Source organism: Maribacter sp. UH1, assembly GCF_056839145.1.
In genome coordinates this window covers 2967989-3025659 of the sequence record NZ_CM166387.1, presented here as the reverse complement: position 1 = coordinate 3025659, position 57671 = coordinate 2967989, and the positions used below count along the sequence as shown (strand labels likewise).

At 32.6% G+C, this 57671-nt stretch carries 59 protein-coding genes and 1 other RNA gene (1 of these 60 cut by a window edge); 40 read left to right on the top strand and 20 right to left on the bottom strand.

Features of this window, described 5'->3' with window-relative positions; genetic code table 11:
- The 6 genes from UH1x_RS13175 to UH1x_RS13150 form a co-directional block, all read right to left on the bottom strand.
- Complete coding sequence (locus UH1x_RS13175; RefSeq protein WP_482622159.1) at positions 1 to 900, bottom strand: LolA-like protein; 900 nt, start codon at positions 898 to 900, stop codon at positions 1 to 3.
- 34 nt (positions 901 to 934) lie between these two features.
- Positions 935 to 1723, bottom strand: a complete 789-nt coding sequence (locus UH1x_RS13170; RefSeq protein ID WP_482622157.1) for an SDR family NAD(P)-dependent oxidoreductase — start codon at positions 1721 to 1723, stop codon at positions 935 to 937.
- Positions 1724 to 2020: 297 nt separating this feature from the next.
- Entirely contained in the window at positions 2021 to 3823 is a 1803-nt protein-coding gene (gene typA / locus UH1x_RS13165; protein ID WP_036152395.1) for a translational GTPase TypA, read from the bottom strand.
- Positions 3824 to 3929: 106 nt separating this feature from the next.
- Positions 3930 to 4475 (bottom strand): hypothetical protein, encoded by a 546-nt coding sequence (locus UH1x_RS13160; protein WP_482622154.1) that lies wholly within the window; start codon positions 4473 to 4475, stop codon positions 3930 to 3932.
- Positions 4476 to 4527: 52 nt separating this feature from the next.
- On the bottom strand, positions 4528 to 5112 hold the full coding sequence (locus UH1x_RS13155) for a hypothetical protein (protein WP_482622152.1): 585 nt from the start codon (positions 5110 to 5112) through the stop codon (positions 4528 to 4530).
- An 89-nt stretch (positions 5113 to 5201) separates the two neighbouring features.
- A complete protein-coding gene (locus UH1x_RS13150) occupies positions 5202 to 5768 on the bottom strand; it encodes a hypothetical protein (protein ID WP_482622150.1) in 567 nt (188 codons plus the stop codon).
- A gap of 83 nt (positions 5769 to 5851) precedes the next feature.
- Between UH1x_RS13150 and kdsA the strand changes: the two genes are divergently transcribed.
- Entirely contained in the window at positions 5852 to 6670 is an 819-nt protein-coding gene (gene kdsA, locus UH1x_RS13145) for a 3-deoxy-8-phosphooctulonate synthase (RefSeq protein WP_482622148.1), read from the top strand.
- 37 nt (positions 6671 to 6707) lie between these two features.
- On the top strand, positions 6708 to 7178 hold the full coding sequence (locus UH1x_RS13140) for a hypothetical protein (RefSeq protein ID WP_482622146.1): 471 nt from the start codon (positions 6708 to 6710) through the stop codon (positions 7176 to 7178).
- A 30-nt stretch (positions 7179 to 7208) separates the two neighbouring features.
- On the opposite strand, the gene UH1x_RS13135 is transcribed toward UH1x_RS13140, so the two are convergent.
- Positions 7209 to 7589 carry a DUF1801 domain-containing protein gene (locus UH1x_RS13135; RefSeq protein WP_482622145.1) on the bottom strand — a complete coding sequence of 127 codons (381 nt, stop codon included), beginning with the start codon at positions 7587 to 7589 and terminating at the stop codon, positions 7209 to 7211.
- An 88-nt stretch (positions 7590 to 7677) separates the two neighbouring features.
- Between UH1x_RS13135 and UH1x_RS13130 the strand changes: the two genes are divergently transcribed.
- The gene (locus tag UH1x_RS13130; RefSeq protein ID WP_405410301.1) at positions 7678 to 8580 is read left to right on the top strand and encodes a phospholipase A; all 903 of its coding nucleotides are present in this window, start codon (positions 7678 to 7680) and stop codon (positions 8578 to 8580) included.
- Positions 8581 to 8600: 20 nt separating this feature from the next.
- Here the strand turns inward: UH1x_RS13130 and UH1x_RS13125 are convergent, their stop codons facing one another.
- A complete protein-coding gene (locus UH1x_RS13125) occupies positions 8601 to 9584 on the bottom strand; it encodes a helix-turn-helix domain-containing protein (RefSeq protein ID WP_051941715.1) in 984 nt (327 codons plus the stop codon).
- Between the two features lie 80 nt (positions 9585 to 9664).
- Between UH1x_RS13125 and UH1x_RS13120 the strand changes: the two genes are divergently transcribed.
- From UH1x_RS13120 to UH1x_RS13080, 9 genes are all read left to right on the top strand, one after another.
- Entirely contained in the window at positions 9665 to 11998 is a 2334-nt protein-coding gene (locus UH1x_RS13120; RefSeq protein ID WP_482622142.1) for a TonB-dependent siderophore receptor, read from the top strand.
- Between the two features lie 85 nt (positions 11999 to 12083).
- Entirely contained in the window at positions 12084 to 12803 is a 720-nt protein-coding gene (locus tag UH1x_RS13115; RefSeq protein ID WP_482622141.1) for a DUF4198 domain-containing protein, read from the top strand.
- Between the two features lie 343 nt (positions 12804 to 13146).
- Positions 13147 to 13446, top strand: a complete 300-nt coding sequence (locus tag UH1x_RS13110) for a hypothetical protein (RefSeq protein ID WP_482622139.1) — start codon at positions 13147 to 13149, stop codon at positions 13444 to 13446.
- Entirely contained in the window at positions 13446 to 15008 is a 1563-nt protein-coding gene (locus tag UH1x_RS13105) for a PepSY-associated TM helix domain-containing protein (protein ID WP_482622137.1), read from the top strand. The genes UH1x_RS13110 and UH1x_RS13105 overlap by 1 nt, the downstream gene beginning before the upstream one ends.
- A gap of 220 nt (positions 15009 to 15228) precedes the next feature.
- Positions 15229 to 15864: a hypothetical protein gene (locus tag UH1x_RS13100; protein ID WP_482622135.1), complete on the top strand. Its 636-nt coding sequence runs from the start codon at positions 15229 to 15231 to the stop codon at positions 15862 to 15864.
- Positions 15865 to 15885: 21 nt separating this feature from the next.
- The gene (locus tag UH1x_RS13095; protein WP_027064736.1) at positions 15886 to 16176 is read left to right on the top strand and encodes a winged helix-turn-helix domain-containing protein; all 291 of its coding nucleotides are present in this window, start codon (positions 15886 to 15888) and stop codon (positions 16174 to 16176) included.
- Positions 16177 to 16231: 55 nt separating this feature from the next.
- Positions 16232 to 16684 carry a Coq4 family protein gene (locus UH1x_RS13090; protein ID WP_482622134.1) on the top strand — a complete coding sequence of 151 codons (453 nt, stop codon included), beginning with the start codon at positions 16232 to 16234 and terminating at the stop codon, positions 16682 to 16684.
- 127 nt (positions 16685 to 16811) lie between these two features.
- Positions 16812 to 18212 (top strand): DUF4153 domain-containing protein, encoded by a 1401-nt coding sequence (locus UH1x_RS13085; RefSeq protein WP_482622132.1) that lies wholly within the window; start codon positions 16812 to 16814, stop codon positions 18210 to 18212.
- A 304-nt stretch (positions 18213 to 18516) separates the two neighbouring features.
- A complete protein-coding gene (locus tag UH1x_RS13080; RefSeq protein WP_482622130.1) occupies positions 18517 to 18915 on the top strand; it encodes a ribosomal maturation YjgA family protein in 399 nt (132 codons plus the stop codon).
- A 9-nt stretch (positions 18916 to 18924) separates the two neighbouring features.
- Here UH1x_RS13080 and UH1x_RS13075 read toward each other — a convergent pair whose 3' ends face one another.
- Entirely contained in the window at positions 18925 to 20130 is a 1206-nt protein-coding gene (locus UH1x_RS13075) for an NAD(P)-dependent oxidoreductase (protein ID WP_482622129.1), read from the bottom strand.
- A 176-nt stretch (positions 20131 to 20306) separates the two neighbouring features.
- Between UH1x_RS13075 and ssrA the strand changes: the two genes are divergently transcribed.
- The 12 genes from ssrA (at position 20307) to UH1x_RS13015 (ending at position 29176) form a co-directional block, all read left to right on the top strand.
- Positions 20307 to 20706, top strand: a transfer-messenger RNA (tmRNA) gene (gene ssrA, locus UH1x_RS13070).
- Positions 20707 to 21122: 416 nt separating this feature from the next.
- Positions 21123 to 21761, top strand: a complete 639-nt coding sequence (locus UH1x_RS13065) for a hypothetical protein (RefSeq protein WP_482622127.1) — start codon at positions 21123 to 21125, stop codon at positions 21759 to 21761.
- A 68-nt stretch (positions 21762 to 21829) separates the two neighbouring features.
- Complete coding sequence (locus tag UH1x_RS13060; RefSeq protein WP_210706541.1) at positions 21830 to 22120, top strand: hypothetical protein; 291 nt, start codon at positions 21830 to 21832, stop codon at positions 22118 to 22120.
- Between the two features lie 94 nt (positions 22121 to 22214).
- Entirely contained in the window at positions 22215 to 23564 is a 1350-nt protein-coding gene (locus UH1x_RS13055) for a DUF3987 domain-containing protein (RefSeq protein ID WP_482622126.1), read from the top strand.
- A 200-nt stretch (positions 23565 to 23764) separates the two neighbouring features.
- Positions 23765 to 24781, top strand: a complete 1017-nt coding sequence (locus UH1x_RS13050) for a DUF6371 domain-containing protein (RefSeq protein ID WP_482622125.1) — start codon at positions 23765 to 23767, stop codon at positions 24779 to 24781.
- Positions 24782 to 24875: 94 nt separating this feature from the next.
- Positions 24876 to 25181: a mobilization protein MbpA gene (gene mbpA, locus UH1x_RS13045; protein ID WP_482622123.1), complete on the top strand. Its 306-nt coding sequence runs from the start codon at positions 24876 to 24878 to the stop codon at positions 25179 to 25181.
- Positions 25178 to 26041 carry a relaxase/mobilization nuclease domain-containing protein gene (locus tag UH1x_RS13040; protein WP_482622122.1) on the top strand — a complete coding sequence of 288 codons (864 nt, stop codon included), beginning with the start codon at positions 25178 to 25180 and terminating at the stop codon, positions 26039 to 26041. Before mbpA ends, UH1x_RS13040 begins: the two co-directional genes overlap by 4 nt.
- 2 nt (positions 26042 to 26043) lie before the next feature.
- Positions 26044 to 26493: a DUF6730 family protein gene (locus UH1x_RS13035; RefSeq protein ID WP_482622120.1), complete on the top strand. Its 450-nt coding sequence runs from the start codon at positions 26044 to 26046 to the stop codon at positions 26491 to 26493.
- A 4-nt stretch (positions 26494 to 26497) separates the two neighbouring features.
- On the top strand, positions 26498 to 27082 hold the full coding sequence (locus UH1x_RS13030; protein WP_482622118.1) for a ParA family protein: 585 nt from the start codon (positions 26498 to 26500) through the stop codon (positions 27080 to 27082).
- A gap of 34 nt (positions 27083 to 27116) precedes the next feature.
- Complete coding sequence (locus UH1x_RS13025; protein ID WP_482622117.1) at positions 27117 to 27341, top strand: hypothetical protein; 225 nt, start codon at positions 27117 to 27119, stop codon at positions 27339 to 27341.
- A gap of 116 nt (positions 27342 to 27457) precedes the next feature.
- On the top strand, positions 27458 to 27739 hold the full coding sequence (locus UH1x_RS13020; RefSeq protein ID WP_482622115.1) for a hypothetical protein: 282 nt from the start codon (positions 27458 to 27460) through the stop codon (positions 27737 to 27739).
- Between the two features lie 468 nt (positions 27740 to 28207).
- The gene (locus tag UH1x_RS13015; protein ID WP_482622113.1) at positions 28208 to 29176 is read left to right on the top strand and encodes a hypothetical protein; all 969 of its coding nucleotides are present in this window, start codon (positions 28208 to 28210) and stop codon (positions 29174 to 29176) included.
- 85 nt (positions 29177 to 29261) lie between these two features.
- On the opposite strand, the gene UH1x_RS13010 is transcribed toward UH1x_RS13015, so the two are convergent.
- On the bottom strand, positions 29262 to 29594 hold the full coding sequence (locus tag UH1x_RS13010) for a hypothetical protein (RefSeq protein ID WP_482622111.1): 333 nt from the start codon (positions 29592 to 29594) through the stop codon (positions 29262 to 29264).
- A gap of 200 nt (positions 29595 to 29794) precedes the next feature.
- Between UH1x_RS13010 and UH1x_RS13005 the strand changes: the two genes are divergently transcribed.
- Entirely contained in the window at positions 29795 to 30037 is a 243-nt protein-coding gene (locus UH1x_RS13005; RefSeq protein WP_482622110.1) for a hypothetical protein, read from the top strand.
- A 20-nt stretch (positions 30038 to 30057) separates the two neighbouring features.
- Positions 30058 to 30417, top strand: coding sequence for a DUF2493 domain-containing protein (locus UH1x_RS13000; RefSeq protein WP_482622108.1), 360 nt, complete (start codon positions 30058 to 30060; stop codon positions 30415 to 30417).
- 161 nt (positions 30418 to 30578) lie between these two features.
- On the opposite strand, the gene UH1x_RS12995 is transcribed toward UH1x_RS13000, so the two are convergent.
- Positions 30579 to 30917: a cyclic-phosphate processing receiver domain-containing protein gene (locus tag UH1x_RS12995; RefSeq protein ID WP_482622106.1), complete on the bottom strand. Its 339-nt coding sequence runs from the start codon at positions 30915 to 30917 to the stop codon at positions 30579 to 30581.
- A 491-nt stretch (positions 30918 to 31408) separates the two neighbouring features.
- On the opposite strand from UH1x_RS12995, the gene UH1x_RS12990 reads away from it, so the two are divergent.
- The 10 genes from UH1x_RS12990 (at position 31409) to UH1x_RS12945 (ending at position 43938) form a co-directional block, all read left to right on the top strand.
- Positions 31409 to 33034, top strand: a complete 1626-nt coding sequence (locus tag UH1x_RS12990; RefSeq protein ID WP_482622104.1) for a type I restriction-modification system subunit M — start codon at positions 31409 to 31411, stop codon at positions 33032 to 33034.
- Position 33035: 1 nt separating this feature from the next.
- The gene (locus tag UH1x_RS12985; RefSeq protein WP_482622103.1) at positions 33036 to 34292 is read left to right on the top strand and encodes a restriction endonuclease subunit S; all 1257 of its coding nucleotides are present in this window, start codon (positions 33036 to 33038) and stop codon (positions 34290 to 34292) included.
- Positions 34293 to 34302: 10 nt separating this feature from the next.
- Complete coding sequence (locus tag UH1x_RS12980; protein ID WP_482622102.1) at positions 34303 to 34971, top strand: DUF3800 domain-containing protein; 669 nt, start codon at positions 34303 to 34305, stop codon at positions 34969 to 34971.
- A gap of 4 nt (positions 34972 to 34975) precedes the next feature.
- Positions 34976 to 35482, top strand: a complete 507-nt coding sequence (locus tag UH1x_RS12975) for a hypothetical protein (RefSeq protein WP_482622101.1) — start codon at positions 34976 to 34978, stop codon at positions 35480 to 35482.
- Between the two features lie 175 nt (positions 35483 to 35657).
- Positions 35658 to 37793, top strand: a complete 2136-nt coding sequence (locus UH1x_RS12970) for an AAA family ATPase (RefSeq protein ID WP_482622099.1) — start codon at positions 35658 to 35660, stop codon at positions 37791 to 37793.
- The gene (locus UH1x_RS12965; RefSeq protein ID WP_482622097.1) at positions 37790 to 38758 is read left to right on the top strand and encodes an HNH endonuclease; all 969 of its coding nucleotides are present in this window, start codon (positions 37790 to 37792) and stop codon (positions 38756 to 38758) included. The genes UH1x_RS12970 and UH1x_RS12965 overlap by 4 nt, the downstream gene beginning before the upstream one ends.
- A 5-nt stretch (positions 38759 to 38763) precedes the next feature.
- Positions 38764 to 41616: a type I restriction endonuclease subunit R gene (locus UH1x_RS12960; RefSeq protein ID WP_482622095.1), complete on the top strand. Its 2853-nt coding sequence runs from the start codon at positions 38764 to 38766 to the stop codon at positions 41614 to 41616.
- A gap of 14 nt (positions 41617 to 41630) precedes the next feature.
- Positions 41631 to 42140: a hypothetical protein gene (locus tag UH1x_RS12955; RefSeq protein ID WP_482622093.1), complete on the top strand. Its 510-nt coding sequence runs from the start codon at positions 41631 to 41633 to the stop codon at positions 42138 to 42140.
- Positions 42137 to 43285, top strand: coding sequence for a protein kinase domain-containing protein (locus tag UH1x_RS12950; protein ID WP_482622092.1), 1149 nt, complete (start codon positions 42137 to 42139; stop codon positions 43283 to 43285). The genes UH1x_RS12955 and UH1x_RS12950 overlap by 4 nt, the downstream gene beginning before the upstream one ends.
- 452 nt (positions 43286 to 43737) lie before the next feature.
- Positions 43738 to 43938 (top strand): antitoxin Xre/MbcA/ParS toxin-binding domain-containing protein, encoded by a 201-nt coding sequence (locus UH1x_RS12945; RefSeq protein ID WP_482622090.1) that lies wholly within the window; start codon positions 43738 to 43740, stop codon positions 43936 to 43938.
- A gap of 24 nt (positions 43939 to 43962) precedes the next feature.
- Here the strand turns inward: UH1x_RS12945 and UH1x_RS12940 are convergent, their stop codons facing one another.
- Positions 43963 to 44097 (bottom strand): hypothetical protein, encoded by a 135-nt coding sequence (locus tag UH1x_RS12940; RefSeq protein ID WP_482622088.1) that lies wholly within the window; start codon positions 44095 to 44097, stop codon positions 43963 to 43965.
- A 478-nt stretch (positions 44098 to 44575) separates the two neighbouring features.
- Between UH1x_RS12940 and UH1x_RS12935 the strand changes: the two genes are divergently transcribed.
- Genes UH1x_RS12935 through UH1x_RS12925 form a run of 3 tightly spaced genes read left to right on the top strand, consistent with a single transcriptional unit; the run spans position 44576 to position 46512 of the window.
- Entirely contained in the window at positions 44576 to 45511 is a 936-nt protein-coding gene (locus tag UH1x_RS12935; RefSeq protein ID WP_482622087.1) for a hypothetical protein, read from the top strand.
- Positions 45477 to 46277 carry a hypothetical protein gene (locus tag UH1x_RS12930; RefSeq protein WP_482622085.1) on the top strand — a complete coding sequence of 267 codons (801 nt, stop codon included), beginning with the start codon at positions 45477 to 45479 and terminating at the stop codon, positions 46275 to 46277. The genes UH1x_RS12935 and UH1x_RS12930 overlap by 35 nt, the downstream gene beginning before the upstream one ends.
- 1 nt (position 46278) lies before the next feature.
- Positions 46279 to 46512, top strand: coding sequence for a hypothetical protein (locus tag UH1x_RS12925; protein ID WP_482622084.1), 234 nt, complete (start codon positions 46279 to 46281; stop codon positions 46510 to 46512).
- 191 nt (positions 46513 to 46703) lie between these two features.
- Here UH1x_RS12925 and UH1x_RS12920 read toward each other — a convergent pair whose 3' ends face one another.
- Both UH1x_RS12920 and UH1x_RS12915 read right to left on the bottom strand, forming a co-directional pair.
- Positions 46704 to 47939, bottom strand: a complete 1236-nt coding sequence (locus UH1x_RS12920; protein ID WP_482622083.1) for a tyrosine-type recombinase/integrase — start codon at positions 47937 to 47939, stop codon at positions 46704 to 46706.
- A 333-nt stretch (positions 47940 to 48272) separates the two neighbouring features.
- Complete coding sequence (locus UH1x_RS12915; protein ID WP_482622082.1) at positions 48273 to 48677, bottom strand: response regulator; 405 nt, start codon at positions 48675 to 48677, stop codon at positions 48273 to 48275.
- A 572-nt stretch (positions 48678 to 49249) separates the two neighbouring features.
- Here UH1x_RS12915 and UH1x_RS12910 point away from each other — a divergent pair.
- Positions 49250 to 49447: a hypothetical protein gene (locus tag UH1x_RS12910; RefSeq protein ID WP_482622080.1), complete on the top strand. Its 198-nt coding sequence runs from the start codon at positions 49250 to 49252 to the stop codon at positions 49445 to 49447.
- Positions 49448 to 49635: 188 nt separating this feature from the next.
- Here the strand turns inward: UH1x_RS12910 and UH1x_RS12905 are convergent, their stop codons facing one another.
- The 6 genes in view from UH1x_RS12905 to UH1x_RS12880 are tightly spaced (at most 30 nt apart) and all read right to left on the bottom strand, a layout consistent with a single transcriptional unit that may run on beyond the window.
- Positions 49636 to 50721, bottom strand: a complete 1086-nt coding sequence (locus UH1x_RS12905; RefSeq protein WP_482622079.1) for an alkaline phosphatase family protein — start codon at positions 50719 to 50721, stop codon at positions 49636 to 49638.
- A 6-nt stretch (positions 50722 to 50727) separates the two neighbouring features.
- Complete coding sequence (locus UH1x_RS12900; protein ID WP_482622077.1) at positions 50728 to 52314, bottom strand: fibronectin type III domain-containing protein; 1587 nt, start codon at positions 52312 to 52314, stop codon at positions 50728 to 50730.
- Positions 52315 to 52320: 6 nt separating this feature from the next.
- The gene (pbfA, locus tag UH1x_RS12895) at positions 52321 to 53679 is read right to left on the bottom strand and encodes a (R)-1-hydroxy-2-aminoethylphosphonate ammonia-lyase (protein ID WP_482622075.1); all 1359 of its coding nucleotides are present in this window, start codon (positions 53677 to 53679) and stop codon (positions 52321 to 52323) included.
- 22 nt (positions 53680 to 53701) lie between these two features.
- Complete coding sequence (locus tag UH1x_RS12890; protein ID WP_482622073.1) at positions 53702 to 55396, bottom strand: alkaline phosphatase family protein; 1695 nt, start codon at positions 55394 to 55396, stop codon at positions 53702 to 53704.
- Positions 55359 to 56912, bottom strand: coding sequence for a SusD/RagB family nutrient-binding outer membrane lipoprotein (locus UH1x_RS12885; protein ID WP_482622072.1), 1554 nt, complete (start codon positions 56910 to 56912; stop codon positions 55359 to 55361). The genes UH1x_RS12890 and UH1x_RS12885 overlap by 38 nt, the downstream gene beginning before the upstream one ends.
- 30 nt (positions 56913 to 56942) lie before the next feature.
- Positions 56943 to 57671, bottom strand: partial view of a SusC/RagA family TonB-linked outer membrane protein gene (locus UH1x_RS12880; protein WP_482622071.1) — the 3' portion only. It continues 2451 nt past the right edge of the window; only the last 729 of its 3180 coding nucleotides appear in the window; its start codon lies beyond the right edge, outside the window; its stop codon occupies positions 56943 to 56945.

Below are 57671 nucleotides of genomic sequence, written 5' to 3'. Positions count from 1 at the left end.
TTACTCTAAAATTTTTGCCTCCTCAGGAACATCAAAAAAGTCTTTTGGTAAATCTGATTCAAAAGACACATCTGTGAAATCAATTTTAGTAATGTAGTCACCTGGTTGATCGTCTTTAACCGTCCAGTACGTTTTAAATCCGCCTGGCATGGTAATACCATCTACAGTTTGCTCACCAACAAATTCAGTGAATTTTTCTGGGGCATGACCGCCATCTTTAAAATACTCTGGGTAAGAAACAATATATCTCATAACCGCTATTTTATTCGTCTCTTTATTAACATACAAAATGTAATAGTCATCTGGCGCATCACCGGTACCGGCAGCAAACGTAACCTTTACAGCATTGTAATCTTGACCTTTAAAGGTTGTAGGCTTTAACAATTCTAAGTTAACCCCTTCCCCACTTAACACAAAAGGATGCCCAACAAACCATAATGGTGTCAAGGCCCAGAACTTTGTATCATAAGCAAATGCTGTACTGTCCTTAGCTTTTACCCAGGCTTGTTCACCTGTCCAACCAAATTTCGCAGAACTATCCGTCGCGCTTGTATGTACAGATCTATTGCTCCATGTATCTACTGTTTGGTAACTATCTCTAGCAGTTTTGCCATCTAAAGGCTGATAATTGAAACGAAAGGTAATTGGTCCGTTAGCATACCAAGTATCTAATCCGCCATGTGCTTCCATAGCATTCCAAATAACTTTTCCTGCTTCAGTGCTATTTAGTCTTTCTTTTGCTTTTGAAACTCTAGAAGACACCCAAGAATCAGGGTAAGCAATTACATTGGTTTCAGCGACCACTTCTTTAGCGGTTTCATTTGTTTTTTTAGGAGTTTCTTTACAGGATACAATAACTGTAAGTACTAATAATAGTGATAGTTTGTAAAGTAGTTTCATAGTTGTTCGCCGTTTATTAATTTCCCAGCATAGATTATACGGCTTTATGATCTAAACTGGCCATTTTACGTTCCTCATAATTCTCGGCAACCTTCTTATCCAATTCAGCAGGTGCTTCAAAATTCAAGGTATTTTCCTTCAGTCGTTCTTCACCTCCAAAAATAACTTGAATCTCTTTATTAAATAATCCTTCAAGTGACCGCTCTGCAACATATTCAGGAGCATCCATCTTTCTACCTTTAAATTTCTGCATCATCTCAGTATCCGTAGCTGTAGGAAAAGCACAGGTAACCGATACTTTAAAAGGTGCCAATTCCCTTCTCATAGAGTCTGAAAACTGACGTATAGCTGCTTTGGTGCTTCCGTAGACCGCATAGAAAGGCATACCTATTAATCCTAGTCCAGATGAGATATTTAAAATATATGCATCTTCAGAAAATTTTAAAAGCGGAATACAGTACTTGGTCAATAACATTACAGCAGTAAGGTTTACAGCAACCTGATCATAAAGATCTTCATCTTGTATATCTTCTAAAGGTCCAGCAGCCACAATACCCGCATTATTTATCAATATATCTAAATGACCCCATTTATCTTCTATACGTGCAGCAGCATCGCGTAGAACCTGAATATTAGCTATATCACCAGCAATGCGAATAAAATTCACCTCTGGATATGAAAGTGATAAATCTTTTAGATTCTTTTTGTCCCGTGCAATGATCGCAATATTAGTGACTCCTTCTTTGATGAGCTGTTGGACCATGCATTTTCCAATACCCCGAGTACCTCCGGTAATGAGCACATTTTTCCCTTTTAGTTGCATAATAATGTTAGTTTGAGTTGTGATTAAATTCTACTTTAAATTAGATAAAATTCTATGTAGAAACGAAGAAAAATGCAGGATGAACGCATTATTAAGAAAGTAGGAAAATCTATCATAATTTTTTGCATATTTCTTAGTACGATGGCACTAATTAACATTATATCAACCCAGTAAAGACTTTAAAGATTTTACTTTCAAATGAACTTGAGAGCACTACAAACAAAAAAACCACCTAAACTAGGTGGTTTCTATATCTAAAAGCAAAAAAAAAAGCTCCTAATGAAGGAGCTTTAGTACTTATGCTATTTTATTACGCTTACGATCATTCTCCGTCAAATAGATTTTACGTAAACGTAAAAACTTAGGAGTAACCTCAACGTACTCATCTTTCTGAATATATTCCAATGCTTCTTCCAAAGAAAACTTAATTGCAGGAACAATCTTAGCTTTATCATCAGCACCAGAAGAACGAACGTTAGATAATTTTTTAGTCTTTGTAATGTTAACGGTCATATCATCTCCACGAGAGTTTTCACCAATAACTTGACCTTCGTAAATATCTTCACCTGGATCAACAAAGAACTTACCACGATCTTGTAATTTATCAATAGAATAAGGAATTGCTTTTCCTGTTTCCATAGAAACTAAAGAACCATTTTGTCTTTGTGGAATATCTCCTTTCATTGGTTGATACTCTAAGAAACGGTGTGCCATAATAGCCTCACCAGCAGTAGCGGTCAACAATTGGTTACGAAGACCTATAATACCTCTAGAAGGGATTATAAACTCACAAATCATACGCTCACCTTTAGCTTCCATACTGGTCATTTCACCTTTACGCATAGAAACCATCTCAACAGCTTTACCAGAAACAGCTTCCGGTAAATCTATTGTCAATGCTTCAACTGGCTCACATTTAACACCATCTATTTCTTTGATGATAACCTGTGGCTGACCAATTTGTAATTCGTATCCTTCACGACGCATTGTTTCAATTAAAACTGAAAGGTGTAATACACCACGACCGAATACTAAAAATTTATCTGCACTATCCGTTTCGTTTACACGTAACGCCAAGTTCTTTTCCAATTCTTTTTGAAGTCTATCGTTGATATGACGAGAAGTAACGAATTTACCATCTTTACCAAAGAAAGGACTATCGTTAATGGTAAACAACATACTCATTGTAGGTTCGTCAATTGCAATAGTTTTCAATGCTTCTGGGTTTTCAATATCAGCAACGGTATCACCAATCTCAAATCCTTCCACACCAACTAATGCACAAATATCACCAGTTTCAACTTCTTCAACTTTCTTACGACCAAGACCTTCAAAAACATATAATTCCTTGATTTTTGATTTCACGATAGAACCATCGCGTTTTACCAAAGAAATTTGCTGATTTTCTTTCAAAGTTCCTCTTTGTAATCTACCAATAGCTATTCTACCAGTAAATGAAGAGAAATCTAAAGAGGTAATCAACATTTGAGTATTTCCTTCTTTTGGTTCAAAAGTTGGAATATGCTCAATTACCATATCCAATAATGGCTCAATGTTTTCAGTTTCATTCTGCCAATCTGTACTCATCCAGTTGTTCTTTGCAGAACCATAAACCGTAGGGAAATCTAACTGCCACTCTTCAGCACCTAGCTCGAACATCAAATCGAAAACTTTTTCATGTACTTCTTCTGGAGTACAGTTTTCCTTATCTACTTTATTGATTACCAAACAAGGCTTTAAACCAAGATCGATTGCTTTTTGAAGTACAAAACGTGTTTGTGGCATAGGACCCTCGAAAGCATCTACCAACAACAAAACACCATCTGCCATATTCAATACACGCTCAACTTCACCACCAAAATCGGCGTGACCAGGAGTATCGATAATATTTATTTTCGTGTCCTTATATATAACGGAAACGTTCTTAGAAGTAATGGTAATACCACGTTCTCTTTCCAAGTCGTTATTATCCAAAATTAAATCACCTGTATTCTCGTTTTCACGAAACAAGCTACAGTGGTACATTATTTTGTCTACCAAGGTCGTTTTACCGTGGTCAACGTGCGCAATGATCGCAATATTTTTTGTAGTAGTGGACATAAAAGGTCTTATTTAAGCGTGCAAAGATACTTTAAATAATAATAGCCACACTTAAACTTATGTTATTTTTATCTTATTGATTTTGAGAGAGTTCTATAAGCCTAGACTACTTTTTTCTACCACCGATCACCCAACCTAGTCTTATATCTATTAAAATGCCCGCATCTACATAAAACTCATCGGCAAAAATACTTGGTCCAAAAGCCAATCCCCAATAAAATCCCTTTTCGTACGTACGCTGCATACCATAAACGATCGCCGCGTTATAAAAGTAGTCAGAAGCATATTCCAAATCACCTATAATTGGCGTTCCAAATTGAAGCTGATTTAAAAATGCAACGTAGTTACCCGTATTGCCAGATATATTCTTTCCTTTCTGCAATCTTCTATTAAAATTAACGTATTGCCTAACGTCTGCCTCTAGACCAGGGTAAAGTCCAAAACTGGTCTCTCTATCTGAACCTCCATTAAGTGCAAAACCTAAAAACGCCTCTAAGTTCAAGGTAGTTTTATCTGCGACCCCTACTTCATAAGATACACCCGGCGCTAGTACGTTAATTTTGAAGAGTCCGTCTTCCACTAATTTCCCGGATTGTGCATTCGCATAGAAAGCGGACAAAAGAATAACGGATAAAAAGATGATGTTTTTCATGATAGTATATGGTTAGAATTTATTCGGAGTATGTATCAAATATCAGACCACATTAATCAAATGTAGGTTTCCTAGATTTTCGTTTTGTCGCTACCCAACCAAAATTAACATTCAGCAAAAAGCCATGTCCACTATCCAAAGTTTTTGAGTCAAAATAACCATAACCTACTTCTGCATTTATATTAAAACCTTTTCTATTTGTACGCTGTATACCATATACTCCGCCATAGAAAGCAAAGGCATAATCAATATTTCCATCAGAGATATTATCAACAAACTGCACAGGTTCCCAAAATACACTACGTGCAGGACCAATATAATTTGCAGAATTACCAATTACATTTTTATTTACATCTAAGCGCTCTTGAAAATTATGGTAATATCTAATTCTGGTATGCCACGCATAACCTAAAGCATAGCCTTCCTGATATCTAGAAAATGCTGGAGTAAAGCTAGTTGATGCACTTACATTTTTAAAAAGACCTAATTCATATCGAATACCAGGACCTAATAAGTTAATTGTAAATTGATGTCGTTCTAGATTGACGAGTCCGTTACCTTTTTCAGAAAAATCCCTAATCTGAGCTTGCGTTACCGTGACGGTTAAAAACAGAAGAATTACCGTAATTTTTTTCATGTAGTTTGATTGATGTTGCAACTAAAACTACATGTTTCTAAAAACGTAATCACTAGATTTAATGAAATATTAAGAAAATACTTACGTAATTAACGACCCACACACCAGCGCTTTTCACTTATGATAAACCCGATGCTCAAATTAGCTACTGGATAAATTCCGCCTTCAAATTGTCCGTCATAATAAGCTGCACCTACATCTACAGAAAAGTTGAATCCAGAATCAAAACTACGTTGTATACCAGTCACCAAACCGGCATAACCGAAAGCCCCTTCTACATTTTCATTGGCAATGGTTCGTGAACCCGGAAAGAATACTGCTACAGCAGGTGCCACATAATTAGCAGAATTACCATAGATCTGTTTTCTTTTACGCTGACGTTTTTCAAAATTATAGTAGTACCTATATTGACCAGCTATTGCAGGAAAAATTCCAAATTCACTATAAACATCTGGCAATAATGGGTCTAAAGCAACTTGAATTCCCGCCTTTATATCAAGGGTAGTATTGGTACCCAAAGCCATTTCATATTCAAGACCGGGATTAACTAGATTGATCTTCACCTGCCTAAGTTCACAGTTTTTACCAAACTGAGCATGAACGTTACCAGCAAAACATATCAGCAATATTAAAATAAGAAACTGTTTGATTTTCATTTCGATTTGGGGTTTCGACAATCTTATCTTAATAGAACAGTAAGCTTCTTAAAATAGTATCTTTGTTTAAAAATATTCGACGAATGAACCTATCCCTAATACCCCAAATAAAACATACGGACAGTAATAACTTCTTTCTACTTTCAGGACCATGTGCCATTGAAGGTGAAGATATGGCGATGCGCATTGCAGAACATATTATTACTATTACTGATGAGCTTAAAATACCTTATGTATTTAAAGGAAGTTTCAAGAAGGCAAATCGTAGTAGGTTAGATTCATTTACAGGTATTGGAGATGAAAAGGCATTAAAAATTCTAAGAAAAGTTTCTGAAACTTTTAAAGTACCCACAGTAACAGATATACATACAGAACAAGATGCTGCCATGGCTGCAGAGTATGTAGACGTATTACAGATACCTGCATTCTTAGCACGCCAAACAGATTTAGTTGTTGCTGCCGCACAAACAGGAAAAACAGTCAACATCAAAAAAGGACAATTTATGAGTCCTGAGAGTATGAAGCATGCCGTAAATAAAGTTACCGAAACTGGTAATGAGCAAGCTATTATTACTGATCGTGGTACCATGTTCGGTTACCAAGATATGATTGTAGATTTTAGAGGTGTACCCACTATGAAACAATATGCACCTGTGGTTTTAGATGTAACGCATTCGTTACAACAGCCTAATCAAACTTCTGGTGTAACAGGTGGTAGACCAGCTATGATCGGTACTATGGCACGCGCAGGTGTTGCAGCAGGTGTTGACGGACTCTTTATAGAAACCCATTTTGATTGTGCCAATGCAAAAAGTGATGGAGCCAACATGCTGGATTTAGGATTAATGAAAAAACTATTGACAGACTTAGTGGCGTTGAGAGCAGTTGTTAATGAGTTTTAGATAGTAATTATATGTATTATCATAAATTTAATCTAGTTTGAATTGGTTTGGGACGTTCGAAAAAACTGTACAAGTAATTAGGGATTATTATTGGATAGCCCTAATCCCTATTGCCTTATGGGCCCTTTTAAAGAATATTAGTGAAGAGAAAGATATTGAACAAAACTTCACGGAATCTTACGGTGAAATATATAATTCAACCTCTGTTTATAAAAAAGCAAGTAAAAATAGCTATAAGTATAAATTTGAATATAACGGAATAGAATATTTTGGAAGTTCCATTGGAAGTTGGCTAGATGGTATATCGGTAGGGAAAATTTATAAGGTTGAATTTTCCAGCAAAAACCCGCAGCATTCTCAAATGAATTTTGAAATAGAATATTCCAAAAAAATAATCCAAAATAAAGAAGGAAAACTCGATACTGTTTTTATCCCGACTTCAGAATTACAGTTAGAATTATCAACAGATTTAAATAACAGACTTCAAAAACTAAAGAAGTTAAATTAAACAAATCGCACTTAATACAGTTACTTACTATCAAAGTAAATCTTTCTGCTTGTAAAACCCATTTTTACGAACGGAGTAAGCATCTTTTAATACATCAATTAAAATATCGTTATCAATATCTTCAAGGGTAGTATAACGCAAGGAACGTACTACTTTTCTATTTTCAGCAATTAGTACGTTCAAATGTTTTGTTAAGTGTGCCGAGTTCCAAAAAGCAATGTCAACAAACTGCTTTTTGTGCGATGCATTTAAATAACAAATGGGCGATTTCCCAACGTAAAAACAAGGTATATTCCATTTAAATTTCAGTTCAACCTCTGGCAAAGTTGTTTCAATCATCATTTGCAAATGCATTAAAATACTTTTATAAGGTTCTGGTTGATTGAAAATATAATTCTCAGCTGGTTTCATAATTAAATCGATTGTATTAACTTAAAATACGAATACATTTACTAATACGCATCCAAATATATAATTTTACCATCTCTAAAATTTATTGATGTTACATAAAACAACAATTTTAATATTTGCTTTTATAATAAGTATCGGTTCTCAATGTTTTTCACAAGAAGATCATGATCACAATTGGTATTTCAACAATAGTAAAAGCTTAAGTGAATTATGGGAGCTAGATGATGAGCACCAACGCGGTACATTTATCCTTACTTCTTATAAACCTATTTACATTACTGCAGCAAAATATTCTACCAACCCAAATGAATTTCCACAAGCAGAAAATTCAGATAAAGTTTTAGATGAGCCTAACAGCTTAAATGCTGTAGAGTCAAAATTTCAGATTAGCCTAAAAACAAAAATCTTTCATGGTATGTTTGATGGTAAAATGGATTTATGGATGGGCTATTCACAGACCGCCTATTGGCAAATTTATAATACAGAGCGCTCAAGACCTTTTCGCGAATTAAATTATCAGCCTGAAATTATTGCCAACTTCCCCATTCAATTTAAAATACTAGGTTTCGACGCTAAAATGATTGGAGCCGCAGTCATACATGAATCTAACGGACAGTCAGACCCTATTTCTAGAAGTTGGAATCGTATTGCTTTTCATGCAGGATTTGAAAAAGGCAATTGGCAGGTAATGCTAAAACCATGGATACGTATAGGAAGTAAGATTGATGACAACGAAAAGATATCTGATTACATAGGCCGTGGCGAAGCCGACATCACCTATGACTGGGGCAGGCAGCGCTTTAGAGCTATTGCCCGACACTCTTTAAACCTAGGAGACAAAAGCCGTGGTAGTTTACAATTAAACTGGTCTTTTCCAATTTTTGAAAACTTTAATGGTCATGTACAGTTCTTTGATGGTTACGGCGAAACTCTAATAGACTATAACCATAGGCAAACTACATTGGGTATAGGTGTTTCATTGATAAACTAACACACGAGTATTACCAGTAATTAAACGCTAGTTTTAAATTTTTTAGGTGAAGTGCCTTCTTGACGCTTGAATGCGGCAGAAAAATGAGTGGCATTCTTATAGCCGATCAGCTCAGCTATTTCGTAAATGGGCATATCTGTATTTAACAATAGATACTTTGCTTTTTCTATTTTTTTATCAATACTATATTCATGAACCGTAAGACCAAATACCCTTAAAAACTCCCTATTCAATACCGTTTTATTCATGCCAACTTCTTTAGCCAGATTAGCAACTGAATAATTGATTCCTAAATTTTCATTAATTAGTTTTTGTATGCACAGTAGCTTCTTTATACTAGGTTTATTTTGGGGCGTATTTTTATGATGCTCTTTTTTATAGTTCGTTACTTGAATAGCCAACATTTCAAAAACCTTTGCCTTTAAAAAAATAAGTCTAGCTGTGCCTTCAAAATTTAATTTTTCAAACGATTCTAAAATTGCCATCATCTCATTGGTAATGGGTACAACCAAATTATCATCTATAAGCTCCTTCAATTTAAGATCATTAAAAAATCCGTGCTTAGACAAAAATGCGGCAGACAACCTTACTTTAATTTCTTTATAGGTTTTATTACCTGTAATCTTAGATGTACCGTGAAACGACTTAATATTCGCCATATAGGAATCACCGTTCGCAAGAAAAATATCCTCACAATTGGCAACGGATACTATACGCTCCCCTTCGATCAAAAAAGTAAGTTGCACAAAGTCTACCGTTAGTTTTTGCTTTAAGACTATATCTGCTTTCAACCTTAAAAATAATGTTGATATGATGACATCCTCAAATTGAATTTCATCTATAGTACCCTGACCATAACGTTCCTTTATGCGATACACCTTGTGGTCAATATCATCATCTTTATTTACCTCGGTACAATCTGCAATTTCACTGTACAAATTGTCTTTCGACTCAGATAAGTCAACAATCTGTACATCTGTAAAATTGCGTCTTTTTTTTACCATTTTACGTCATTTCTTATCCAAGACTTGGTTATAAATTCGCATCAAATTTATTTAGACTAATTAAAAATAACAAACAATACATGAAGAATCTTTATACTATACTACTCTTACTAATCTGCTCAATGAGTACGTATGCGCAGTCTGGAAGCCTGTCTGGGTTGGTAGTAGATCAAAATAAAAAACCATTACCAAATGTAAATATCACTATATCTCATACCAGTTTAGGCACCACTACCAATGCCAAGGGTAAATTTGAAATCACAAATCTTGCCGTCGGTTCATATACCCTAACATTCTCGATTATGGGTCATGACACTAAACAAATTGAAGCGAATGTAGTTGCGAATAGAATAACCGAAATACGTACGGTTTCATTACCAGAAAAAAGCGAACAATTGAACGAAGTTGTTGTTAAAGGGCATCATAATAAATATGCCGTTAAAACACCCTCTTCATCATTACGGCTTAAAACAGAGGTTGCCAAACTTCCACAAAACATACAGATCATAAGTAGCGAGCTTCTTCAAGACCAACAAGCTACCAGTATCATGGACGGGGTAATCAGAAATGTGTCTGGTGTAACGATGCTAGAACATTGGGGTAATTTTGCTAGGGTAAATATGAGAGGTTTTAGATTACCTGCCTTTAGAAATGGTTTTAACGTGCAAGATTCATGGGGGCCATTATCTGAAGATATGGCTTTTGTAGACCAAATAGAATTTGTAAAAGGACCTGCAGGTTTTATGATGTCTGCCGGTGAACCTGGCGGATTCTATAATGTGGTAACCAAAAAACCAACTGAAAAAACCATACGTCAAGTTTCTTTTATGGCGGGTAGTTTTGACAATTACCGTGCTAAATTGGACCTTGGAGGCAAAGCGACCGAAAACGGAAAATTATTGTACCGTTTCAATGCCATGTACCAAACATCTGACAGCCACAGAGGAAATGAAGATGCAGAACGCTATGGCTTTGCTCCTGCCCTAACTTATAAATTATCTCAGAAAACATCTGTAACAGCAGAATTAAATGTACAGCAGGCAGAAAGCTATATGGGTGCCGCTTATGTTTTTGCTCCTAACGACGATGGTTATGGTAGTTTGGACAGGGACTTTAAATTTACCGATAATAACTACCCAGCATCCGACATTCAAGAAGTCACTTTCTTTGGTACTATAAAACATGATTTTAACAAAGACTGGAGCTGGGAGTCAAAGTTCGGTTCTTTACGCTATAATCAAGTAGGAAATTCTACTTGGGTATGGTCCTTAGAAGAAAATGGAGATGCTGTAAGGTATATTAGTAATTGGGATGCACTATCTGTTGGAAAATATTTTCAAAGTTACATTTCCGGAGCATTCAATACCGGTGGTATCACCCACAAGCTACTTGGAGGGTTTGATTACAGCCAAAAAGAATACTGGGCAGATTTTAATCAATTTGCCATTACCGATACCGAACAACCCTTTAATATTTACAACCCCGTTTACGGCAATACCGAACTGCCTGTTTTTAACAAGTCGGTTCCTGTACAATACCGCGACGATATTTACAATTATGGCAGCATTAACCGTTCTGTATACCTACAAGATGAAATCGGATTTTTCAATGACAGAGCCCGCTTAACACTTGCAGGTCGATACACTCACCTGTTCACTAGAGGTAAAGACGAAACAGATTCAAAAGTTACCCCACGTATTGGTCTTAGTGTAGATATACTACCAACCTTAACCGCTTACGGACTTTACGATCGTTCATTCATTGGGCAAAGTGGTGTTAGTTTCACCGGTGAAGCTTTTGACCCTGTAGACGCAAATGATATTGAAGGGGGTTTAAAAAAGAGTTTCTTCAATGGTAGGTTAAGAACATCTTTGGGCGCCTACCAGATTACCAAACAAAACGTATTGGTGACGGATCCAGAGAATCCTAATTTCTCTATTCAGTTAGGTGAAATACAGTCAAAAGGTATCGAGTTTGATTTGCAAGGTGAGGTTACACCAGAGTTAAATGTGATTCTGAACTACGCCAATACGAACGTAGAAATTACAGATGATACCGACCCAGAAAATATTGGTCTACGTGTAGCTGGTCATGCCAAACACATTACCAACGGATGGTTAAATTATAAATTCGCTGACACCTCTAAATTACACGGTTTTGGTGGGTCATTGGGTTACCAATACCAAATAGACCGATCTACATGGTCTTGGGGTGCAGACAATGAGTCTCAATTACCAGATTACTTTAGACTAGACGGAGCTTTATCTTGGAGCAATGATAAATTGAGAGTGCAACTTAATGTTAATAACCTGTTAGATGAATACCTGTATTCCGGATCAAATTATGCCGCTTACCTATACTGGCAGTCTGAACCGGGTATCAACGGTAGGGTAACAGTAACCTATAATTTCTAAAGGCATTATAAACAATTTTTGTTGAGTTAGTTCAAATTGGTTATCCCTCAGTTTTACTGAGGGTGTAACCTTAAAATAAAAAATTATGAAAAGAATAATCATTACACTCGCCTTATTGGTATTCACCGTATCGCCAATGTTCGCCCATTACCTATGGCTTGAAACAGACCGTACAGGAAAATTAGAAAAAGAACAAGAAGTTAGGGTCTATTTTGGCGAATATACACATGGGGTCATTGAAAAAGTCAAAGGAGAAAATTACCCCTCTGTTTCAAAGTTCAATTTGTGGCTTATTCATCCAGATGGTACAAAATCAGCTTTAAAGACCTCTCCAAAAGAAAACTTTTATGTAGCTCACTTTACCCCAAAAACCAATGGAACATATACAGTTGCTTTAAACAATGACAACATTGAAGTTCTGGATTATACGGAGTGGGATTTCGGAATTTTCAAGACTCACTACCAATCTACCGCAAAAGTTCAGGTAGGTAATAAAATTAGCGATACCAAAACCTTAAATGAAGATGGTATAGTCATTAAAGAATTGGCAAACGAAGATGATGAAATTAAACTGCAAGTATTATTTAAAGGAAAACCCCTCGCAAAAAACGAGTTTAAGATTTATGTCTCTGACCTATGGAGCAAGACTCTTGAAACCGATAAAAATGGTGAAGTAAGTTTCTCATTACCATGGAACACCAAATATACTATGGAAACTATATATGAAGAACGAGTACCAGGCACTTACAATGGCAAGGACTATGAATTTGTTTGGCACTGTGCTACGTATTGCATTAACAATTAAATGTAACAGATGTTTACAATAATTCTATTATTAACCTTTACCGGTTTTTATATGTGTTATGCGACTACCAAGAGGCAAAAAGTCGCTATACACTTACACATCGAAAACTGGTGTCAACAACATAGTAAAGTAGCAAATTCTTTAGTTTATGTCTTGCTACTTCTAGCCTGCTCCCTAACCATACACCAATTTGGTTGGGGTTCAGGTATTTTTACTTTTTTGGTCACTTTAATGACCATTGCAAGCCTCATTATAGTATTACAGCCTTTGCATCTAATTACCTATAAAACACTAAGCCCAACCTTTGTACTCATATTCCTAATGGAATTTTTACTTTTTTAATATGCCCGCTAATACAAAATATCTGAATCCGTCTTTTTGGCCACGCTTTTCAAAAATTACCGCCGCAATTATAGGTGGCTTTATAGTATCTATACTATTCCATTTGGCAATTGCAAGTTGGTTTGACCATGTGAACGTAATTATTACAAGTACCTATAGTTCGTTGATACTTTGGGTAGGGTTAATGATTATGGCGTTTTTAGCTAAAAGCGGATGGAAAATTTGGGGTATCTATATACTTATATCCATCATTTTGGCAATAGTAATATTTTATGGTAAAGCATTAAATCCACTTGTATAATGAATAAAAGAACGTACAATATTTTATTTCATTTACATACGGTTAGCGGCATTGTTATTAGTGTTGCCCTTTATGTAATTTTCTTTACCGGTTCATTTGCATTCTTTAGAGATGAAATCGCAAATTGGGAACGAGGGCACACTGTTGAAATAGCAGAAGAAATACAGCTAAATTTTGATGAGACATTTCAAGAAATGTCTAACGAAAAAAGCCTTTACGGTAGAGATATTGAATTAAAACATTATTACAACGAGCAGAACATCGGAGTGAATTTAGGCGCATCTAAAGACACCCTGCTTTCGAAAGAAAAAGCTGCTCGTTCTTTTTACTATCTGAATACCAAAGACAAAACTACAACAGACTATGTAAGCTCATATTCATTAGGTGAATTTTTATACAGACTACATTTTTTTGCACAACTACCTCACCCTTTCGGGTATTATTTATCAGGATTCGTTGCTTTCTTTTTCCTCTTCGCCTTAATAACAGGTATCGTAGTTCATTGGGATAAAATTATTTCTAATTTCTATGTATTCAGACCAATGACAAAATTGAAAACGGTATGGACAGATGCGCATACAGCTTTAGGGGTTATCGGTTTTCCCTTTCAATTTATTTATGCTGTAACCGGTACGTTCTTTATGCTAAAAGTGCTTTTAATCGCCCCAACAGCACTGGCATTATATGATGGTGATGATAACAAGCTATATGAAGATCTGGAATATACGCATCCAGAATTTGAGTTCCAAAACACTCCTTTAAAAAGTCCGGTTAGCATTAACGCATTGGTACAACAGGTGAAAGAAAACTGGAAAGGGTTTAAAGTAAATGAGGTTCATATTTTCAATTATGGAGATACAGGTATGCATGTATCGGTAAGCGGAAATTTAGACTATAAAGATAAAATTAATGGATACGGCTACACTATATTCAATGCTGCCGACAATAGCATTCACAGTGTTAAAGACCCAACTAAAAAAACATCGTATTTAGATACCGTTAAAGGTATATTCTATAGGCTTCATTTAGGTGATTATGGTGGATACGGATTACGCATTATATCATTTATACTTGGTTTAATAGGATGCTTTGTTATACTAAGCGGAGTACTCATTTGGTTAACTGCACGTAACAAAAAGAACGTACCGCCCAAGAAAAAGAAATTCAACGAGGCAGTAGTACGTTATTATTTAGCCATATGCTTAAGCCTTTACCCAATAACCGCGCTTTCATTTGTTTTGGTACAAGTAATTAACCCTGCGGGGATGAGCTTATTGTATAAATTTTACTTTATTGGTTGGTTATTGATTACCATCTTCTTCATTATTAAAAAGGACAATTATTTGACCAACAAATACACCTTGCTTTCCGGTAGTTTAATAGGTTTAACTATACCAATGGCAAATGGTTTCTGTACGGGTAATTGGATCTGGGTAAGCTACGCAAAAGGGTATGATCAAGTACTTTTCATCGATGCATTTTGGATTGTACTCAGTATTGTAGGGCTACTAATTGTCGGTAAATTAAATGTGAATGAAAAGAATAAAAAATCCAAAAATTAGCAGACGGATTATTATCTTTTAAATGGCGATATTCTGTAGTAAACACTATGTATTTAGAATAACATAGCACATTACTATTATTCCTCTTCTACCTCAATAGTTTAATAAGGTTTTATCTTAAAATTGAAACAAGTCACGACATAGTAAATTCATTTTTCCTTGTCAAAATTAGGACAGAATCAAAATTTTAAATTAACTTTGTATTTCAAAGTACTTTAAAATGGAGACAAATAAGTATCTAAACGATATTACCGAAATCAAGAATATAATGAATCGTTCTTCACGATTTATTTCATTAAGCGGACTCTCAGGAGTACTCGCGGGTATATATGCATTAATTGGGGCAGGATTTGCTTATGTTAAGCTGAAAAATACTTCAGCAGCTAATTATGAAAACTTTTCCGGTAGGTCTTCATCACTTTGGGGTTCAGATACTGTTAGCGACCTAACGCTAATTGCTATTGCAGTTTTGGTGGCAGCTGTTATTACCGGTTTTATTATGACCTTGAAAAAGTCTAAAAAAAGTGGAGAAAAAATTTGGGACAGCACCAGTAAGCGACTAGTATTCAATTTTGCTATTCCGTTAGTAGTAGGCGGACTTTTCTGCTTGGTACTTATGCAACAAGGTATTGCCGGTCTAGTTGCTCCGGCAACGCTTATATTTTATGGTTTGGCTTGTGTTAACGCAAGCAAGTACACTATGGGTGATGTTAGATATATGGGTTTGGTTTTTATAGGAATAGGACTAGTTAGTACGCAATTTATAGGATATGGATTGTATTTTTGGGCTTTAGGGTTTGGCGTTTGCCACATTTTGTATGGGGCATTAATGTATTATAAGTACGACAGAAATTAAGATTAGCCTAGCTATTGATATATGAGTTTAATTGACAACATAAACAAAGCTTTTGACCACCGAATAAGACTGGGAATTATGTCTATTCTAATGGTGAACGATTATGCTGATTTTAAAATGCTAAAAGAGCTTTTAGGTGCTACAGATGGCAATTTAGCCAGTCATACCAAAGCGCTTGAAAAAGAGGAATACATAAAAGTGGAAAAGCAGTTTATAGGTAGAAAACCTAATACTCGCTACTCTGCAACCCCACTTGGTAAAGCGCAGTTTAAGAAGCATATTAATGCTTTAGAAAAACTAATAGGTAAGTAGTATATTTTTTTATCAATTTACTTTGAAATTCAAAGTACTTTTAAAATAACAAAAAATGAGAGCAACCATATTAGAAAAATTATATAATTGGAGTGTGGTACCCTATCAATACTTCAAAAAGAATGAAGCTTGGCAATTTAATGCTGAAGAATTAAAAGAATATCCAAGCGACTCATTAGGCTATCATATGGGCAAATTTCTTGTTGCCAACAGCTTTCAGTTACAAGAAAAACTAGAGAGTCATGATGTATTTCATGTACTCACCGGAACCGGAATTACGGTTCCTGAAGAAATAAGCATGCAGTTTTATTTAATGGGAAATGGGAAAAGAAGTCTTTACTTATTTACGGTCATATGTATTGGCTCTATGCTGTATCCGGAGTATTGGAGGTACTTCTTATCGAAATACACGTGCGGTAAATCTGCATTACCCTTTCATCAATTAGATTTTCAAAAGCTGCTAAACCAACCCATCCAACGGATAAAGTCCACTTTTTTAATTCATTAAAATCATAATACTAAAACTATCTAAAAACTCAAAAACCCGTAAGACAGTACACCTGATTCTTGGTTACTATCTCTTATTAATAATCGAAAAATTTAAATCATTAATAACCTTTTAAATACATCATATTATGAACGTTCATATAAAATCACTCTTATCTGCATTAGCCTTTAGCTTACTATTCTACAGTAAAAGCTTTGGACTAAATTTATTTTTAATTTCCATATTGGTAGTGGTACTTGTTTCCACACTTAAAGGCACACGTAACGTTTCATGGGTTTATGCCCTCACTTATATTCTTACATCGATTTTTGTATTGATCAATCCTACAGGGTTTACCATATTTGTTCATTTTATGGCATTAATGGTCTATGTAGGTAAATCTATTTCTAACCAAACATCTTTATACCTCGCATGGCTATTAGGCTTCATGAACATACTAATAGCAAGTATTTCGAATTTCATTCAAAGACAAAATTCAGTCAACGAAAAGGATATAAAAAAGGAGACGTCACCAAAATTATTTAATCGTTTAAAAGGTAGTTTTTTCGCAGGGGCATTACTCATTTTGTTTGCTGCGCTGTACAAAAATGCTAATCCTGTTTTTGAGAACCTTGTAAATCAAATCAATTTTGATTTTATAAGTATCCCTTGGGTATTCTTTACATTTCTTGGGTACATTATATTTCTTAACATTTTGCGCCCATTAGATGCACAAGAAATAATTGCGGTGGATGCATCTCAAAAAAACGAATTGAAGACTCCCTCCGAAATAGATATCATTGGGAAAAAAAAGCAATTGGAAAGTGAGCATACCTTAGGCTCTTTTATATTTTTCGCCCTTAATTTATTACTGGTATTCTTTTTAGTAACTGATGGAATTTACCTATTCCAAAAAACCGAAATTTCTAATGCACAATATTCGGCATCTGTTCACCAAGGGGTGTATGCGTTAATGTTCTCTATAGTACTAGCCATTATACTAATTCTATATTTCTTTAGAGGAAACCTCAACTTCTATAAAGAGAATACACAAATAAAAACACTTACATACGCATGGGTCTCGCTAAACATTATATTAATAGTTTTTACAACATACAAGAACTTCACCTATGTTGAAGCCCTGGGTCTTACCTACAAGCGTATTGGTGTATTCGTATATCTACTACTTACCCTTACCGGCTTAATTACAGCTTATATTAAAGTGGCGGAAGTAAAAAGCTTTATTTATTTAGTGCGTACAAACATTGCAACTGTATTTGCTTTCTTAGTGCTAAGTGCTGCGGTGCCATGGGATAGAACAATTACGTATTTCAATTTAAGTTCACTTGAAAATCCTGATATTCATTATCTCTTGGATTTGGGAGATACTAATAGTATTCAGCTATACAAATATGCTAAAGAGAAGAGTGTAGACTATGATTTAAATATCAGTATTAAAGATAAATACGAAGATTATATTACACAACAATCAGAAAAAACGTGGCAAGAATATACATTAGTTCAGCTTGTTCAACATAACTTAAAATGATAGCCTTATTTAAACATAAATGGAACCGTAGAATTGTGAGAGTAGTTTCATTGTATTTTCTTCTCTCAACTTTACTGCTGTGTATTGCCTTAATAACAAAAACAGAGTTCACTGTCATTGTTGGCATTATGCTATATCTGAGCTATATCATCGTTACCTGTATAGCATTGATTATAATTTTGGTAAATGTACTTAGGTATTCTAAGGCTATACAAGAGCATACCATGACGCTTATTTTACTGATTATGAATTACCCAGTAAGTATACTTTATATCTCTTTAACAAACGCATAATATTTAAACAGATGAAATTCAAATTCAACCGTATCTATTTCATATATTTTCTTGCACTATTAGGAATCGAATTCTTAATTGCCATTTTTTTTAAATCCGGATTTATTCGACATACGTTTGGAGACTACCTTGTAGTCATTCTCTTATTTTTCTTTTTCAAAGCCTTCATAAAGGCAAGTGATATTGCCATTGGCATTGTCACCTTATTAATTGCTTTTGTCATCGAATTTTTACAACTCACCAATATGTTAAGCTACTTTGGGTTGGAGCATTCTAAATGGGCAAATTTAATTTTCGGAAACTATTTTAGCATTCAAGATTTATTGGCATACACCCTAGGTATACTAACTGTAACAAGTTTAGAAATCAAAAAAACGATTTTTACTAAAACAACCTATAAATTAAAGTGAGACCTCTATTTATTCTTTACCATCTACATAATCCTGTAGATATGCATAACGTTCTGTCAGCTTCCCATTTTTGGTCATTCTTGCTCTTTCGAGAACGCCATCTTTATCGTCGTTGAAAAAAGCAGGAATCACATTTTTTATAAAAGCTTCACCAAAACCTTCACTGGCATCTCTAGGTAATTCGCACGGTAAATTATCTACCGCCATGACCGCAATTGCGTCAGCATTTTTAAAATCTGTCTCGGTCTCCGTTACCGGGTTATAACCATAAATAGGATCAGCAATAGTAGAAGGTTTAATAGTAGAAGCAACGGGTCCATCAATATCACAACTGATATCGGCAACAACCTTTATATTGAAATCTTCATGTTTAGCATCTTCCCTAGTGAATAAATAAGGAGCACCTTGACCATAAAAATGACCGGCTATATAGAAATCGGTCACCTTGGCAAATCTAAAAAAGTTCGATTTATACTCTTCCGGGTGAGCGAAGAAATTGGCTTTATTGCCACGAACTCCGTCTTTTCGTTTATTGTATTCACCAGCATCTATTTGACAATATACCGGTTCATTAAAAGTATTTTCTAAATACTCGGTAACATTTACCCTACGCATACCCATACCATCTAACATCTCTCTAGAACCATTACCGACTCTGCCCCTGCCAGTAAGAAGCACCTTTATATTAGGTAATTTTAGTTTTTTAAGTTCTTCAATTAAAGCTTGTTGGTCTGGCAAATCATTTGCCTTTGGCAATTGAAAAGCATCGTATTTGAGTCCGTATGCACGAAATCCGTTATACGCCCCAACAATACCCGCATATCTACCAAAAGCAACAACGCGTTGTTCTTGTTTATTGGTAATAACCTCATGATCGTACATTTCTATATTCTTCTCTAAAATAGCACGAAGCAAGTCTCTGTTATAAGGTTGTTTTTTAATGGTGTGCGAAAAGAAGAAGTATTTTTTATTAGGAATTAACGCATCAATAGGCACTTCCTTGACTCCTAAAAGCACCTCACAATCATTCATTTTGTCTGCAACCGTGATACCTAAATCTTGATAATCCGCATCTGCATAAGCCCTAATTGAAGAAGGTTCTACAATAATTTCAGCCTTAGTATATGTACTTAAGACTTTTTGACATGCTTTTGGCGATAATACTACACGCTTATCTGGCGGATTCTTGCGTTCTCTTATGATTCCGAACTTCATATGGGTTTGGTATAAATATTGCACTAAATTATGCAATTAGAAACACTTGGCTTAGGTCAAAATAAAAATTATATGGGATCGTAAAGTTTTGTTAGCTTTGCTGCCCGCTATTTAATAGTTAAAGTTGATTGATTTGATGTAGCTATTATTTAGAATAAAAAGTTCTTTTACATATTGGGGCCGACCGGTTTTGACAGCGAGACCAGTTGGAATGTAAGCATGTCGAGCGCTGGGAAACAGCTCGTTAATCTCATTTTTCACACTTTTAATTGGCGAAAATAATTACGCTCTTGCCGCTTAATCTGAATTATAGTAAGATTAGCCTCGTCCCTACAAGGTAGGGAAGCGAGATGTTCCTGAATAGCCCTTGTTGATGGCGATTCTTATAGGAGCACCAGAAAAGTCAACATAAGGGTGTCCGCTCGCTTTGGCGACACCACCAAAATCTTAAGAAGATAAGTGTGTATTGGGCGGTTTCTGGTCAGGTGCACATCGAAAATTAATCAGATTCTAAGCATGTAGAAAGCATTTTAATTGCTTGTTTGGACGAGGGTTCGAATCCCTCCGGCTCCACTAATAAACCCTGTAAACCCTTTGTTTACGGGGTTTTTTATTTTGCGTTGACAGAATCGTTGACAATCTGTTTTGATATGTTGTGTTTCTTACAACGATGGTAATTTAGTATTTTTAGCTTATTAGCACTAATTAATATTAAAATAATGAACTATCTATCTGTTTTAATCTATTTACTCTTATTTCTAACAATTACACATTCCTATATATTTTCCGTTAGACTTTCAAAATTCATAGTTGAACCATTTATTAAAAACCCATATAAATTTCATTCTGTAAATTATATTGAAATTATAAGTTTAATACGTAATAACGGTATCAAGTTATTGTTTGCATTTATATTCTTGTTAAGTCCCTTATATATTTATAGGTCAATATTTAGCTTTAACATCGAAAGTCATAACATTTTAAGTACTTTAATGATTGTTATAATACTCACCTCTATGGTTTTACTTTGGTTGAATATATGTAAAATTGGAAATTCAAATTTCGGTCATAAAACTATCCATCCAAAAACGGAAAAAACAACTAGAAAACAACAATACTTAAATATAAATTCTGAATTTTCCGAAGCTAACAGAATATCTCAAAAGAAAAATAAAATAACTTCAGCTAATTTTAGAAAGGAAACGTCTAAAACAAGAAATTCTTATAAGAAAGGTTTGTTAAAAATACAGAATCTTGAATTGCTAGAAAAATTTCTCGAACAGTTACAAAACTTCAAACACTTCAATAAAGATATTAATCAATTTGAAAATTTAAATATTAATATTGGACCAAATCAGAATAAAAATCTTAGTCAAGAAAATATTTGTTTTGCAATCCTTTCCTTTTTCCTTTATGAAGTTTGTACAAATAGGGACTTCATTGATACTACTCCGCAAATGTTCTATAAACCATTCAATCAAATTATTTTCAATAATAATGAAAGGTTAAAGCGTTTCAATTATCCTAAATTTAAACAGAAGTATATTAATGATACCGGAGTAGAACATTTTAGAAACTCTAAATTTTATAAGGAATTACTAGTACACTACAAAAACAATCCGAAAATGTAGAAAATGTAGAGAATGTTTTAGTAGTAAAATTAGATTTTTGAAATATCTAATAATAACATTCTATATACATGAGCACGTACACGGACCCCTTTTTAAGCATTCACAACAAGTTAACAAAACTTACAGAATTAGTTCTTGAAATAAAGAACGCTCCTAAAGAAGATTACTCTTTAAAATACTACACAAGACAAGAAGCTGCTGATTTATGCAGAAGCTCTGTACAATCTATAGATAATTACATCAAATATGGCTGGATAAAGGTTGAAGACTTTGGTCCAAAGAAAAAGTTGATTCAACATTATCAAATTTTCAATGAAGACCAAACATTGAAAGAGTTCCGATATAAAAGAAAAGCATAAAATGCTCTAACATTTTATGCTTTAATATTTTATTACAATTGAAGCCTTAACCTCCAATCGTATAGGTCAAATATACGATTTTATTAAGTACACTATGACCACAAATGAAATATTAGGAAGTGTCAGTTTAGCTGATTTAGAAATGGACTTCCTCAAAAATACAGAAGAAGGTGAGAATATTTTTCCTTTTGATATTTTCCCAAAGGCTATTCAAGAAATTATACTTGAAGCAAATAATAAATTTCAATTCTCTATAGATTATTTAGGATCCGGAATATTATCGGCAGCTTCAACAGCTATAGGTCTAAAATACAGATTATCCGTAAAGGAAGAATGGAATGAAAAATGCAATTTATTTATGGTAATCGTAGGTAGACCCGGTGACTCCAAAAGTCATGCACTTAAATTTTGTTTTAATCCAATTCATAAAAGAGATAGCGAATATTATACAGAGTATAAAGAATTATTAGATGATTTTGAGAAAGACAATACCCCAAAAGAAAACAATAACAATGTTAAAAAACCACTTTTAAAAAAAATTCTAATAAGTGATTTTACACCAGAAGCTCTTCTCTATATTCTTCAAAATAATCCAAATGGGGTATGTATCTATGTTGATGAGCTAAATGGGTGGCTGAAAAATTTTAATAGATATAATAATTCTGGAGAAGCAGAAACCTATTTAAGCATGTGGAGCGGCACACCAATTTCATTGGACCGTGCATCTGGTAAGAGCATGAGAATTGATGAACCATTTATAGGGGTTATTGGAAGCACACAAATAAGTGTATTAAAAGAATTCGCAAGAGAAGGTCGGAATTCAAACGGATTTATGGATCGCCTCCTATTTGTCTATCCTACCAAACCAAAAACTATAAAATGGAATATAAACAAGGTAGATAAAAGATTACTTGATAATTATAGGAACATAATTACTTCCCTATTGGATTTAGATAACAAAAAAGAAGTACTTCCTATTGAACAAAATGCCAAAGAGTATTTATTCAACTGGCAAAACGATAGACCAGAAGATTTTTTGTTTGATTACGAAAGAAGTATAGAAATTAAATTACAACAATATGTCTTACGCTTCTCTTTGATAATTCAACTCTTATGCCATGCTTGTAAAGAAGGTGATAGAATCCAAATAGAATTAAACGCTATTAAAGCCGGAATAAAATTATTCGAATACTACAAAATAAATGCTCTTAGAGTCAGGGTTTTAACTGATGCATCAAATTACCTAGAATCTTTAACTGAATTACAAAGAAATATCTATGCAGAATTAGATAAAGAATTTACAACCGCTGAGGGTATAAAAATTGCGTGTAAAATCGATAAAAATGGAAAACCAAGGATTAGTGACAGACAATTCAAAACTTATCTAAACGATCGAAAGTTGTTCAAAAGAGTTTCCAGAGGTAATTATAAAAAAGTACTATAGGCTTCACTTACTTCATTTACTTCACTAACAGAAGTAATTAATTGAAATACAGATTAATACAATATTTTATTTGTGAAATATTAATGAAGTAAGTGAAATCCAAAATGATAGTTAGTGAAGTAAGTGAAAATAAAATGAAGTCAAATTAATTCTCTAAATCCCCTATATCAGGGCTTTGTGAAGTAAATGAAATAAGTGAAGTGTACAGGTATATATTAGATAGAAGTAGCCGTAAGCACATATGTCCAAAATGCAACAAAAAACGATTTGTTGTTTATCTAGATGTATTAGAATCTAAAATGATTTCTGAAATAGTCGGAAGATGTGATAGAGAAATAAATTGCGGTTATCACTTTAGTCCAAAAATGTATTTCAAAAATGAATGCGTTACATATACTCCTCTATTAACTAGCAATTATAAACAAGAAAAAAAGGAAACAACATTTCACGACAAGGTGGATTTAAATCAAAGTTTAAAATCTAATGCTAATAATAATTTCATTGAATATTTAAAATCAATATTCCCAACGGATAAAGTTGAAAACGTAATTAAATTATATAATGTAGGTACCGCAACATTTTGGAACAACGCAACAATATTTTGGCAAATAGACAATTCTAAAAATATACGTAGTGGTAAAATGATAGTGTATTCTAAAAATGGTAAGCGTTCCAAAATAATTAATTGGATACATTCCTATCAAATCAAAAATAATAAAATAAGAGAGTTCAACTTAAGTCAATGCTTTTTTGGACTTCACCTAGTTAATGAAAATAGTAATGCTATTGCAATAGTTGAATCTGAAAAAACTGCCTGTATAATGAGCATCCTTTTTGACAAATACATTTGGTTGGCAGCAGGAAGCTTGAATGGTCTTAACGAAAAGAAATTAAGGCTAATAAAAGATAGAAAAATTATTCTGTACCCAGACTTAGGAGCATCAAATTTAAACGAAAAACCATACAACCAATGGAAGAAAAAATCAGATTATTTATCTAAGAAAGGTTACAATATCAGTACTTCAAATTTATTGGAAATTAAGGCTACTGAGGAACAAAAGATTAAGGGTTATGATATTGCAGATTATTTTTTACAAATCAATAAAGAAAGAATAATTATAAAGAATTCAAAATCTGAAAATCTCAATAAATTATTAAAAATAAACATTCAACTACAGAATCTAATTGAAGTATTTGACCTAGAGTTAATAAGGTAATCAATTATAGAGTTTGAGTAAGAATTCAAGATGTGTGTGCTGGGCCCACAATCTTGATTTTTCTCCCGATGGTCGCAAAATAAAATAGAAACAAATGAGAAAAAAAGCGAGAGTAATAACCAAATTCAGATGTACTATTTACGAGAAAAAACTTTTGAAAATCAAAGCAAAAAAATCGGGGCTATCCTTGAGCGAATTTTGTTTTAGGGCGGCATTCAATAAAGAGATAACCGCAAGATTGACCGAAGAGGAAATTGAAGCATTCAAAACCATTTCAACCTATAGCAGAAATTTCACTTTGATAGGTAATATGTTTCGAAAAAGAAACCCACAATTAAGCGATGAAGTATACGCTCTATCTAAAGAGCTTAAAGAACATCTAAACAAATTCAAAAAATGATTGGGAAAGGTAAATCCATATCACATACAAATGCCTCTATGGCGTATGGTTGGAATCAAGAAAAAGATGCATCTGTGGTATTAAAAGAATATTTAGCAGGAGAAACTCCACAAGAACTTACCAAAGAATTTGAAATAATTCAAAGTATGAATGAGAACTGCAATAGAAATACATTAAGCTTTGTTTTAAGTCCCACAATTGAAGATGGAAAAAATCTTTCTAAAAAGGAGCTTGGAGCTATTTCTAGAAAGTTTCTGAAAAACATGAATTTGACCAACCAACAAGCAATTGCCTTTGTTCACAGGGATAAAGCACATACACATATTCACTTATATGTTAATAGAATCAATTTTCAAGGAAAAGCTTATCCAGATAGTTTCATAGGTAAACGGAGTAATGAAGCCGCTAGACAAGTAGCTATTGAAATGAATTTAAAAACAGTTCAACAAGTACAAGCAGAAAAACTAAAACCCTTACAGAAGATAAGAAGCGGAATACGCTCTATTCATGTACAAATTCTAAAGAAGGAGCGACCTAAAACTTTTGATGCCTATATCAAAAAAATGGTTGACAATAAAGTGAAAGTAATACCGAGCATCAACAAAGGAGGTACACTTCAAGGATTTAGGTTCGAGTATAAGGGCGTAAACCTGAAAGGTAGTGAAGTACATCGCTCCATGAGTGGTGGTAAGATTGCAAATGAAATTGCAAACAATAGTAAAGGAGAAATACTTCAACATTCAGATCAAGTTGTGAACATTGCTGGAAAAACCCTAGAGTTGAGTACAAATATGATAACCGGTTTAGCAAAAAAGGCAATAGAACAAACAATAACTAAGGGAATTGAATTAGGAATATAACTATGGCAAAAATTGACGATTTAGCAGAATTATTAGTTGAAGAAATTAGTGACTTTAAAGTCCAATTACAAAGAATGGAGGAATTATCCGTCCAATTAAAACTGATTAAAATAAAGCCGGATATTACCACTATACAATCCGCCATAAGCGCTCCACTGAAAGAACAAGAGTTAATTCTTAAAAATCAAAATAAGGAATTAAGCAAAATCACCAAGAAACTTACAAAATCAAATCACTATCCTAATTGGCTACTTATTCTTTTTGGCACAATACTTCTTAGTTGTTTTCTCTTCATCGGTATCTCAATATTTCAATTAAATCAAGTTGAAGAAAGAAATCAGGAATATTATATCAAAGGTCAAAAAGAGGTGATTAATCACTTCAACAAGTTTATAGAGAGTAATCCGGAAGCTAAAGAAATGTATCAAAAATGGGGAACCAAATTAAAATAACATTATGGCAAAAATTATCTTAATTACCCATCAAAAAGGTGGAGTAGGAAAAAGTACTTTAACTTTCAACCTTGCACAGAATCTTAGTGAACATTCAAAAGTTGCTATTCTTGACATAGATGCTCAAGGTAGTCTATCACAGCTTTCAAAAATTGTTGATTCGTTTGAAATAACCACAGATAAAAATATTTTAACGACCAATGACCATTTGGATTTCATTTTCGTTGATACGCCCCCTTACCTATCATCAAAGCTGAAAGAACTTATCAAAATTGCAGATTTACTATTAGTACCGACAAAAGCCGGAATTTTAGATTTGTTAGCTATTGACAACACAATTAGTTTGATTAAAGATGAGTTGAAGGAGAGCAAAACCATGATTATCTTGAACATGATAAAAGCTAATACAACAATTACCGAAGATATCTTGAAAAACCTTGATTCACATAAAATAAAAATAGCACAAACAATGATAAGTGATTTGGTAGCATTTACTAGATCTCCTTTGCTTAAAGGTGTTACAGCCGATAGAAATGCGCAAAGGCAAATTGATAGTTTAACGAAAGAGGTCTTAACATCACTTATATAAATAATGAAATATATAATTATATAAATCTATATCCATGTCAAACACAGAACTCAATAATTTAATAGCCCAAGCACGAGCTTCAAAACCGGACAAGTCTATTCAAAAGGTGGTACCTGAAATACCTAATGACAAAAATGAAAAGCAATTTTCATTTTATATTGATAAAGCTCTATTGAGAAAATTGAAAGTAATGGCACTAGAACAGGATAGAAGTTTAAAATCTATAATCAATGAAAGCATCCTTAATTATATTGATTGATAGTGTCAAAAATAAAATAAATCAATTTAGAAGAATAATTACTTATATTAATCAATTATAAATTTAGCTAACTTGAGTATTATCAAAATTTTGCCGTGTTGGTTTAAATATTTAAAATGTTTTCTGACTATTTTCTTACGGGCTGTTTTTGTCTTTTAATTAGTTTTTTATGGTATTTTAAAATTAGAAATATTGAGCCATACGATAAAAATGACCCAATTGACGATTATGCAAATATTGATGAATCGTTTTATGAAAAAATGGATAACTGGGAAAGAGGTGGTACAGATTTCTTAGTTGTACTGGTTTTTATTTATGGTGTTATTTCTTTGTATAATTCGCTTGCAATACTCTTCGAATTACCATTAATACTTGAAAAAATAAATCTTTTTCAATAAAAATTACGACATAAGCAAAAAACTTTAGACTAATCTATGTTTTTTTAGTCTCACTATATTTTACCCTTGCAAACCATTATTATTATCAATGTGCAACCAACGATGAATAAAAAATACTTGTCCAACAAAACATAAACGTAATGCCGACTTTAGGCTTAAATCGAAAGGTCTGTTTATATTTATAATGTAGCGAAATCTTTGGGATTTCGTTTTGACAAGAAAATATAAAATCTGCTATTTTTAGGTACATTTGAACAATAAATAAATAATAAAATTTATAAGGAACATTAAAGAATTATAAAATACAAAAGCGTTTAGCTTTTGATTTGGGACTAGAAAATCGCCAGTTTTAAAGACTACCAATATCAAAGCCAAGACGCCCACGTTCTGCGTGGGCTGTTCTTGTTTGGTGGTCTGGGTGTCTGGCGATACCTCTGGTTCCTTCAGGTTCAGTTCCACGCTTTTTTTATGGACAATACTCAAGAAATTAATTACTCGGTAATCATCAAGAACAATCCAGATAATGAAACAATTAGTTTAATTAATTCATATTGGAGCTATAAAAAAGGGGAGTTCATAAACAAACCTAAGCAACTGGCCAACGAGAAATATATTAGTCTTCATGATTTGTTTCTGACCATTAAAGATTATTCTAATGTGCAATTAGAGTGTAATTGTGGTTCTTGTAATGACATCATAAAACAAGAAGTTACATCGCAAACACATTTTAAAAATATCCTTAAAAATTTACCCTTATGCAAAGAATGCATTGACAAACGAAAATTAAAAGAGGAAGAGGAAAACAAAAGATTAATAGAAATACGCAGAAAAGAAAATGAGTTGGCTGAAATTAAATACCAACAGCAAACAGCATTCAATTCCGCAATTAAAAGATATAAAGAAACAAGAATACATGAAGATGAAGCAAGATTTATGATTCATTTTATTAACACCTGTCCAAATAGAATTTCTTTATCTTATTACAACGAAAATTATTTAAATTTTTACAAACTTAAATTACTAGAAATCATACATATAGAAGAAAATTATGCAGATGAGTATGTTGTGATTTCCTATCCTGAAGAACTTAAAGATTTATTAGTCCGTGAAATTAAACAGGAATCATTGGGTACTAAACCTACAAATGCTAATACCTGGTCTCGATTAAGCTTCTTACTAGAAAAAAATAAAACTTACCGAAATATTCACACACCACGTTTTAGCGGCACCTTCTTTATTAAAGAAGATGTTTATTTAGAAAAAGGAACAAAATGCCTGTACGGGGTCTGGGATAGAGATCATGATGATGCCTGGCTTACATTAACTCCAACATCTGATATTATTGTTGCTCAAAATAAACCTATACATAAAGAACCGGAGCATATAAGAGATTTACTGAATAGGTTTTTGGATAATCCTGAAAATCGAGATTTTTAAAATAGGATGTCGATAGGGAGAAAAGCTTACTCCAAGTATTTAATAGAAATAACAAAATACCTACAAACTTAATTTATAAAGTAGATTATTTATCCTTAATATATTTTGTAAACCAAGATGTTTCGGCAAACTTTTCCAATCTTCTTAATTCCAACTCTCTAATTTCAGTCATTTCTATTTCTAAAATTAAGCTATATTTTATTTCATTTCCGTTTACATGTTTTTTAACTATTTTTTTATCAATTAATAGTTTTACAATATCCCGTACAGGATTTTTGTTTTTTGTTGATAGGTGATGTAATCGCCTATACAGTTCAGACTTAGAATATAAAGTGTCGGCATTTAAAACTTTCTGAGAAAATGTAATAAGTAGATGCTCGTCAACACCTGGTATTCTTTTCATTTTTCTCTTTTTCATGAGTATACATTTTAAAATTCAATCCAAATAAATTACATAGTCAAAAATCCTCTGTAAAACTTAACCCCTTTCAATGCAGTGGTTAACTTTTTTAGTTTAATACACAGTATATATAAGAAGAAATATTTTATACGTTTGACGACCATATAAATATGAATTAAAAATTTCCATTTTTCTAATTTAAGCTGTATTTTCAAAATATGGGGCTTTATGAGTATATGATGTTAACGGAAGAGGAACAATGGAACAGTCTTTGGCAAAACGGCACTTTCCTTACACATCATATTGAATATCTAAAAAAATTCTCATTGTACGCTCTTTATGATTTTTTTGTCGAAGTTGAACTGGATGTTGAAACAAATAAAATCGTAGGTAAGGGTCACTTTAAAACAGGAGATACTTTAGATAGGTACGCAGGTAGTATTGATATTAATAAATTATAAAATTCTTAATCATTTTTTATATGTATAAAGTTATAATAGCAGGCGGTAGAGATTTCAATAATTACGAATTATTGAATCAACAAGCTTCGTTGTTTCTTTCTGAAATAGCAAATGAAAAAGCCATTCAAATAGTATCTGGCGGTGCAAAAGGTGTCGATTTAATGGGTGAGCGATTCGCTAAAGAAAATGATTTAGATCTAATCATTTTTCCTGCAGATTGGAAAAAATATGGAAGAGCTGCGGGTCCCAAAAGAAACGCTCAAATGGCAGAATATGCTACTCACTTGCTTTCTTTTTGGGATGGTAAAAGCAGAGGTACCAAGTCTATGATATCGCTTGCTGAAAAGAAAAATATAGAGGTTAAAGTCGTGAAAATATGATATAAAAAACAATAATTTTTTTAATCAACTCTGTTTTGACATTAGCTTGGTTAAGCAAATAAATTCTTTAAAAAACACAAACGCGATTAAATTTTAAAGACACTTTTTAAATAAATATTTACCAAAGCAATCAATTACATCGGGCTTTGGGGCACAGTCATTTATTCGCTCGTTTTTAAATGCTTAATATAATTATTTAAAAGTCCTCTTATTTGTTCTGCAGCAACTGGGTTTGCAGAATGTACTTTAAATTCCAAATTCCTTATATTTAATCCTGATTCATAAACCAACCATTTAGCAGCAGCCAATCCATCAGGTGCTACTTTCCCGTCTTCTCCAAGACCAAGGTCATTATCAAAGCTTATGTAAGTAGGAAGTCCTTTAGTTTTTATATAATCAACAAAAGCAGAATAGGTACGAACAATATCAAATTCCGATTCCATTGATTTATCATAAACCATTTCTATACTTCTGACATCGTCTAAAAAGAGTTTCTTCATTTTGCTTTTAGGTAATCCTGAAAAATTAGAACAGTTGACTATTTAAATAGAAAAGCTGTTAACATTACAGAAGCTATTGTTCCAAATAATACTACTCCCGAAATAACAAGATTCAATTTACTTTCTAGTTTCTTAATTGTAGTTGAATTTTCCATAGATACTTAATGTTTAAATTTTACCTGTCCTAAATTAATCATTATTGAAATAAAAACCTTCGCACTTCATAGTATTAGTTTTGGTAAGATTTGGGGTTTGATTCTTACTCCAAGATAAAATTCTGCTATAATTATAGATTTATATAATTATATATTTAAAAACAAAGTTGTTTGTCTAAATTGGGTTTCTCTAAGGAGTACTAAAAAAATAGTCTCTCTTTACGGGAAACAGTAATTGTAATATTAGAAAAGTTATAATTTGCAAAGAGTGTTTGAAATCTATAATAAAATCAGCTTTTAGACTTACTACTTTGACTTAAAAATATTAAAAGACCAATGTCAGAAGACCATAAAAAACAATTAGAACAACAACTCTGGAATATTGCTAATACCCTACGTGGTAAAATGAATGCAGACGAGTTCCGTGATTACATATTAGGCTTTATTTTCTATAAGTACTTAGCCGAAAAAATGGAAATATATGCCAATAAAATTCTTAAAGAGGGTGGCGATACATTTTTATTTTCTGAAATAGACGAAAACATAGAAAACGGACAAGAATACATAGAAGCTATAAAAGAAGAATCTTTAGAGAAATTAGGGTACTTCTTAAAACCATCAGAATTATTTTCTGCTATTTCTAAACGTGGTAATCACAATGAAGATGAAAAAGAAAGTAATACAGTAGCAGAAGACACAACAGAAACTTACAATACAAAAGACAATTTCATATTAGAAGACTTACAAAAAATCTTAAACAATATCCAAAACAGTACAATGGGTACGGATAGTGAAGAAGATTTTGAAGACCTTTTCGAGGATATGGATTTAAACTCTACCAAGTTAGGTAAAAGCCCAAAAGCTCGTAATGAGATTATCGCTAAAGTATTAGCGCACTTAGATAAAATAGATTTTAAATTAGAAAATACAGAGTTAGATGTATTGGGTGATGCTTACGAATACCTAATAGGGAAATTTGCAAGTGGAGCAGGTAAAAAAGCAGGAGAATTTTACACGCCACAAGAAGTAAGTATTGTGTTAGCAAAGTTGGTAACAACAGGTAAAACCAAGCTTAAATCTGTATATGACCCAACCTGTGGTAGTGGCTCGTTGCTTTTACGTGTAGCTAAAGAAGTAGAAGAAGTAAATAACTTTTACGGACAAGAGTTAAACCGTACTACTTACAACTTAGCACGTATGAATATGATATTACACGGTGTGCATTATCGTAAGTTTGATATTAAACAAGAAGACACTTTAGAACACCCGCAACACCTTGAACAACGTTTTGAAGCTATTGTAGCCAACCCACCATTTTCTGCAAAGTGGAGCGCTAACCAACTCCTTATGAGTGATGATAGATTTAGCCAATATGGTAAGTTAGCACCAAGTAGTAAAGCAGATTTTGCCTTTGTACAGCATATGGTTCATCATTTAGCCGATAACGGACAAATGGCAGTAGTTCTGCCACATGGAGCTCTGTTTAGAGGTGGTGCAGAGAAACACATACGCCAATATTTAATAGAAGAAAAAAACTATTTAGATGCAGTTATTGGTCTACCAGCTAATATATTTTATGGTACAGGCATTCCTACTTGTATTTTATTATTTAAAAAGTGTAGAGAAAATCCTAACGATATTTTGTTTATTGATGCTAGCGCCCATTTTGAGAAAGTAAAAACTCAAAACATATTGAGTGAAACGGATATAAAAAAAATTGTAAGCACTTATCGAGAACGCAAAACTGAAGACAAATATTCGTATGTTGCTCCTTTAAGTGAAGTGTTAAAAAATGATTATAATCTAAATATACCTCGTTATGTAGATACTTTCGAAGAGGAAGAACTCATTGATATTGATACCGTTGCAACTACAATTCAAACCATAGATACTGACTTACAAGAAAACGAAAGACTAATTTCTTCTTTCTGTAAAGAGCTAAACATCAAAACACCGTTTTAAAATGCAGAAGGAAAAAGAATTAGAGCCAGAATTAAGGTTTTCTGAATTTGAAGGGGATTGGTCAGTAATGTTAGTAACTGAGTTAATTAAAAATCACAAAGGAGCTATGAAAATTGGTCCATTTGGAAGTCAATTAAAAAAGGAAACATTCGTAGAGGAAGGCTATAAAGTTTATGGACAAGAAAACATTTTTATTGAAAATTTTGAATTTGGAGATAGATATATTACTGAGAAACATTTTAATAGATTAAAAACAAATGAAATTCACACTGATGATTTTGTCGTATCAACGATGGGAACTATTGGAAAATGCACGGTAGTTCCAAATGGAATTAAAAGAGGTATTATGGATTCGCATATGATAAGGCTTCAATTAAATAACAAAATTATAACCCCAGAATTTATTTCACAATTATTTGGTTCTGATAAAATGCTGAAGCAAGTAAAAAGGTTATCGGTTGGCGGCATTATGGATGGTTTGAGTATAGGTATTATGAAAGAGTTAAAATTCGAAATACCTAAAGTCGTAGAGCAAAAAAAAATTGCTAATTTCTTGACTTCTATAGACACCCAAATACAAAACTTAGAAAAAAAGAAAATACTTTTTGAGCAATATAAAAAAGGCGTGATGCAAAAAATCTTTAATCAAGAATTAAAGTTTAATGATGAAGATGGGATTGTTTTTGATAAATGGAAAAAAATTCAATTAATAGACATCGCCGAAAGAATTAAAACAAAAAACAAAGTAGACAATCAAAATGTATTGACTATTTCTGCACAATTAGGTTTAGTAAGTCAGTTAGAATATTTTAATAAATCTGTTTCAGCAAAAAACTTAACAGGTTATTATTTATTAGAAAAAAATGACTTTGCCTACAACAAAAGCTATTCTAAAGGTTACCCAATGGGTGCAATTAAACGTTTAGACAAATATGATTTAGGTGTTGTTTCAACTTTATATATCTGTTTTAGATTTAACAAAAAAGTTTCTCTTGATTTTATGGAGCAATATTTTGAAGCAGGTTTACAAAATAGAGAAATAGAAAAAGTAGCACAAGAAGGTGCAAGAAATCACGGCTTATTAAATATTGGTGTTAATGATTTTTTTGAAATTGATTTAAAAATTCCTTCTTTGAAAGAACAAATCAAAATCGCTAACTTCTTATCTGCAATAGATAAAAACATAGCTTTAGTTAATACAAAATTAGAACAAACAAAAAGCTATAAAAAAGGCTTGTTACAACAAATGTTTGTGTAAAAATAAAAGTATGAGTAAAACATTTAATATATACTGCGATGAAAGTTGCCATATAGAAAACGACCATAAAAAGTTTATGTTTTTGGGTTCGGTAAGCTCTGCATACAATCAAGTAAAATTACATACCGAAAACATTAACGATCTTAAAAAGAAACATAATTTTTATGCAGAAATCAAATGGTCTAAAGTATCAAAGTCTAAACTACGCTTTTATATAGATTTAGTAGATTATTTTTTTGCTACCGATTTACAATTTAGAACAGTAGGTATAGAAAAATCTAAAATTAATAACGAAGCCTTTAATCAAGATTATGACGATTTTTATTATAAAATGTATTACTATTTGTTAAATCATAATTTGAGTAGTTTATATAATTACAATGTGTATTTAGATATTAAAGATACATTAAGTGCCTATAAAGTAAACAAGTTAAAAGATATTTTAAATACCAAATTTGGTGTGTTTAGAAATGTGCAAAACATACGTTCAAACGAAAGTATAATTATGCAAATGGCAGATTTTTTAATGGGAGCAATTTCTTATTTACATAATGATGAACAGAAACAGAACATTGCAAAAGTTCAAATTATTAAGAAGATTCAGCAACATTGCAATGAAGATTTGAGGAAAACCAATTACTCAAAAAAAATGAACCTATTTTTTATTGAATTGAGATAAGAGTATGCCATTTAATCAGCTAAAAAGATATAACGACTTACTAGATATTACAGGAATGTCGCCACATAATAGAAATACGTCTTTAAAAGGTGTTTTTGATAGAGACATTACTAACAACACTAATTTTAAGTTTAGAAGCAAACAAATAACACCAACACCAAAAGATGGGCAAATAACAATGGATACGTTATTTACTCACTTAACAAGGGTAATGGTTGATAAAAAAACAAGAGCAAGAGAGTATGATATGCATCGTTCTCAAAGATTACATTGGGTAAAATATCATATAGAGGAAAAAAAGAAAGATAATATGTTAGTGTATTCTGTTAAAGAACCTGATGGTAACAGAACTTACGTATATGACAAAGATGAAAAGTATGTTATTGTTTTAGAGCCTTTACGAAATAAAGATGAATATTATTTACTCTCTGCTTACTACGTAAGAGGTAAAGATGCAAAGCGTAATAAGTTTGAAAAAAAGTATAAAAGAAGATTGTCAGAATTGTTATAAAAGCAAAAAACGCATAGCATCTATGGCTTGCGTTTCTCGATTTCCTTTTCTCAAATGAGGAATGAACTCGGTGCGAATATATAATATTCTTTTATTTATAAACAGGTTTTTAACATTTTTAGTATTTAGTAGTATTAATAAACAGAAGTTAATCCTGTTAAGTTAGATTAAAAATATGAGTGACTTTAAATTAATTGCAATCAAAACAGGTAGTGCCTTAACAAAAGAAGAATCCAGTATTATTAATACAAAAGATTGGGTAACTAAAGAAAGATATGATTATTTAAGGAATCTAAAACCAAATAATACATTTCTATTTTTTAAAGACTACCAACTCAGTGATGATTCAAAATTACTTACCCATCATGTCCAAAATCGTATTCCTAGCTTATACAAGTTGAAAATCAACACAAATACTTCAGTTGAAGTCTCTGCGATTGTAGGTAAAAATGGAAGTGGTAAAAGCTCTTTAATAGAAATTTTATATTTAGCAATTCACAACTTATCAGTTCAATTGAAGGTTTTATATGATTCAGACAAAAACCTTGTCGAACTTTCACAAAACTATTTAAAATGCGAATTATATTTTTTAATTGACAAGGAGACATCATATAAGATAAAATTTCATTATGATGACAAATTCCAAGCTTGTGTTCTATTTAAATCTAAAAAATATAATAATACTTTTAAATATAACAAGCCAAGTCATTTTGGCATTAATGAATTAAGTAAGCTATTTTACGCGATTTCGGTAAACTATTCTATTTATGGCTTAAATTCCTTGCAAATTGGAAATTGGATTAATCACTTGTTCCACAAAAATGATTCATACCAGACTCCATTGGTAATAAACCCAATGCGTGAAAGAGGTAATTTTAATATAAACAGAGAAAATTATCTTTTTAAATATCGTTTATTATCAAATTCAATCTTTAAGTATAAATTTTCAAAAAAGGATATTGAAATAATAGATTCAATAAAAATAAAAGAATTGATTTTTAGAATTGATACTGCTAAAATTGATTATTTGGAAATTGAAACACAATCTTGGAATGGTATTTCACAGACACCAAAAACAAGAAGTATACAAGAATTAATTGATAATTTTAAAAGTATTTACACCAAAAAAGATATAATAAAACTAGCAATACAAATAATATTAAATAAAAAAGCACAGCCTGACCTTCGCATTGAATATCTAGAAGAAGTAGAACTATATATTGTAAAAAAATTATATAGGATTGCTTTTAACTACAATAAATATTGGAAATATTTAGATTTTGGGCAAAATGCCAGACCCACAACTTTTGAGACAAATTTCAAAAAATCTATTTTTTTAGATTTTTTGAAAGCTCTGAGCAATGACGACACCCATATTACTTTAAAATTAAAACAAGCATTAAATTATATTTTATATAACCCTTTAAAAACTTTTCAAATTAAAGGCAATAAGCATGCTAGTTGGTTTGAAACAAATGTCACCGGAAAAGTTTACAAAATACCTTTTAATGATTTTGCTAATCGTCTTTTAAGTTTATCTGATAATATAATCGAGTTATTACCCCCAAGTCTATTTAATATAACTATAAATGTTTCTGAAAAAAACATTGAAAATTCGTATGATATAAACCTTTTAAGTTCAGGGCAATTACAATTAATCCAGTCCGTACAATCAAGTATTTATCACTTAAACAATTTAGAATCATACAAGAATTCGACAGAAAACATTAGTATTAAATATCAAAATATATTAATATTTTTTGATGAGATAGAATTATATTTTCACCCTGAATATCAAAGAAATATAATTAGCTATTTTTTAAAGGAATTGGACCAAATCAAACTAGAGTTGATAAGGAATATACATATAGTTTATGTAACACACTCACCATTTATACTATCAGATATTCCACATTCCAATCAATTACATTTAAAACAAGGAAGAAGCATTCCAGTTATCAATAAAACGTTTGCTGCAAACATTTACGAACTACTGCAGGATACATTCTATCTTGAATCCAATATCGGTAAATATTCTGAAGAAATTATAAATGAAATTTTAAGTGAATTGAATTTAATTTACACATTAAAAGTATCTGGCAAAAATGAAGAAAAGCTTATAGCGCATAAAAACATATTTATTGAAAAAAAATATTTCTTGATTATAAATATAATTGGTGATAAAATAGTAAGAAATAAACTTCTAAGTATTTATCATCAATGTTTTGAGGAAGATACTACTTCCCGCAAAGCTTTTTTGAAAGCGCAATTGGCAAAAATTGAATTAGAATTAAAAAAATTAAACCGATGATTAATTTAACTCTTAATAAAAGCAGAGATTTAAAAACCATTTCTGCTAATTTCTATTATGGCATTGAAGAGAAGGTAAAAAATAAAATCAATAACAACTCTGAGTATTTAAATACTTTCAAGACTGCATCTAATCATCAGCTAGCAACATACCTTACAGCTAATATAAAAGAAATTATTTCTTCAGATTTGAAAACTATTTTATCAGCTCATGAGTGGGAATTTAAAAAATTATTTCAAAAAGAGTATATCAACGATAAGCCTAAAAAATTTTCAAAATTCAAAACTGTAATTAATGAAATTTTCGATTACGAGAGTCTTAGTGCGAAAGAAGCATATAGTTTTACTGAAGCTTTAGGCATAAATACTTGTCCTTATTGTAATAGAAATTATATAACAACAATTGGAAATGATAGGGCAAAATTTGTTAGAGCCGACATCGACCACTTTTTACCGAAATACAAATACCCTTATTTAAGGCTTACCTTTTATAATTTAATACCGAGTTGTGTTACTTGCAATAGAAATGCAAAAGGCAGAATAGAAACCTCTTTAGAAAAAAACATACATCCTTATATTGAGGGTTTTGGTAATGATGCCAAACTGATACATAAACCTAAAACTTATAAAGATTTGATTGGTAAGGGGAAACCTGAAATGGATTTTATTTTCAGTGATAATCAAATTAAGGTTGAAAAAATAAAAGGAAATATTAGAGTTTTTAGATTGAATGAACAGTACTCTATTCATACAGAAGAATTAAACCAACTACTAGCCCTGAGGGAGGCTTTTACAGAATCTTATATTGATGATTTAATAGCAAGATATCCAGAGTTAAAACTAACAAAAGAAGAAGCCTACTATTATGCATATGGTTCTGTTTACTCTGAAATTGGAGATGAATCTCAACCGATGTCCAAGTTTAAAAGAGATATTTTAGAACATATCGAAATGATAAGTATATAGAATTAATGAGCACTCAACCAGAACAAATATTAGAAAATCAGTTAATAGAACAGTTATCCAATCAAGGTTATGCTAAAGTTAGTATTCCAGATGAATCTGCTTTATTAGCAAATTTAAAAACGCAATTAGAAAAGCACAATAACATTTCGTTTACTGCCAAAGAGTTTGAGCGTGTACTAAATACTCTAAGTAAAGGTTCTGTATTTGAGAAAGCAAAAACGCTAAGAGAAAAGCAACATATTGTTCGTGATAATGGCGATAATTTATATTTCGAGTTTCTAAATACCGAGCATTGGTGCCAAAATCAATATCAAGTAACCAATCAAGTAACGATAGAGGGCAGTTATAAGAATCGTTATGACGTTACTTTATTAGTTAATGGATTACCATTGGTTCAAATAGAATTAAAGCGTAGGGGCTTAGAAATGAAAGAAGCCTTTAATCAAATTAACCGATATCAAAGACACTCGTTTGGTGCTAAATCTGCATTATTTCAATACGTACAAATATTTGTGATTAGTAACGGTGTTAATACCAAATACTATGCAAATAACAGGCACCAATCTTTCAAGCAAACCTTCTATTGGACTAATAATGAAAACAAGCGTTTAACCAATATTTTAAATGGCTTTACAAGTGAGTTTTTAGACCCATGTCATATCTCTAAACTGATATGCAAATACATAGTACTTAACGAGACACATAAAATATTAATGGTACTTAGACCATATCAATACTTTGCAGTAGAAAGTATTATTGATAAGGTTAAAAATAGCAATCATAACGGTTATATATGGCATACTACAGGTTCTGGTAAAACATTGACTTCATTTAAGGCAAGTCAAATAATCATGAAAATGCCACAAGTTAAAAAGGTGGTATTTGTTGTAGATAGAAAAGATTTGGATTACCAAACCACCAAGGAGTTTAATAGCTTCGCTAAGGGCAGTATAGACGGAACAGACAATACAAAAGCGTTAGTAAAACAATTTAGTGACGATACTAAAATAATTGTAACTACGATTCAAAAATTAAATACAGCCATTAGCAAAAAGAACTATTTAGCGAAGATGGAGAAAATGAAAAATGAGCGTATCGTCTTTATTTTCGATGAATGTCATCGTAGCCAATTTGGAGAAACGCACAATCGTATAAAAGCGTTTTTCAATAACTTTCAAATGTTTGGATTTACCGGTACACCAATATTTGCAGACAACGCAGTTAAAAACGAATTAGGTAAACGTACTACTAAAGAATTATTTGGGGAGTGTTTACATAAATACGTGATTACAGATGCAATTAAAGATGAAAACGTATTAAAATTTGCGGTAGAATACGTAGGTAAATACAAGAAAAAAGAATCTGCAACAGAGATAGATATTGAGGTAGAAGACATTGACCGTAAGGAGTTAATGGAATCACCAAAGCGTTTGGAAAAAATAGCAGATTATATTATAGCGAATCACAACCGAAAAACACATAACCAAGAGTTCACAGGAATGTTTTGTGTAGGTAGTACAGATATGTTAGTTGATTATTATGATATTCTTCAGCGTAAAAAAGAAGCTGGAGAACATAATTTAAAAATAGCAACCATATTTAGCTATGTAGCAAACGAAGAAGATGCGGATGCAAATGGATATATTCCAGAAGAAGTAGCTATGGCTGCTGAACCTGGTGCAGAATATTCTTTTAACCTACACAAAAGAGATAAATTAGAAAGTTATATTGGGCATTACAATCAGATGTTCGGTTCTAATTTTTCAACTAAAGACAGTCAGTCATTCTATAATTATTACAACGATATATCGAAAAAGGTCAAAGAACGTAAAATTGATATATTATTAGTAGTAAACATGTTTCTTACAGGTTTTGACAGTCCATCTCTAAATACTTTATACGTAGATAAAAATCTAAAGTATCACGGATTGATACAAGCATATTCAAGAACTAATAGAATTATAAACGAGCAAAAGTCACAAGGCAACATTGTAGTCTTTCGTAACCTTAAAAAGGTTACGGATCAAGCAATAACGCTTTTTAGCAATAAAGAGGCGATAGATGTTATTATAATGAAACCTTATGAAGAATACACTCAAAAATTTAATGAAGCATTTATTGATTTATTAAAGATTACACCAACTGTCAATAGTGTAAATCAATTAGTAAGTGAAGAGGATGAATTAGAATTTATAAAGGCTTTTCGTGAGTTAATGCGCTTGAAAAATACAATGACAACATTTGCTAATTTCGATTGGGAAGATTTAGCAATGGCAGAACAATTGTTTAATGATTTCAGAAGTAAATATTTAGATTTATGGCAGAAAACTAAGCACGATAATACAAAAGAAAAAGTATCTATACTTGATGATGTAGATTTTGAATTAGAATTAATTCATAGAGACGAAATCAATGTTACCTATATTTTAAAACTATTAGCATCCTTGAAAGATGTTAAGAAGGAAGACCAAGAGGCAAAGAAAAAAGAAGTGGTAGATTTATTAACAGGAGAGGCTAATTTAAGAAGCAAGCGAGAGTTAATAGAAAAATTCATTGAAGACAATTTACCTGAAATAGTTGATACTGAAGCTATACCACAGGAGTTTGAAAAGTTCTGGTCAGAAGAACAGCAAAAAGCATTTGAAGTCTTCATAAAGGAAGAGAATTTATCATCCGAAAAAACACAAAAACTTATTGAAGATTATCTTTATGCAGAAAGAGAACCGTTACGTGATGAGTTATTAGATTTAATCGAAGGAACTAAACCAAATGTTTTAAAACGCAAATCAATTGGAGATAGAATATTGAATAAAGTTGTGATGTTTGTAGAAACTTTTATCAATGGGATGGATAATTAATTAAAATTAAATAAATGTCAAATATATTAGGGTTGCATTGTTCTGTAACTAAAGGTTATGGGAAATTAGCTGTAGTAATACTTACAAAAGACAATGACATTATTACAAACGTATTTAGAAGCCCTTCCGTATTCTCTTTTAAGGATAACATAGGAGAAATTTTAAATTGGCATAAGGATAATGTTTTATCATTAATCAATCTTTATGATATTGATGCAATAGTGGTAAAAAAGACTGAAAATGATTCATTTAGAGGTAGACCAAAAAAATCAGACTTTTTTAAATTGTATCTTGAAGGAGTTATGCTTTCATTAGCAGGAAGCAATGGTATTAGAAATAGACATTTGGTAAAAACGTCAATCATTGCATTGCTGCAACAAGATGCGATTTATGAAATGACATTAGAAGAAATCGAACCAATATTTGGAATTGAATTAGACACAGAATATACAGTTGCTGATAAAGCTCCAATCAAAGAATCATTATTGGCAGTACTTGGCTATAGAAACTTTTTAGCAAAATGATATTAACCACAGTAGAAATTGAAAAAATAAGAGATTTTGATGAGCAAGGCTTTTTTAGCTCAACCTATCTAGCAATTGACAAGCGTCTTGAAAGAGAAGTCGCAGTTAAAGATATTAATGTCAAAGATAATGTCAAAGAAGAAGATATGGAAGCTTTTTTTCACGAAGCATTAAAACTATCTCGCTCAGAGCATCCACGAATATTACCTATTTATTTTGTAGGTTTTTGTGATACAGGAGACGCTAAAAAAATTATTCCAAGAATAGTTACAAAATTTATGCGAAATGGTACGCTAAGTGACGTTCTTCGAAACCAATATAAAACTGGTTTTACATTTCCATTAGACACTATAATCAGGTATGCTCACGATATAATTCAAAGTTTAATTCATCTTCATTCTTTAGATATTTTACATTTAGATTTAAAAGCGTCGAATATATTTATAGGCGATGATGGCAAGTTGGTTGTAGGTGATTTTGGGCAATCACGTTTTTTGGTAAAAGGTTTATCAAAAGATGCTAAAAGTTTATATCCAGCTTTAATACCAGATGAATTTCAGAAAGAAAAAATTGTAGATAAAACTGCCGATATTTATCAATTTGGGATTCTACTTTATAGTATGTGCTGCTATGATACTTATAGAGCATACTTAGAGGATGAATACAAAATTGATGTTGAAATATTAAAAGGTTTATTCGGTGAATCTGCTACAGGTACTAAAGAAGATATAAATGAGTTTGGCTTAAATTTAAAAAGATATAAGCAAGATGTGAATAATGGTCTTTATTCTAATGGTGATAATTATTATAATTATATTCCTGTTAAAATTATTGATATAATAAGTAAGTGTGTTGCACAAAAAGTTAAAGACCGCTACAATAATTTCTATGAGGTACAAAGTGATTTAAATCAATTAATATTTCCATCAGGTGTAGTGGCATATACTGAACAATTAAATGCTACTTCAATCGTATTTCAAAAAGATGGTGTAGAATGTTTTATTAATTATGAATACAATGTTGATTCTAAAAAGTTTCGTTTAGTACCAAGAAAAAACGTCCAAGAAATAACCCGAAAAATCAAAGAAAAAGTAACAGATAAAACTCTTAGAAAAGAAATTCTTAAATTAGCGGATAATTTATGAGTAAGCATAGTTGTAAATATTGTAATCGTAAAATGAATGTTAGTAGTTTGGCATATAAGTCAAATAGCTATTGTAATGTTTGTTTTGACGACCGTGTCAAATCTTCTACAACTACCAAAGTTGTAAATGAAGAAGTATTTGAATATAATGGATTCACTATTTCATTATAAATCTCATTTATCTTTTCATTAAACAAACCACAATAAGAAAAATTAAGAAAAGAAGGTCTGTACAAATTGGAAAACAAAAAGTTTGTATTTGTAACGTCATTTATATACCAAGATGCATTTAAGAAGTATTGTATAAATACAACGTGTTATTTTCCAAGTCCAAGACTATTATATGATCAGAAAATCAACTTAAATAAATTAAATTTGGTAGATTTTCTTGATTACAAAATTGAATCATGGCTTGATCATCTTCATTGAAATACTCAAATAATAACTTCTATAATGGATAAAAGAAACGAAATTAGTAAGTTAATGAGTTATGGAGAAAAAGTTTTCGGAGATAAATCAAACTTTCAAAAATGGCTTAATTCCGAAAGTAAAGCCCTAGGAAATAAAACTCCAAAATCTCTATTAGAAACTGAAGAGGGGAATCAACTAGTTAAGGACGAATTGGGTAGAATTGAGCATGGTATTTTTTCTTAATACCGGTAGTGAATTAAATATATCTTAACCTTTATATGCAAGTATAATTAGGAAAACTAATACCAATGCCAAAGCTGCACTTACCACCCATTGAAGGATTTTAAATTTAGTGATTAGGTTTGTTTCAAAACTATCTAACTTTTGTATTATTCTTTCCATAACAATCCGTTTATTAATATATCACTTATTAAATATAAGTCTTTTATTTATTAATTATATTTATCCTATCAATGAAAATCTCAAGAGATAACTCTTGCATTTCCTCAGAAAAAAAAACTCTTAAAAATTTTTTTTCCTATATTAATACATCCGATATTAATTGATTATACCATTTCTTAAAATAAACTCTTTTTAATTTTCTCTCATCTAAAAAAAAATTACGAACAATATTATAACGATATAAATAACTTTAAATCAATGATTTAATGAATAAATACTATCTTTAACATACTTCCCTCTTAAATTTTATTTAAAATATTCCTTTAAATACATTTTAATAATCAATTTAAATATGTATAAAATAAAAAACCTTATGTCGATTCTTGGCATAATATTCATTACGTCAATTTCAATAGCGCAAAAGGATTATAGTCTAGATATTAACGGCGTTAGCAGTTATGGATGCTCAACCTGGGTTATGAAAGATTTAACATTTCGTAAAACGATTGATAGTCTGCGTTCCGTTTATCCAAGTGCACAACTAGCGAAACGGTTATTTATTATTAATAATTCTCAAGTCGAATTAAAAAAAGAATTTTCGAATGAGGATTTAATTTACGTTCAAAGTTTATTAAATATAATCGTGAGAGATTTATCGGATATATTATTTATTGAAAAGAAAATTTCATTAAATATAGTTTATGAAAAAATGGAAAAATTTAACGATAAAAATTTATCCCCAAAGACTAGGTGTAGTAAAAATGCAACCAAGGTTGACATCACATTAGTTTCTAAACTATTTTTAAAATCTTTAAATAGAGCAATGGTAATGATAAATGAATATGAAGAAATCGATATACCAAATGCTGAAGTTTTAGATTCATTATACTTTCTAAAATTGTGGTCAGAAGACTTTACTAATAACGTAGCTAACAAGGAAAATAAGCAACTAAAAAAAGAAGCTCTAATAATGAATCGAATTGCATATTTTACTTTTTCCGAATTTTATAGATTTTTTATTTTTAGCCTAACCCATGAAATGTATCATGTAATAACAAATTGTAAAGTTTCTCTTAAACATGAAATGAAAGCAGATTTAATGGGTGCCGTTGTCTTTCAGTTTCTGTACCGTCATCTTAATTACGACAAGGGACAGATGTGGAATTGTATTTATGGAAACAAAGAAAAATATCAAGAAATGAATGAACAACGATTATTGAGTTTTCTTTTCGGAGGAGATGTTGACCACATATATAAATACTTATATAAAGGTACTTCTTTAAGTCATGGAAGTGAAAACTATTTAGCACTTAAGGAACGTGAAGAATTTATATCCAAAAATATTAATGAAGTACATATTAACCAATTATATAAAGATTATGAGAAAATTATTAAAAGTTTTAATCGAAAGTAGAATTGTAATTTCCATAGTAGGATTATCAATTATAATCATTGGGCTAAGTTCTTTTGACCAACGAAAAAAAATTAGAAAATCAAAAGAATTAGATTCATTCGTTAAATTATATAAATATGTTCCTTTTAATATACCGAGAGATGGTGATGGAGTTGGCACTATAGTACGATTTAAAAGAAAAGCTGAAGCAGTAATAGCAGCTCCGAACGAATGTTTTGAATTAAGTTCTTTGACCATCGATACTTTAAAAGGTACACTACCTAATTATGAATATCGTTTATCAAAAGAGAATGATGTAGAATTTAATACAGGAAAGATTTTTGGAGATAATGTAAATCTTTCTGGAGCATTCAAAGATGGAAGAGTAGACTCTGTTATGGTTAAGTTTACAGATGTTTATGAAGTTCGAAGTACCCGTATATCCGTTGAGAGGCAATTGCAAACAATGGACAAGCTTTGTAAAAAAAGAGCCTTACAAAAAAAGAATTATTTAATAGAAAGAGTTCTAGGTGTAGGAGCTATTGAAGTAAAGTTTTACAATAGAAATGGCAAAGAAATTAAAATAGATTTAAACTTAATGGATGACATGAAAATTGGATATCAACTTAAAAAAGAATTTAACGGTCAATATTCACTTTCCTTTTCAGAACCAAGATTAATAGGTTATAGACTTTGGGATATTGATATTGAAGTAGGATTTGCCGAAACATCATTAGTATTAGACTCATTAGACATAGAAAAAACATTAGATCTTAAATTTCAATAAAATGATTGTAAAAAGCTACTCAACTCAGTATTTACCTGAAAATAATACAGCAACGATTAGATTTTCAATAGGAGGCATTACTTCAAAACCAATTATTCATTTCCCTCCAGAGCACATATATAAGTATTGGAATATATTAACAATCCTACAAAATGAAAACCCTGTTAAAATACAAATTCATAATGGTAGAATAACTAGCATATATACTGGAGAAGAAGAACCCGGAAACAATTAATACTATTAAAATTTTAATAAAATAATTTTAGAGTTATAAATTAATTAGAACTACTATTGGTTGAGCAATTGGGTTTTTCTTTCTTGGGCTTATTCAATGAGTTACTTAATTTATTCTTAGAAATCTATTTATCATAGTAATTATTTATTAAGCATACTTTAAAAAAGAGGATTTATTTGTATTGGAAAATATTAAAAATTATCAAAAACCGAATTAACAGCATTTATTCGAGCTGTATTATCCACCTGATGATATTGATTAAATGATTTGATATCGGTGTGTCCAGTTATACTCATAGTAGTTTTATCGGCAACTCCATTATTTCGCATTATGGTAATAAAACTTCTTCTTGCTGTATGTGTACCAATCCTTTTATAAAAAGGTTTGATAAATGTTTCTTGAATTACTCCTTTTGTTCTAGAATATTCAACATCATGAGACAGACCTATTTTAGCTACAACTTCTTTAACTGCAGCATTTTGTTTTTGATTGGATATTAAAGGTAATTGATAATCGTATTTTTTTAGAATTGATAAAGCCAACTCACTCATCGGTACTAGTCTGTGGACTTTATTACTATTTTTTTCTTCTTTGAGTAATATGCAATTAGTTGGTGTAATTAATCTTATGTTAATAAACTTGAGTTCCCCGTATCTCATACCGGTAAGACATTGAAAAACAAAAACATCTTTGACTTTCTCTAAATGTTCTGTTTCAAAAGTCGTATTACTTATTTCAAGTATCTGATTTAAACTAAGTACTTCTTCCCTGGTTAAAACCCGTTGTGGTTTTTTAAAGCTCTTAAAAGAATCATTATAGGCATACCCATTTTTTAGTGACCATATCATAAATGTTTTGAAAAGTCCAACATTTCGACTAAAAGTATTCGTATAGTGGTTCTTGTACTCATAGCAGAAATCAGTAAATTCAGTAAAGAACTTCTTATTGATTTTTCCGAAGGTTAGCTTATAATTATTTACTTCTTCAAATTCAGTCAATATATTTTTAATATTAGTATACCGTTTAACAGTAGACTTTTTCCATTCCTTCAATTTGATTTTTTCCTCAGTAAACTTATCGTAGACTTCAAAGAAAGAACTCGCCTTACTTACTCTCTCAAAGACTTTATCAAAATGCTCCTTGAGCATTAAACTATCAAATGACTCTTCGCTCCTTTCCCATTGAGAAGTAATCATTTCAAACTCATCTTCAAACTTTCGTAATCGCTTTAAAATTTTGCTAACATCTTTAGATATATTACGCCCCTTTCTATGGGGACACTTATTTTGAAAATCCCAATGATGTGGAAGAATAGACTTTTGAGTAGAGTAGACAAATTTCTTTTTTTCTTGATTGAAATAGCAAGAAAAAAGAATTAGCGTTTCAGTTTCTGATTTGGAATTTCTGAGATAAAAAGAATGTTTCATAATTTTTAAAAAAATGCAGTTTATAGATGCGTTGATAAAATCGTTGACAAAAATGTTATATCTATTTATTGAAAAAAGTTATAAACAGACATAAAAAACAGACATAAACATCTGTTTTTTAGAAACATACACATTAAAACTGATTATCTAAAACTATAAAGGGGAATAGCCTCCGGCTCCACAAATAAAAACCACCTTTTGGGTGGTTTTTTTCGTTATACTTATTTGAATTCGCAGGGCTTTGAAAATGCTTTAACTTTTCTACAAAGGTCTAAAATTACTTTCAATAATGATTGGTCGTCTACGACTCCATAAGTACCTAAATCTTCTGCATTAAATTACCGACTTACTCATAGAAATAATATCTGTAAGATTTTTGGCTATTAAAGGTTTAGAAATAAAATCGCGAACCATATCATAACTTCTACCTTTTTCAATCTCCGCTTGATCAAAATGAGAACTAACTATAAAAACCTGAGGTTTTTTCTGAAAATCTAATTCTTGAAATTTATCTAAAAACTCCCAACCGTTCATTACAGGCATATTTAAATCCAGTAAAATAATATCAGGCAGTTGCTGTCCACTTTTTAACAAAGAGGTTAAACTGTTCAAAGCTTCATAACCATCTTCATAAATTAAAATATTAGCGCTCACGAAATTGTTATGATTCAAAAGAATTTTTGTTCCATAAACACAAATTGGGTCGTCATCTATAATACAAACTGTGTCTAATTTCATAAAAGGGGATTTTCATTAATTCAATAAACTCCTAACATAATATTAACAAGATAATACTTACAAATAATATATCAAAGAAATTTTTAAAATTAAAATAAGAGTATTAAGAATAGGCTTTAACCAGTATAGCTATTGGGTTACGTACCCCTTAAAATCTAAATATTAGTTAAAACCATATAATTATATTTTTAACTAGCACCAATCTAATTATCGTAATTACTTTGATAAAACACTTTTTTATTTATTTTAACTTCTACCAAAAACCAACATTAACCGAAAATATAAGATAAATGTTTAGTAAAATGAACGACGAAACTCGTGAAGAAGCGCTACAACTTCTAATATCTGAGTTCACTCTAAAAAGCACCAAATACGCCAAAAAAATTGGATTATTGGCGGTCGTATTCCTATAAAGAATCAAAAAAAATTGTTCAGATTTTTCTTTAGGATATCAACGAGATGGTATTATTTTATTCTATGAGACCAACTCTAAAGGTTTAGCCATGAAATTATTAAAAACTATTTTATTAGGCGTTCAACTACAATTTTAAGTAAAACAAATAGTATCGTCAGTGAATAATAAAATGGCACTAAATGCTGAATTGGAAAATACACAAACGTATGCTACTGAGCTATGTAAAACCATAAACACCCGTTTATGCGATATAAAAGCTATTGGCAGTAGTTCTAATTATAATGATGATTGGACAAGTTTTTATGCAGACTACCAAGAACAACTAACGGTCAACGTTGAATTTAACATGAATTAAAAGTTTTATCTCTTAATTATTAAAAGGGCTGTTATTTAAAAAATAACAGCCCTTTTAATTTTTAATTAGTTACAAAAAAACCAACATCAAAATTAATTGGCATTGGCTTTTTAACAACTCTAAATTATTCTAAACTCGCCGTAAAAATAGCGATTAATACTATTTTTTATTTAAAGAAATTGTCAATGTTATTTTAAGTTTATGGGCTTTGCCGACATTGACTTATCATCCGATTTTAAGCTTAAAATTTTAGCTAACGTTGGTGCTATCTGATCTGCGAATAGTTGACCATTGCCCACTTCACCAACAGGATTTACATTTGGTCCCAAAATAGCGATCCAAGTGTGCTCGGCTCCTTTTACATCTGTACCATGACTTGTCCATTTAGAATCTTCTTGAACACCATCTCCCCTACCATGATCTGTAGTGATTATGAAATAGGTATTGTCTTTGTAAAATGCATCATTTTGTACATAATCCCACAAATCTGCTATTAAAGCATCGGTATTGTGCAATGATTTCATATAAAAATCAAACTGACCTCCATGTGCAAAATCATCCGTTTCACCATAGGAAATATATACTAGTTTCGGATGATTCTTTGTAACATACTCCTTCGCAAAGTGATGTGTAAAAACATCTAACCGTACACTTTCCCAAACAATCGGTGCCTGACGCTGTATTTCATTCAAAAATTTCTCTTTTTCATTCAATTCTCCAACAGCATCCATATAACCGGCATTAACCGGTACCCCACTTCTTTTATCATTTATGATGAACGGAAAAACATCCCAACTAGCGAAGGCCGCCACTTTGTCCTTATATTCATCTTGGCTGTTTGCCAATTCTAAAACCGTTACGTTCTTATTATAATTTTTATCGTTACTATCAACATGTGCGTCATCTGCCTTACCCGTTAAAATCTCACTATACCCCGGGTAGGAAAACAGCATTTTATTGGTTAAATCTACCTTGCTCCCTTTATTTCTATTACCATACAATTGTCCTTCTTTAGCAATGGTATTCCAAAAAAAAGGCATGACCATTTCCCTATTTTCTTCAGTTGATTTACCCACAAATTTTTGGGTCAGCAAATCTTTATTTTGTGTAAATTCACTATTCAACAGGTCAGTATCCATACCTGTGAATACATCTTGCCAACGCACTCCATCCAACGTAATTAAAAACACATTGGGGTCTTTATCATTTCGGGCGTTTATCTGTGTGGTCACTAATAGCATTGTCACCAAAAACATTCTTAATAGTACTTTCATAATCAATTAGTTATTTGTTTTAAACGACTTCGTTTTTGACCAATCGCTCCAATTTAAATGCTGGTCTCGGTAACGTACACGCCAATAATAATTGGTATTTGGTTTTAGCCTTTTGGTAGGCTCATCGGTTAAGTTATCATTTTTTTGCCTGTTCTTCCCGTAATACCAGTTTTCAGATTGCTTCCAACTATCCAATACTAAATCACTGAAATCTTCGGTGGTGGCTATTTGCCAGTGCGAAGCCGCATGGTAGGCATCTTTTAATGTACTATTAAAAGGTTGCGCCTTTAACATTCCTCCAGTGTACTCCACATTACCTTTAAATGCAATAGCTTCTGGAGTATTGGGTTTATGTGCATTTGCGTAGATGACGATTTCATCGGTCTTTTCATTTTCCCTGAACTTGTGTTCGTTACCACGGCTTATTCTTTTGATCGTAAACTTAGGGTTGTTCTTATTGGCGTCTACCTCAACCATAACAAAACCATACTCATCTTGGGTAACGCTAAACTCATCATAATCCCTACCTTCAAATTCACCCCAGTTATCTATTGCACCTCCTGCCGAGGCTACGTTGATCCAAAGATGTTTATGATCTTTAGACTGTCCTCTTGAATAGCCATGCGTATGACCAAAAAAATGCAAACTAGGTTTACCGGATTTTGTAGTGAATTCTTCTAACATCTTCACCACTTTGCCAGAAGATTCCTCTTCACCGGGAATCCATAATTCTGATTTATGCGGATGATGCAATTGCGCGAAAACAAAATCGATTTCCTCATTCTTAGCCGTCTCTTCAAGCAATGATTTTAACCATGCAAATTGTTCTCTACTATCACGATAACCGTCATTAGAATTCAGCCCGATGATTCTCGTATTGCCATAATCTTTATACCACCAATGTTCTGCATATGCAGGCGTACCGTTCTTAGGTAGACTGAAATACTTGAAATAATAGTTGGAGTTTCGTTCATGATTTCCCAATACAGGATACACGGGTACTTCAGCAAATAGATTTTGCGCGGGATCAAAGAAGTCATTCTGCCATTGCTCATATTTTGCTCCGTTCTCTACCAAATCTCCAGGAATCAATACCATTGCCAAATCATCTGGCACGTCATTACCATATTCCGATTTTAAAAAAGGAAGCACTCCTTCATTTACAATTTCATTGAACTTATCTGGATTCTGATGATCTATTTGCATATCGCTCATCGCTAAAAAGTTGAACGATTCGTTATCACTAGCAAATGGAGGAGTTTTAAACTGATAAATATCGGATACCAGCTTACCGGTCTGTACTCTATAATAATACGTAGTAAACCTTTTGAGTCCAGTTAGATGTACTTCATGAATACGAGAAGCACTGAAGTTAATATCATAAGCATTTCCGTTTGTCTTTTTTTCCAATTTTGGTGAAGTACCATATTCTACAACACTCTCTTCACCTAACGATGTTTCCCACTTAACGGTAATTTCGGTAGGGTTTGCATCTTGTAAATAAGGCTGAACCACAAAAGCTGCCTTTTCTTGGGCATTCAGAACAGTTCCCCATAAAAGGACAACCAACACATTAAATTTTATTGTTTTCATACGTATCTAATTACTCGCACTTTCCAGTGCATTTTCTAAAATTATTAAGGCTTCTTTTAGCTCTTTTCTTGAGATGGTCAAAGCTGGTGCCAACTGTAGCACGTTGCCGGCAGACACCTTAAAACTCAATCCGTTTTTAAGACATTCGTACATTACCTGTTCTGCTTGCTGCACCGCCTTTTCTTTTGTATCCCTATCGGTAACTAACTCAACACCCCACAGTAAGCCGCGACCACGTATATCACCGATGAGTTCGTACTTTTCTTTTAAAATGGTCATTGATGTACACATGTTCAGCGAGTCACCGGCAACCTTATGCAAGATTTTTTCATCTTTTATAATTTCTAAGGTAGTTAAAGCTGCCATGGCACCTAACGGACTTTTCTCATGGGTATAATGACCCAATGAAATATCTGGGAATGTGTTATACCTATCTCTGGTAACGATACATGCCTGAGGAAAAATTCCGCCTCCCAATCCTTTTCCCAAGCAAAGAATATCGGGTTCAATGTCATAATGTTCAAAAGCGAACATTTTACCTGTTCTACCTAATGCGATGGGAATTTCATCTAAAATAAGTACCACCCCATATTTATCGCAAAGGGCACGTGTCTCTTTCCAAAACCCTAGAGATGGTAGTTGTACATCGGTATTTCTTAAGGTTTCGGCAACAAAGGCACCAATATCACCTTCTTTGGCGAAAACATATTCTAAATGCTCCAAGCACTTTGCTTCATTACCTTCAAAAATTCCGCGATAGGTTACCGGTGGCGGAATACGTTCCACACCCGGCATCATGGGGCCCATATACTCCCTAAAAACCGCTTCGCCACCAACACTGATTGCATCTAAAGATGCGCCATGAAAAGAATCCCAGAAAGAGACCACTTTAAACTTGCCCGTAATCGCTCGTGCAAGTTTTAGTGCAATACCGATTGCCGAACTACCATTTGGGGTCATTAATACCCGATTTAAATCTGAAGGAAGTAAGGAGGTAAGCTTCTCTGCAAATTTTATAGCAGGCTCATTCGTATATCTTCGGGTAGAAAAAGACAAGCCTTGCAATTGCTCGGTTAAACGCTTTACCAATTTAGGATGCGAAAATCCTAATTGATGCACATTGTTACCATGAAAATCAAGATAGCGCTTGCCAGATATATTTTCTATATGTGCACCGTTACAATTACCGAGCACGTCTAAGCACGGAGTAGATAATGCTTGATGAAAAAAGTAACGCGCATCTTTTTCCAATAATTTTAAGGTCTTAAGATCAGTGATACCTTCAATCCACTCATTTCTTGCCTTGGTATTATTTATATCGCCTTCGGTACGCTTGTTCTGTAGTTTATCTTGTTCTTGCTTCATAAGGGTAGAATGTTGTATGCTTCTAATTCTTTCTTAAAAGATTGGTCGACAAAATCTGATTGGGCATTTCATTACTTTTCACATACACATCTAACCAACCATCACCTCCACCATTAAACCAAAGTACCTCAACGGTATGCTTCCCTTTTTCAAGTTCAATGCTTCCGTTTTTTATTCTTACGCCGTGGTCACCATCGTTATCCACCACCAAATCACCATCAATAAATAACTGACTACCATCATCTGATCTTATGGCAAAATTATAGTTGTCATTCGTAGGTATTTTAAGTATACTTTTAAAGCGGAACAATGTATTCGATTGAATATGTTGACGCACTTCTTCCGATGAAAACTCGAATACGGCACCTGTGGCATCTGGCTTTCTATTGCCGATGGATGGAATAAACGACAGGTTATTCAAATGAAAAACCTCATAAGAAATAGGTGCTTGAAGTGTATTTGGTTTTATTCTGAAATAGGCTTCACTTACCGCACTACTTAATTTTCCATCTACAAAAACAGCGCTTTTTACCACTGTATTTTCTTTAAGCAACTTTGTTGCCTTGAAGGTATCAGCATCAGGTTTTGGCATACTACCATCTAATGTGTACTTTATTTCACCCTTGGTATTCGGATTCTTTAAAATGAGCTCAGCAGAATCATTGAACAGTCCGCCTTCAGCAGCATAGCCTTTTGCCGGATTAGACAATTCCGGTTTCTTCAATTGTACCAAAACAGGATAATCATCTTCTATTGTTTCACCCTCAAATGCCTCATGTACAGGTCTTCCAATCCAAGCACGCGGTGTTTTTATATTCAAGGCATGAGCAACGGTTGCTGCATTATCATATTGATATACCGGGTATTTAATTTGGTAGTCCTTTTTAATACCCTTTCCCCAAAGAATAAATGGTATTTCTATTTCATCCATAGATTCACCACCGTGACCTTTTCCTGTACCCCCGTGATCGGAACTAATAATGACCATGGTATTATCTGCCATATCAGATTCCGCTATGGCTTTCATAATCTCAGCCAATAATGAATCTCCCTTTTCAACAGATGCATAATACTCCTTTGTACCATGCCCAAACTCATGACCTGCGTGGTCAATATGGTCAAAATGAATAAACGTAAATAACGGTTGTTCTACTTTAATATAACTACTGGCATTTACGGCAGTCTCTTCTTCCGTAGCCGGATTTTCGTCAAAATCAACGGCACTTTTTTCAAATAAACGACCAAAACCGCCCCAATGATAAATGGCTCCGATTTTCTCCGATTTTCGTTGTTCACGTATCAAATGAAAAATACTAGGAAATAAAAACGGTTCGCTCTGCGTAACTGCCGGTAAAACTAAATTATCCTTCTCCCATGAATTGGAAGTAATACCGTGTTGCTCTGGTCCTGCTCCCATAATCATAGAAGCCCAATTAGTACTGGAACTTGTAGGCAAAACTGCCCTTGCATGCATTGTTGAAGCACCTTCGCTGATCAATTTGTCAAAAGTGGGCGTATGTGCATTCTGGAGTCCGTCGGGACTCAATCCATCAAAACCGATGACCACAACGTGGGTATTTTCCGCACCCATATTATCCAACTTGTCATAATCACAAGACCATAGGGAGGTCATCCCTATGGTCAGTGCAATAATTGAAGTGTATTTTTTAACCCTATGCTTAATCAACATCCCACCAAAGTTTGGTATTAATATCATCTGCACCCATACTTTGTACAGCCGCATTGTAGTTTTCGCTGTTCGTAGATTTTACAGAATTAGGATATTGAAAACGAACCGGTACCATACCATCGTTCACGGCATCAGGACCAGGAATAACCTCTGGCATTCCCGTTCTTCTCCAATCGGACCAGCCTTCAAAACCGGTATAGAAAAGAGAAATCCATTTTTGAAGTGCAATTTTAGCCAAGTTATCATCCGTTGCACCAGTAAGTGCAACATCAACCTGAGCTACATACCCATCTAAATCTGTAGCCTGCATGGCATTGGCAATATCTGACCATCCGCCAGCGGCAACTCTTTCTGTGTAGTACTCAAAAGAAGCTCTAATTCCGTTTTCATAATACGTTGCCGCATTACCAGAAGAAATAAATCCTCTTTCTGCCGCTTCCGCCAAAATAAACTGTAATTCAGAATAGCTCATAATGATGGTCTGTGAAGCGGTAGCAGAAGCTTCTTCTGGGTTACATGCTCTACAGCCTAACAAAATACCCAACCTGGAAATGAAATTAGATCCGGACTCATCTGGGTTTCCAGACGGACTATAGCCTAATGCAGCCTCATCATCCAATCCGTTAGGCATACCAACGTAATCATCAAAATCTTCAGAGAAAATTCCCTTCTCAGAAGCTGTAGTAGGCTGCGCGAAAACATACAATCTGTTATCGTTCAAATCCTTTAAGCGAGTTTCTAAGGTTTGGCTTAAACGAACCTCATCAAAACTACCACTACGTGTGTCATATTTTGGCTGTGGGTTATCAGAATTCCATGCCACGAAAGTCATGTCCTCATTACTCTCAAAAATAGGGTATGCAGTTGGGTTACTCGTAATTTGAGTCATACCAGCAACTGCGGTTGCATTATCCACATCACTGATTCTCATTAACAAACGCAATCTTAACGAATTGGCAAATTTTCTCCATTTTTCAATATCGCCATCGTAAAAAATATCTCCAGAAATATTATCGGCATCTGTTAAAACCGTATTCGCTGTTTCCAAATCTTCCAAAATACCGGCATATATAGCACTTTGAGCATCAAAAGCAGGAGTAACATTACCATTCTCAATACCCATGGTAGCTTCTGAGTAAGGCACATCTCCGTAAGCATCGGTAACATAAGAATAGATCCAAGATTTCATCACCAAGGCAACACCGTAATAATTCTGGGCATCTTCGTTAGCTTCGGTATCCCTAATAATATTTTCCACATCCCTTAAAGATGCATAAGCGTTATCATAAGGATCACCGGAAGGAGACCAGTTATAGGTATCACCACTAGTAAACTGCAGTCTTGCGCCATATTGTACTACGGTAAAACCTTCTTCCCAACCTTGACCACCCCAGTTATAGGCCATCTCTCTTTGTACACCTGGCAATAATAGACCTGGCTCTGCAGAAGCAGGGTAATTAGGATTAATATTAATCGTTTCAAAATCTTCGGTACAGCTAATTGCCAGTACCAGAGAACATATAAATAATAGTGTTTTTTTCATGATTTCTTTATTTAATAGTTTCTTCTACTCTTAGAAATTAACCTGTAAATTGAAGGTAAACGAACGTGAGCTTGGGTAAGACATATTCTCAATACCCGGTTGTAGCGTACCACCCGACACCCCAACAGTTTCAGGGTCAAAATGAGGGTTATCTGTCCATAAAATCAAATTTCTACCCGTTACAGAAATTCTTGCATTGGTAATAGGCAATTGGTTGATCATTTTCTGTGGGAAAGAATACCCTAAAGAAACCTCACGAAGTTTAGTGTAAGAAGCATCATACTTTGCCGCTTCAACATTATCCCTTTCATAGTATCTATTGTTATATGTTCTAGCATCTACATTTACGGTATTTGGCACATAATTAGGACTCTCGGCTGTACCAGTATTAACTACACCTTCTGCAACGATACCTGTTTCTCTACCTTCCAATGTTTCTTGCAATTGACCAGAAGTACTACCAATGGTTTTTGTTCTAGAAACTACGATACCACCTTGTCTGGTATCGATCAAAAATCCTAGGTCAATATTCTTATACTTGAATGTATTCTGCATTCCCAGTGTGAAATCTGGCGCATAATCACCCTGGTATACCAAATCATCGGTACGCTCAGGAATACCTTGATTATTGATGATCATTTGACCAAAGTACTCACTGTTCTCATCTTCTACCCTTTGAAAACCTCTACCGTATATCGCACTGATAGAACCACCTTCACGAGCTTGAATAAATGCCCCGTTCGCTTCGGTCAACGTAAA

What these genes read in the sequence shown, in the direction of transcription:
- UH1x_RS13120 (WP_482622142.1), top strand. Translation starts at nt 9,665, where the DNA reads ATGAAGAATCTTTATACTATACTACTCTTACTAATCTGCTCAATGAGT.
- mbpA (WP_482622123.1), top strand. Translation starts at nt 24,876, where the DNA reads ATGAGAAAAAAAGCGAGAGTAATAACCAAATTCAGATGTACTATTTAC.
- kdsA (WP_482622148.1), top strand. Translation starts at nt 5,852, where the DNA reads ATGAACCTATCCCTAATACCCCAAATAAAACATACGGACAGTAATAAC.
- UH1x_RS13065 (WP_482622127.1), top strand. Translation starts at nt 21,123, where the DNA reads ATGATTGTTATAATACTCACCTCTATGGTTTTACTTTGGTTGAATATA.
- UH1x_RS13040 (WP_482622122.1), top strand. Translation starts at nt 25,178, where the DNA reads ATGATTGGGAAAGGTAAATCCATATCACATACAAATGCCTCTATGGCG.
- UH1x_RS13170 (WP_482622157.1), bottom strand. Translation starts at nt 1,723, where the DNA reads ATGCAACTAAAAGGGAAAAATGTGCTCATTACCGGAGGTACTCGGGGT.
- UH1x_RS12995 (WP_482622106.1), bottom strand. Translation starts at nt 30,917, where the DNA reads ATGAAGAAACTCTTTTTAGACGATGTCAGAAGTATAGAAATGGTTTAT.
- UH1x_RS12920 (WP_482622083.1), bottom strand. Translation starts at nt 47,939, where the DNA reads ATGAAACATTCTTTTTATCTCAGAAATTCCAAATCAGAAACTGAAACG.
- UH1x_RS13095 (WP_027064736.1), top strand. Translation starts at nt 15,886, where the DNA reads ATGAGTTTAATTGACAACATAAACAAAGCTTTTGACCACCGAATAAGA.
- UH1x_RS13130 (WP_405410301.1), top strand. Translation starts at nt 7,678, where the DNA reads ATGTTACATAAAACAACAATTTTAATATTTGCTTTTATAATAAGTATC.
- UH1x_RS13025 (WP_482622117.1), top strand. Translation starts at nt 27,117, where the DNA reads ATGTCAAACACAGAACTCAATAATTTAATAGCCCAAGCACGAGCTTCA.
- UH1x_RS12990 (WP_482622104.1), top strand. Translation starts at nt 31,409, where the DNA reads ATGTCAGAAGACCATAAAAAACAATTAGAACAACAACTCTGGAATATT.
- UH1x_RS13010 (WP_482622111.1), bottom strand. Translation starts at nt 29,594, where the DNA reads ATGAAAAAGAGAAAAATGAAAAGAATACCAGGTGTTGACGAGCATCTA.
- UH1x_RS13005 (WP_482622110.1), top strand. Translation starts at nt 29,795, where the DNA reads ATGGGGCTTTATGAGTATATGATGTTAACGGAAGAGGAACAATGGAAC.
- UH1x_RS12900 (WP_482622077.1), bottom strand. Translation starts at nt 52,314, where the DNA reads ATGAAAACAATAAAATTTAATGTGTTGGTTGTCCTTTTATGGGGAACT.
- UH1x_RS12980 (WP_482622102.1), top strand. Translation starts at nt 34,303, where the DNA reads ATGAGTAAAACATTTAATATATACTGCGATGAAAGTTGCCATATAGAA.
- typA (WP_036152395.1), bottom strand. Translation starts at nt 3,823, where the DNA reads ATGTCCACTACTACAAAAAATATTGCGATCATTGCGCACGTTGACCAC.
- UH1x_RS13160 (WP_482622154.1), bottom strand. Translation starts at nt 4,475, where the DNA reads ATGAAAAACATCATCTTTTTATCCGTTATTCTTTTGTCCGCTTTCTAT.
- pbfA (WP_482622075.1), bottom strand. Translation starts at nt 53,679, where the DNA reads ATGAAGCAAGAACAAGATAAACTACAGAACAAGCGTACCGAAGGCGAT.
- UH1x_RS12885 (WP_482622072.1), bottom strand. Translation starts at nt 56,912, where the DNA reads ATGAAAAAAACACTATTATTTATATGTTCTCTGGTACTGGCAATTAGC.
- UH1x_RS12965 (WP_482622097.1), top strand. Translation starts at nt 37,790, where the DNA reads ATGATTAATTTAACTCTTAATAAAAGCAGAGATTTAAAAACCATTTCT.
- UH1x_RS13150 (WP_482622150.1), bottom strand. Translation starts at nt 5,768, where the DNA reads ATGAAAATCAAACAGTTTCTTATTTTAATATTGCTGATATGTTTTGCT.
- UH1x_RS12950 (WP_482622092.1), top strand. Translation starts at nt 42,137, where the DNA reads ATGATATTAACCACAGTAGAAATTGAAAAAATAAGAGATTTTGATGAG.
- UH1x_RS13135 (WP_482622145.1), bottom strand. Translation starts at nt 7,589, where the DNA reads ATGAAACCAGCTGAGAATTATATTTTCAATCAACCAGAACCTTATAAA.
- UH1x_RS13020 (WP_482622115.1), top strand. Translation starts at nt 27,458, where the DNA reads ATGTTTTCTGACTATTTTCTTACGGGCTGTTTTTGTCTTTTAATTAGT.
- UH1x_RS13060 (WP_210706541.1), top strand. Translation starts at nt 21,830, where the DNA reads ATGAGCACGTACACGGACCCCTTTTTAAGCATTCACAACAAGTTAACA.
- UH1x_RS13035 (WP_482622120.1), top strand. Translation starts at nt 26,044, where the DNA reads ATGGCAAAAATTGACGATTTAGCAGAATTATTAGTTGAAGAAATTAGT.
- UH1x_RS12970 (WP_482622099.1), top strand. Translation starts at nt 35,658, where the DNA reads ATGAGTGACTTTAAATTAATTGCAATCAAAACAGGTAGTGCCTTAACA.
- UH1x_RS13175 (WP_482622159.1), bottom strand. Translation starts at nt 900, where the DNA reads ATGAAACTACTTTACAAACTATCACTATTATTAGTACTTACAGTTATT.
- UH1x_RS13110 (WP_482622139.1), top strand. Translation starts at nt 13,147, where the DNA reads ATGCCCGCTAATACAAAATATCTGAATCCGTCTTTTTGGCCACGCTTT.
- UH1x_RS13100 (WP_482622135.1), top strand. Translation starts at nt 15,229, where the DNA reads ATGGAGACAAATAAGTATCTAAACGATATTACCGAAATCAAGAATATA.
- UH1x_RS13115 (WP_482622141.1), top strand. Translation starts at nt 12,084, where the DNA reads ATGAAAAGAATAATCATTACACTCGCCTTATTGGTATTCACCGTATCG.
- UH1x_RS13125 (WP_051941715.1), bottom strand. Translation starts at nt 9,584, where the DNA reads ATGGTAAAAAAAAGACGCAATTTTACAGATGTACAGATTGTTGACTTA.
- UH1x_RS12940 (WP_482622088.1), bottom strand. Translation starts at nt 44,097, where the DNA reads ATGGAAAGAATAATACAAAAGTTAGATAGTTTTGAAACAAACCTAATC.
- UH1x_RS12975 (WP_482622101.1), top strand. Translation starts at nt 34,976, where the DNA reads ATGCCATTTAATCAGCTAAAAAGATATAACGACTTACTAGATATTACA.
- UH1x_RS13030 (WP_482622118.1), top strand. Translation starts at nt 26,498, where the DNA reads ATGGCAAAAATTATCTTAATTACCCATCAAAAAGGTGGAGTAGGAAAA.
- UH1x_RS13055 (WP_482622126.1), top strand. Translation starts at nt 22,215, where the DNA reads ATGACCACAAATGAAATATTAGGAAGTGTCAGTTTAGCTGATTTAGAA.
- UH1x_RS12935 (WP_482622087.1), top strand. Translation starts at nt 44,576, where the DNA reads ATGAAAGATTTAACATTTCGTAAAACGATTGATAGTCTGCGTTCCGTT.
- UH1x_RS12945 (WP_482622090.1), top strand. Translation starts at nt 43,738, where the DNA reads ATGGATAAAAGAAACGAAATTAGTAAGTTAATGAGTTATGGAGAAAAA.
- UH1x_RS12915 (WP_482622082.1), bottom strand. Translation starts at nt 48,677, where the DNA reads ATGAAATTAGACACAGTTTGTATTATAGATGACGACCCAATTTGTGTT.
- UH1x_RS12905 (WP_482622079.1), bottom strand. Translation starts at nt 50,721, where the DNA reads ATGAAAGTACTATTAAGAATGTTTTTGGTGACAATGCTATTAGTGACC.
- UH1x_RS13085 (WP_482622132.1), top strand. Translation starts at nt 16,812, where the DNA reads ATGAACGTTCATATAAAATCACTCTTATCTGCATTAGCCTTTAGCTTA.
- UH1x_RS13075 (WP_482622129.1), bottom strand. Translation starts at nt 20,130, where the DNA reads ATGAAGTTCGGAATCATAAGAGAACGCAAGAATCCGCCAGATAAGCGT.
- UH1x_RS12955 (WP_482622093.1), top strand. Translation starts at nt 41,631, where the DNA reads ATGTCAAATATATTAGGGTTGCATTGTTCTGTAACTAAAGGTTATGGG.
- UH1x_RS13155 (WP_482622152.1), bottom strand. Translation starts at nt 5,112, where the DNA reads ATGAAAAAAATTACGGTAATTCTTCTGTTTTTAACCGTCACGGTAACG.
- UH1x_RS13105 (WP_482622137.1), top strand. Translation starts at nt 13,446, where the DNA reads ATGAATAAAAGAACGTACAATATTTTATTTCATTTACATACGGTTAGC.
- UH1x_RS13080 (WP_482622130.1), top strand. Translation starts at nt 18,517, where the DNA reads ATGAAATTCAAATTCAACCGTATCTATTTCATATATTTTCTTGCACTA.
- UH1x_RS12890 (WP_482622073.1), bottom strand. Translation starts at nt 55,396, where the DNA reads ATGATATTAATACCAAACTTTGGTGGGATGTTGATTAAGCATAGGGTT.
- UH1x_RS12925 (WP_482622084.1), top strand. Translation starts at nt 46,279, where the DNA reads ATGATTGTAAAAAGCTACTCAACTCAGTATTTACCTGAAAATAATACA.
- UH1x_RS13015 (WP_482622113.1), top strand. Translation starts at nt 28,208, where the DNA reads ATGGACAATACTCAAGAAATTAATTACTCGGTAATCATCAAGAACAAT.
- UH1x_RS13000 (WP_482622108.1), top strand. Translation starts at nt 30,058, where the DNA reads ATGTATAAAGTTATAATAGCAGGCGGTAGAGATTTCAATAATTACGAA.
- UH1x_RS12985 (WP_482622103.1), top strand. Translation starts at nt 33,036, where the DNA reads ATGCAGAAGGAAAAAGAATTAGAGCCAGAATTAAGGTTTTCTGAATTT.
- UH1x_RS12930 (WP_482622085.1), top strand. Translation starts at nt 45,477, where the DNA reads ATGAGAAAATTATTAAAAGTTTTAATCGAAAGTAGAATTGTAATTTCC.
- UH1x_RS13090 (WP_482622134.1), top strand. Translation starts at nt 16,232, where the DNA reads ATGAGAGCAACCATATTAGAAAAATTATATAATTGGAGTGTGGTACCC.
- UH1x_RS12960 (WP_482622095.1), top strand. Translation starts at nt 38,764, where the DNA reads ATGAGCACTCAACCAGAACAAATATTAGAAAATCAGTTAATAGAACAG.